Origin of the sequence: Deinococcus sp. LM3 (assembly GCF_002017875.1) — a bacterium.
Classification (GTDB): Bacteria; Deinococcota; Deinococci; order Deinococcales; family Deinococcaceae; genus Deinococcus.
In genome coordinates this window covers 115344-170292 of the sequence record NZ_MUFV01000004.1, presented here as the reverse complement: position 1 = coordinate 170292, position 54949 = coordinate 115344, and the positions used below count along the sequence as shown (strand labels likewise).

The window sequence follows — 54949 nt, the reverse complement described above, 5'->3', positions numbered from 1 at the left end:
GCGGCGGCCACCAATCCCAATGTTCCGCCCGAAGCAGTCACAGCACCCAGCATGAGCACGCCGATTGGCGCGGGGTACGCAGCCTTCCGGAGTGCCCGCGAGAATGGTCAGGGACGCGCGGGCGCTGCGGTCGCGGGCGGGCGTGGCGTCGCTACGGCCGTGGGTACCCAGGCCCAGGAATCCTTCAGCACGGGCGCCAAGGCAGTGCGGGCGTCCGCCGGTCAGAGCCTCCAGGCAGCTCGGGCGCAGGTTGCCGCGTCCGCCTGGGGTGGAACGGCCAACGCGCAGAAGGCTGGCCAGGCCTGGGAGGCCGGTGTCGCTGGACCCGCGCGGGCCGTGCGGAGTGACATTCGGGCCATTCGCGAGGATATCCAGGCGAGGCGCGGACCGGACAGTACCAATCAGTTCGGGCCGCGCGACGCAGACGCGGCAGAACTGCACCCCAGGGTGACCGTTGCCGAGGCTGAGGCAACTGCGACGGCAGACCGCGCTGCTGCGATCCGAGGCGCGACCGCGTACGCCGACGACGTCCGCCCCCCGAGCGGCCGGGCCATCAGTGCCATGCGAGCCCAGGGCGGCAGTGAAGGTTCTGCCCGCCCGGGACCCGCCATCGTGACCCCACGGCAGGCAACGCAAGACGGCCAGTCGCTCCGGGGAGAAGGAACGAACCTGCCGGCGTACTCCGGAACGCCGAACCAGGCACCCCCACCCGCTCCGAATCCACTGGATGTGGAAGCAGAACGGAACCGGCAGCGGGCAGAGCAGGGTCCGAGACCCGCAGTGGTCCTTGGGGGCGTGCCGAGGCGGGCTATTCATGCGGCGTCCAGTGGAGGGCGTGCGATTCCGGGGGTGGACGTGAGTCCGCTGGGCCCGAGCCCCGCACCTGCGCCCGCACCGGCCCCTGCGCCCACGCCCGCACGTGCGCCGTCCCGGAACGAGATCTCCCAGGCACGACTGGCCAATCGTGAAGCGGCAGCGGCGAGCACGCCCGCGGCAGCGCCGACCGCTTCCCCGGCCCCTGCGCCATCGGCCCCGTCAGCGCCCACCTCGACTCCGGAAGCCCCGCCTGCCCCGAGGCCGACCACTGCACCGGCGAGTGAGACGCCGTCTGCTGCTGCGCCCGCCCCAACGCCAGCACAGGCCCCGACTGCTCCAGCGACCCCGACACCGACTCCTGCACCTCGTCCCACTCCCCCTGCACCCGCACCGACGCCTGCCGCGACCCCCTCGGCTCCGGCTGCGCCGACTGCACCGACACCAGTGTCTCCCGCCCCCGCGCCGCGTCCAGCTCCTGCCCCGGCCCCATCGACGCCTGCAGAGACGCCTACGGCGCCGACTGCACCGACACCAGCGTCTCCTGCTCCTGCACCCCGGCCAACTCCGGCACCGGCACCTCGTCCTGCTCCTGCGCCTGCACCGGCACCGATGCCTGCACCTGCACCCCAGGCTGCTCCAGTCACGCCGAACCCGCAGTCTGCTGCAGCGACACCGGCAAGCACGCCCACGCCTCCAGCCCCCGCTGAACCCCCCGCTCCTGCACCCAGGGTCTCCCCCGCCCCGGCACCCAAGGTCACCCCTGCCAGCGCCGGACAGACGAATCCGCCCTCGACGTCAGACCAGAAAGAGGACTGAACATGACACACGCCCATCAAACGGCGTGGAGAGTTCGGGGAGGCGCCGTTCGCGTCTCCCCGCTCTACACCCCCACGTCACCCGCACAGCCCTGCAGCACCCACCCCACTCCTCCCGTCAGCGTGACGGTACCGGCCATCTGGCGGCGTCTCCGGAGCGCGCCGTGACGCCCTCTCAACCGGAGCGGCCGCAGGCGAACCCGCCGAGTCCCGTCGCCGTTGCGGCCATGAGCAGCACCATGCTCGCCGTGGGCGTCCTGCTCATGCAGGCCCTGGACGTCGGTCAACGGTCGGCCGCCTTGATCTTCCAGCACACTGGCCTTGCGCAGGCCCGCCAGTTGAAGGAGGACGCCATGGCCGCCCTGCTGATCGCCTGTGGAACTGACGAGAAGTGTGGCCCCTGGCTCAGCGCGCAGTTCTCCGCGGGCATGGCCTGGTACTGGCTGGCCCTCCTGCTGCCCGTCATCGCCATTCCCCTCACGATGAAATTCTTCCCCAGTCGCAAGGCGGTCCCGCAGAAGGATCCAGGGCTTGCCCGTTGGGAAAACAAGGCGGCCCTGAAGCGGTACATGTTCGGGAGTGATTCCACGAACGACCCGTTCATCGGATTCCTCGGGTACCTCAAGAGCGGCGAGGTGGGCGGCACGTTCGATTCCAAGGACCTGCCGCCCATGTACATCCCGCTGGAGGACTGGTGCCAGAACACCCTGGTGTGGGGCGGCATCCGGAGCGGGAAGACGACGTCGTTCTTCCAGCCGAACATCTTCCTGGGCGCGCACCTGGGCATCACGTGCGTGGTGTTCGACGTGAAGTGGCCGCAGAAGGACAGCGGGTTCTACGAGACGATCGGGTACTGGCACGCGCGGAAGCGGCGCACGGTGCTGCTCGCGCCGTATGAGCCGTATGGGGCGCGCGTGAATCTGATCGCGGGCGTCTTCTCCTTCTCGGACGCGCTGGAGGTGGCGGACGCCGTGTTCCCACCTCCAGAGTTCATGGAGGAGCGTGGGAAGCACTACAACGACAAGAAGCGCTTCATGATCGCCGCGCTGATGTGGCTCCTCCGCACGGAGATGGGCGACCGGGCCCACATGGGTCACGTCCTGGAACACGCCATGCTGCCCGACGACCGCCTCATGGAATGGGTCGAGACGGCCAGGGACGAGCAGGCGAAAGCGATCCTCACCGGGTACCGGGACGCGGGCGAGAGCAACTTCGCCGAGACCAAGAACGGCATCATCAGTGCCCTCAAGGTGTTCTTCAATCAAGACGTCGTCCGGGCCACGAGTGGCCTTCCGACCGAGACCACGCAACTGGAGGAATGCTTCCGTCAGCCCTCCTTGGTGATGGTGGGCATCAACCAGAAGAACATGATGGACGGCTCAGGCGAGGTGCTCTTCCGACTCTACAAACGCCTGCTGGATGCAGCGGCCATGCGTGTAGCGGCGGAGCAGGGCGGCCGCCTCAGGGTGCACCTGGCGTACATGATGGACGAGCTGCCCAGCATCGGGAAGATCAACTACATGATGCGGTCCCTGGGGACGCTGCGCTCGTACAACATCTCCCACCACCTTGGGATTCAGAACGACGCGCAGGGCCAACTGGTATACGGGGAGGCGTACTGGAAGGCCATCACGACGAACGTGGTGGCCCGCGTGATCGTGTTCCCGCGCGGCATCAATGGGGATGACGCGAAGAAGATCCGGGACCTGATCGGCAAGACGACCGCCACGGAAGTCGGGGTGACGGGTAGCCGCTCCATCCGCGTGCTGGAGCACGAGGGCAGCAATGCCGTGTCCGCCAAGCTCGTCGAGCGAGACCTGCTCTCCTATGAGGAGTTCTCTCAATTCACGCTGGGCGAAGCGGTGGTCCGCGTGAATGGTCACCAGCCGATCAGGACGCAGCTCGCGCCCATGACCATGGCGACCGTGGAGGGAAGTGGCATCAAGCCAGGGTCGAAGCCCAACCTGCTTCACGGGTTCTACCAGGAGACCATCGCGCGTTGCCCGGGCGGCCTGGTGGCGTACACGGCCCGGATCATCCAGGACGGTGCACTCGCAGGCGCAACGAGCGTACCGGCTCAGGACCATCGGGGCACGCCCTCACGCCCCGTCCCCGCGTCGGCGGCACCGCAGCCCGCTCCCGCCCAGGGCGCGACGGGGAGTGGTGCCAACCTGCCGGACGCGGAGGTGGTGCAGTGGCTGCGGGCGTGCATGACTGAACTGATCGAGATTGAGTTGCAACTGCCGGAGCGGGTGGTGACGGTGCGTCTGGATGATGATGCGGATACCGTCAACGGCAAGAATGCCGTCACGCGATTGGTGATCGGCGGACTCCTCGAGCGCACCCGGACCACCTCGCACGCCCGCCTGACCAAGAAGGCACAGGCGGCCCTCCCCGAGGACCTGAAAGCCGATCTGGCGGACTATCCGGACGCCTACGCCGTCTACCGGTGGCTCCGGGATAACGCCCTGAGCATCAGCGGCACGCCCGAGCGTGCGGCGTATGAAGCCCAGTGCGCGAGTACCGACCCCCCCACCACGCCGACCGAGCTTGCCGCTCAGGTGATCGACGGGACCCTGCTGTGCACTATGACCCGCACCCGGGAGATCTTCAGGGGTGAGGGCGTCCTCCGGTTCCCGCAGAAGCGGATTGGCAGTCGGGATCACAACCAGATCCCCGTCCAGTCACTCGCTGCGACGGCAGCCGCCGTCCGTCAGGCGCGGGCCGCAGAAGCCGAACCGACTGGGGAGGGCAAGCTGTCCCGGAAGGAGCAAAAGCGGCAATCGAAGGCGGACCTCGTGAACAGTGTCGTGGGGGGGCCACCCAGCTCGCCCTGACGGTCAAGTCGTCACCCCGGCGCATGTCACGCTCGCGACATGCGCCGAATTTTCTGTCTCTTGCTGCTCTGCGCGTCCTCCGTGGAGGCGCAGAGCACTGCCGATGTGGCCAAGTCCATTCAGGGTGCCCGACGGGAGGTGATCGCCGTTCTCCCCCGTGTCATGAACGAGGCCGTCGCTGCTGCACTGAAGGTGACGGCCGCCCGAGGCACCCGCGTGTTCCTCATTACTGAGCGGGCCACCGTGAAGCGCGGCGGGTACCTGCTGAACGTCTCGCACGGGCCCAGCGGCATCAACACGTACCTCTACCCCGGGGCGATCACGACACCCTGGATCCTCGTGGACGGGGCGTGGCTGGCTTCGGGTGCCGCACTGGATGCCGACCTCACGGCACCGGTGGCGATCACCAGGGATGCCGGCACGCTCTCCCGGTTGAACCTCTGGGCGACGCAGGTCACAGCGACTGGTCCTACCCCGCGAGTGGATCTGCTGAAACTCCGGTACGACAACGCCGGACGCCAGTCACCCCCACGTCCTGCACGGTGAGGGGTATGGAACCAACCATCGACCGTCTGCTTCAACGGATCACGTACCGCTACGAACTCCTCCTCGGGGTCACGCTCATCGGCCTGCTGTTCTGGCCCATGTTCGCGGGCCTGCCAGGGTTCGTCGGCGCTTTCTCGGTCATGCTCGTGCTCCTGCATGCCCGCAATCTCAGCCAGTACAAACGGGGCACAGAGGACGAAACCATCATGGACCGACTACTCAGCGCACTCCCCTTCCGCTACGAACTCCTCCTCCTGATCGCCGCCGTGATCTGGGGCGTCTGGTGGTTCGCCGCCGGCATGACCGGCTGCATGCTCGGCCTCGGCATCGTGGCGCTCACCCTCACGGCCCGGTCCAGCTCACAGCTCAAACGGGGCACCGTCACGATCGGCGAGGCCTGATCATGCACGCGGATATCCCAGGCATCGCCCGCGTGACGCGGCGGGTCACGCTGCCCCCACAACCGGTGTTCGACGTCAGCACGGCGAGTGAATTCGATCATCTGCTGCGCATGTTGCCCGGCCGGGTGCAGGTGCTCGTCGAGTCCCGCATTCGGGAGGTCGAGGAGATTCGCATGCAGGCGTTCGGGCCCGTGGAGGTTCTGTACCAGCACGCGCACGTCATCTATCCGATTGAACTGACCCTGGATGACATGAAGGTGCTGGACTCCGTGGGGCAGTGGCGCGCGGACGGACGCCTGGGGCTGGAGGGCACCCTGCACCGCTTCGGTCGACTGGACACGATGGGGCACACGAGCCTCGTCACCGTCCGCGTGGCGAAGGCCTTCGTGGGTCTGGCTGAGCCGCTCCGGGAGTGGCTGTCGGTCGCGCAGGATGGCTTGGTGATCATGGGACTTCCCGGGAGTGGGAAGACGGCGCTGCTGCGAGATTGCATCCGGATTCTGGGCGAGCGGCTGGCCGGGCGACTGTTCGTGAACGACTCCTCGAACGAGATTCTGGGGGACGGCTTTCAGCCTCACCCGATCACGGACTGGGTGAGTCGCGTGCCGATCGGGGACCCGACCTTGCAGTTCGAGAAGCTCAATCAGACGGTGAAGAACTTCCAGCCGCGGTGGATGGTGGTGGACGAGGTCAGCAGCCCGGGGGACGCCCGCGCGATTGCATACGCCCGGTCTCGGGGTGCGCGCGCGGTCATGACCTGGCACGCTGGCAGTCTCCGGAGTGCGTACCAGGAGAAGGACGAGCGGACCCTCTGGCCGCTCATTCAACGCAACGAGGACGGCATCACTGGGCCGCCCGTCGCGTCCCTCGGCATCCTCGTGCGCGGCCGCGGGGAGTACGTCATCTTCGAGAATCTGGAGGAATGTTTTGACGAGGTAGCCCACGACCGGTTACCGCCCGGAGTGCAGGTGAGCGTGGCGCAGGGCAGTCGCTGGGGGCACCGCGAACAGGCCTTGACCGGGTGACAGGAAGAGCAGGAAGAGGGGGGGAAGCACTGGCTTCCCCCCCTCTCTTGTGCGGGGCCCATCACGGACGGGTGACGGGAATCACCTGCTCGCTGACCTGCACGCGGCCCTTCTGCGTCCTGATCCGCACACTGCCCACATCGTCTGTCCGGAGGAGCAACGTGACGGTCTGGTGGTACGTCCCGCAGGGGGTCATCAGTTCCACCGGCAGGAACACACCGCCCTTCCACGGCAGATCCAGCACGAGAACACTCAGGCCCGGCACGCGCTGGAAGTCCGGCGCCCGCAGCGTGAAGGCCCGGCCGGGAAGCTGTGCCCGACCGAACCACCAGTGTTGGGTCGCGTGAGCCGGGAGGCCGTACAGACGTATGTGTCCGGCCGGTGCAGCATGCGCCGCGAGCTGTGCCTGAGCGACCTGGAGGTCCTGACTGAACTCTGCATCTGCGGTGAGTTGGAGATCGTCGAGACGCCGCTCGAGGTCAGTGGCGGTAGTCCAGCCGGGGCGGGCGTGAATGAAGGCGAGGCAGGCCTCACGCTCGTTCCGGGCGTCCATGGCGCGGGTGGTAGTTCGCCAGAATGAAGCACTCCAGAGTGGGAACGTGACGAAGATCAGCACGAGGGCCGGGCGTGTCCAGCGGCGGCGAGGACCGGCCTGTCCGGTCACTCGCGCGGCTCACGGCGAACAGCAGCGGGAACCGGGGTAGGTGTCGGTGCTGGAGCAGCTGGGAGCAAACTGACGACGTGATGAAGGAGGTCAAGCTGCTGCTTCATGACGGCCTCCTGCTTCTGGAGAAAGTCTGTCAGGCTAGCCTCAATGCGTGTGATCGGATCGTAAGGATCGGTAGGGGACGAAGGAACTGGCCGAGCAAGCAAAGTCCAGAGCAGAGGATTGCTGCAGGCCCGAATGGCTTCAACCTGATGCACACTGAGGCCAACACTGCGGAGAAGGTTGGCAAGTTCAACGACTTGATCGAAGTCCGCACGCTTGATTTGCAGCTGATTGCGTTCGGCCGTGTAGATGGGAATGCCCAGGTGCGCGGCGCAGGTATTCATCACATTCAGGGCACTCCGGCGGCCGAGCCCAAGGCGGTCGGCCAGTTCATTGACGGTGGCGTAATCAGGTTGACGGTCCAGTTCAAGATTTGTCATATGACTACCGTAGATGTCCTGGGGGTGACGACTCGCAGTTCGCGCGCACTGCTGGTATCGGTTTGGCAGAAGCCCGAGTTGATCTGCTGCATCCCATTGAGCCACGGGGAGTCAGCCCGGAGGACAAGCAGGCCACTCATCGCTACAGTCTCAATTCCTGGGCGCGTCTAGGTCGCACTCAGTCCCGCATGCAGTACCAAGCATGCCTTCCTTGTTCGATGCGTATGCCCGCATCAGCCCACCGCTCACAGCTGAGATGAAGGGAGTCGTGCGGCACACGACGACCTCTGCATCATTCCGCTTCAGACGTCTCAGAGGGGAGCATTCGTACGATGTATCGCGGGAGTCATCGGCGTACCAGGAAGATGTCTACCGCCCAGCTCAACCTGCTACCGCGATCGAACCAGTCGGTGGGCATGAGGTGGCGATTTAGGTACCAGCTTTTCCAAGTGATCTCAGCATGTCTTGGCGGTCTTGGTTCGAACTCTTCCAGGAATTCTTATACCACTAGGCGGTTCTGGTTCCAGTTTTGCCAAGTTGATCTGATGTGACCTAATTTCAGCTTCAATTTGGAAACTTCGCGCAGCTTGGTCATGCTGGTTCCAGCTTTTCCAGATGGTTGTCCCCGATATGGCGGTCTTGGTTCCAGCTTTTCTAAGTGAGCCAAATAAAACTTGGCGATTCTGGTTCCAGCTTTTCTAACTGGCGGTGCTGCTCGCGAAAAAGCTGATGACCTGCCGTCCAAGCGCGTAATAACGCGGCGTTTTTCACATGTTTGATGAGGCGTCTTCATGTGTGATGTGGGTTTCGTTTGGTCGAAAAAGGGCGTTACATAAGCGTCCCATCTGGGATGTTTCGGACCCCCCGGTCGAAGTGCTGTTTTTTCCCTGGTGGTGAAGGGGAAACCGTTACATCGGCCTCGTTTCAAATTGGGGATTTTACTGTGATTGATTTTGTGGTGTGGTTCGTTTTTTACAGTATCACATCCAGCTTTTGTGAGCGTGGCGTGAGTCACCGCCTTTTCGCGCCACCGGCCCATGCCTCAGCGCCTGTCGAACCGTGCAGCCCAGGCCGGGTTGCGGGCGCTCAAACGGAGCCGGAGCACAGCGGTGGCCCGCTCACGCGGGCCCAGCCGGGCGCATGTCGAAAGTCCTCGCCAGCACTCAACTGCCCGACGGCACCACCCTCTCGTTCGACGCGGGCTTCGATCCGCCTCTCAACATCCACTTCCTGGACGTGTACCGGGAAGGGCAGGAGGACCCGGTGTTCGAGTCCCTCTTCCACCACCCGGGCGGCCGCTTCTCGTACTCCATCGCGGACCTCACGGCGGACGTGACCCGCCTCGCCGGTCGCGCCCTGCCGGAGCTGACGGCGGCCATCATCGCGCTCGGTCCGGTGCCGAATGAGGTCCGCGACCTCGGCCGCCTCTAACAGTCCTGGCCCGCGCACCGCGGGCCACGCGGCTTGCATGAACCGACGCCTGAACCTCCGCGCGATCACCCTCACCGTCATCGTCACCAGCTGGGCAGGTGGCTTCGCCTTCCTGTCTCTCACCGTGTCCTCGACCATCCAGGCGAGCACCCCCGCATGGTCCGGTACCCCATGAGTCCCCGCGAGCATGAGCAGCTCGCCCGCTCCCTCCTACAGGCGGCCCTGGAGCATCAACGCACGGCGCTCGCCTGCCCGGACGACTACCGGGCGGGCCTCGCCGCTCGCACCCTGACCCAGGACGCCTTGCATCACGCCCAGCTCGCCGAGCCCCGGGTGACTCCGGTGGGCGTGATCATCCGTACCTGAACAGGGCCCGGCATTCACCCTGCCCGGACCGCCTGCCGTCCAGTCCTGGCCCGCGCACCGCGGGCCACGCGGCCGTCATGCAAGGCACCCTGACCGGCGTCGTTCTCAATGCCACGACCACCGACACGCAGACCACCGTGAAGCTCGCCGGGATCACCGACAACGGGCACCGGGGCGTCACCTGGATTCACACGGTGACCTTCACCGGCCCCCGCAAACTGGCCACCCTGCCCGCTGAGGGGAGCGTCGCGCGCATCACCTGCATGGGTACCCAACAGGTCTTCCAGGGCCGCGACGGGCAGAAGGCCAGTGCCGTGAGCTTGCTCGGCGTGACCCTCACCCCCCACGCCGGGCCGATCACGCGCAAGGGGTCCACGCCCTTCCTCCTGCAGGCCGTGAACGAGTTCCGCTTCGCCGCGTTCCTCACCCGCGACCCCGTGCGTAAACCCATCGGCGTCACTGAAGCGCGCGTGGGCGTGCGCGACCGGAAGGGGCACACGCACTACTTCAACTGCGAAGCCTGGCGCGCCCTCGCCCCCACCCTGGGCGCCCGACACGCCGCCGCGGAACTCACCCTCACCTGCATCCTCCGCCGCGACCGCGTGGACACGGCAGCCGGCGCGCGTGCGTTCGACGTGATGGAAGTCATCGCCCTGAACGCCCAGGGGGTCGCCAATGCCGCAGACTGACCCCCGCGAACGGGAGATCCAGGCCCTCCTGCGCCTCATGACGACCGGGCGTCACCCCGACGGCCGACGCGCCACGTGGATGGACGAGCAGCACGCCAACACGCGCCTGAATCAGTTACGCCGAACTTGACCGGTGGGGGGAGGCCACGTGCCTCCCTCCCTTTCTTCATGCTCCGCCAGTCGTGGCCCGCGCACCGCGGGCCAGGCCGCGCGCATGAGCCCACCCAACCTCATCCTGCACGCCACGACCTGCCTCACCCTCCTCGGCCTCACCGCGAAAGCCGCCCTCCGGGCCCTGGAGGACTCGTGGCAGATCCTCGACGCGGAGACAGGCCGCGCCCTCGGCACCCTCCAGGGTGACCGGGTCACCGTGGACGCGGCTGCCCTCCTCCCGGAGGAACTGGACCGCTGCCTTGCCCCTCTGCTCGGCCCCCCACTCGCCACGCGCTTCCTCCAACAGTCTCCCGCCGCGAGCGGCGACTGGTTCCTCTGCGTGCAGGGTGGACACGAGATCTCCCTGCGCGCTCGGGATGACACGGTGCTCGCCAGCGGCCACCTGTTCGAACCCACGAGCGGCGTCCTGTTCGCCACCGTGAACACCTGGAATCCCTTCCTGCACACCCTGCTCCCTGCCCCTATCCCGGTCGGGCCGGGCAGCAACGAGAAGCAGGCACGCCTGCTCGATTGGCGGACCCTGAACGTCACGCCCAGCATTACTGACCCGGACACGCTCGCCTTCTACATCTCACGGACGGCACTCGACGCGACCGGGCACGATCACCCGTACCCGTACGGCTGCTGGTATGACCCGGGGCACGCGGCCACCCGCACCGTGCTCCTCCTCTCGCAGGCGCTCACCCTGGAGACAGGTGAGAGTTGGCCGCACGGCCGCGCTCCGTATGTCTGACCCAGTCCTGGCCCCACCCCTGCGTGGGGCCGGTCTGGCGTCATGCTCATCACCGTCGGCCGCCTCGGCGATTCCCACGACACTGGACACATCGAGTACGTCGGACGAGGCCGGGGCAGTGTCCTCGGCAACCCCCTGCCCGTCATCGGACGGAGCCGCTGGACGAGTGAGGCCGCCGCGTGGACGAGTCACCTGATCCACGCGACGCACCTCACGGGCACCGAACGCGAGCAGGCACAGCGGGCGCTGCACCGCCTCGGCTTCGAGCAGGGAGAGGCAGCCGCGCTGTACCTGCACGTCCTGCGGGAGCAGTGCCGGACGGATACCCCACAACGCCGTGCCGTGCTGCGACTCACCGCCCTCGCCACGCAGGGACCCGTGCACCTCCAGTGCTGGTGCACACCCAGACCCTGCCACGCTGAGCACATCCGCGCGGCCATCCTCGGCTACGCGCAGACGCTCCCCCGCCCCGCCTGAACAGACCTGGCCCCGGCACGGCCGGAGCCACGCGCCGGGCATGGACCCGTACACCCTGACCCTCGCCCCTGAAGACACGTTCGAGGTAACGGCTTTCGAAGCGGCCGAGTACTGCACCCCCAACGGGCACCGCCTCGGTCGCGCCGACGGCAACGGCTTCCTCGACCTCGCCCTGCTGACCCGCGAGGACCGGCAGGTCATCCGCGCCCCCGCCCGCCTGTTCACCGCCGATGTCCGCCGCGCCGCCCAGAAGGGCTGGGCCGTGTGGATCATCCACCTGCACGACCAGGCCCCACGCGGGTACGAGGTGCTCGGCGTGACCATCGTCACCCCAACCGATCAGGCCGCCGACGACCTCACCGACCAGCTGCAGGCGGCCGCCACGCCCCGCGACTGGGAGGACGTGATCGCTCCCATCCGCGGCGCGCTGCTCACCCCGCTCAGTGCGTACTTGACCGGCGAACCCTGAGCTGCACCAGGACTCCAGTGTTCGGCGGGGCATGGGCGGGGACGGCGGCGGGCGCACGGCGCGCCCACCGCAGCCCGGCAACGCCAGACCCGGAACGCGCCGCGGGGTGGCTGCACGCAGTCCGCAAGCGGCCTGCGCGCGAAGGCGGCAATCCACCACCGACAGTCGTAGACCCCCTGGATCGCCCCACTCCTCCATCACGCGGGAGGAGAAGGGACCGGGGTGGCGCACGCCGAACGCCCAGTGCGAGACCCCCGCTCACCGCTCCAGTCCTGGCCTGCGCCCGCAGGCCACGTCCCTCCCATGCTCAGCCGATTCGATCTCGTCGCCGATGGTCCCGATGGCCCGAACACCTGGCAGTGCGCGGTCTACGCTCCCAGTGTCACGACCGCCTTGCAGGCCGCCCGCGCTGCTGGGTATGCCGGGACGAGTGCCTGGGACCTCGGCCAATTCGAACGGGCGGAAGGCATGACGCCCTTCGTGCTCACCCCCTCTCAGGCGTGGGACGTCCGGGGTGAGCGGCACGCATCGTTCGGGCGTGCCCAGCTCCTCTCCCCCCTTCTGCACGTCCACCTCCCTCCCGGAGAGGTCGGCACGTCCAGTGAACTGCTCACACGCTGCACCTTCCCACCGGACGTCCAGGCCCTGCTCGAAGCGGACACGGGGAGCCCGGGCGAGGTGCACTGGATCTGGATGCACGGCGAGCTGCTGGGACGCCCTGCTGATCAGCCCGTCCGGGTTGTGGCACGACCCTCGTGACGCGCTGAGCGGCCCGGCGACCTGCCCGTGAAGTGCTGGCCCCCTGCGTCGGGGGCCACCTCGTCTGCATGACCGGGGACGAAACACTGAGTGCGCAGCTGGACCGCCTGCGCGAGAGTTATGACGACGCGATAGAGGCGCTGGCCGAGCAGTTCGGCCTGATGTGGACCGAGATGCACCCACGGGATGCCACGGCGCAGGGTGTCTGGCCACGCCTCAGCATCGACGCCACGCCAGAGGGCACCATCACCTTCCAGGGTTTCCACTTCGAGTTCCGGACGTGCGTTCCCCTGGACTGCCGAGGGGCGTTTCTCGCGGCGGCCATCGCCCACCTGGACGCGTACCCTCGCCACGCGTACGACTGGCAGGCGATCCCCGAAGCGGACGACTGAAGCTCTGGCCCCCGACCCCGGGGGCCACCTCGCCCGCATGAACGGAATTCAAGCAGCTGGAGGTCGCCGACTGTGCGGCAGTGGACGCACCGCCGGGGAACTGTACCTGGAGTGCGGCCTGATGAAGGGCGGCTCGCCCATCGAGGACCGCCTGATGGACCTGCCCCTTGAGGTCGACCCGGTTGAGATGGGCGTCAGTGCCATCGGTATCAGCACCTTCACGGACGAGCACGGTGTCACGCATGTCCTGGACTGGGTGGGCGCAGACTCCTACCCGGAGATGGCGGACTTCATCGAAGAGGCGCGCCGCAAAGGCGTCAGTCGAAAGGTCAGTCGCACCGCGCCCCTGGGGGATCTCACCGCCCAGAGTTGCCTGTACCTCCTGCACCCTAGGGCCGTCGTCAAGAACGCGAGCACGCTCACCACCCCCGACGGATTCGCCTGCCCATGCGGAAAGGGGCACACGGCGCAGGAGGGCTGCATCGGTCTGGGCTGGCACGTCGCGCCGAACGCCGGGCCCGGCCAGCGCCGACTGGCGGACGGCACCTACCCCGTCAAGGCACCCCTCTCCCCTGCCCCGGACTACGCGCTCGGCGTGTTCATGGTCGTGCCCATCACGGCCCTCACCGTCATCCAGCACCCCGACCCCAGCGTCCAGGCCGACCGGGAGAAGCGGGCGGGACAGAGCGGCCTCCCGGTCTTCGTCGCGCAGGAATAACAGACCGGGGTGGCGCACGCCGGACGCCCAGTGCGAGGTGCCCGCTCCCGCTCGCACTGAGTCCTCCGGCCTCTTCCAGCAGTGGTGGCCCCCGGACACCCGGGGGCCATGACATTCGTATGCCGACCGATGCCCCCCCACCCCTGCTCAACGTGACCGTGCCCACGCCCTTCAGCACCGCCGTGCCCGTCGACGACCTCACCGAGGACACGCACGGCGCCAGCAACCACCTCAAGGGCGCGCTGCGCTGCACCGGGCAGCTCCAACCCATCGTGCTGGAATCCCTGCCCAGCGGCGAGTACCGCATCCGGGATGGGAATCGCCGCGTCGCGGCCGCCCGGTCGCTCGGCTGGACGCACGTGCAGGCGGACGTGTACGCCGGACTGACCGAGGCGCAGTGGGCCCTGGTGGTCGCCGGGGTGCACAACCGCAGTGCCAACCCCGTGGAGGAAGCCCGTCTGTACGGCACGCTCACGCAGACGCTCACCGAGTCGGGCATCGCCGCGAACACCGGCGTTCCCGTGCAAGTCATCCGCGCCCGCCTGTCCCTGCTCAGTCTGCCGGGCGACGTCCTGGACCTGATCGGGACGCGCACCCTGAGCCTGAGTGTCGCCGAGCGCGCCGCGAAACTCCGGGGCGTGCACGCCGAGCGGGCCGTGCGGGAGATCCGGGAGGCGGCCCAGGCGGGCAAGCCGTTCACGGCCGCGCAGCTGAAGGTGGTCACCGTGGCCCGTGCCAGCAGCCTCGGGGCGCGCCTCATGGCCGCGGCGCCGCCCCCACCCACGCTGCTGCCCCCAGAGACGATCCTCGCCGAGGAAGTCCGGGCGCTCTGCGAACGGCGGGGCGTGAGCGTGCAGGCCCTGACGCAGGTGCTCACCGGGTCGGTGCCGCCCGTGACCCCCGTGCAGGCGGCGCACGTCCACCGCGCCGTGGTGCACTGATGGCCCCCACACCACGCACGAAACGGAAGACCCGGACACGGCAGGGCACCCTGCACGAGTCCCTCTACCCGGCCGTGCGCCGCATGTACCCCACCGCGACGCGAGTCGTGCGGCACGAGCGGCTGACCACTCACGGCCGCCACCGCCGTCCGGTGCTCGACGTCACGCTCGCCGCGTTCGACGCGCAGGGCCGGACACTCATGGCCCTCCGGCCGGAGGAGATGCCCGAACTCCACGACGCGGTGACGGCCCGGCATGGTCCGGGGTACGTCTCCCTCGACCTCTGAGGTCGTCACCCCCACGCCCCGCAGGGTGTGGATTGTGCAATCCAATCCCACCCCGCAGGCCTACGCGGAACTTCAGACCGCGTTCGATCACTTCAATGCCGCCCTGTTCGCGGGGACGCTCCCTGCGGCACTGATCACCCTGCAACGCAAGCACAAGACGTCGGGGTACTTCAGTCCACGGCGGTTCGTGTCCGCCAGTGGCGCGGAAGTGCACGAGATCGCCTTGAACCCGGCGTACTTCGCGGTGCAGCCACTGGAAGCGACCCTCGGTACCCTCGTGCACGAGATGGTTCACCTCTGGCAGTTCGAACACGGGAAGCCAGGCCGCCGGGGATATCACAACCGGCAGTGGGCCACCCGCATGATCGAACTGGGCCTGCATCCCTCCACGACGGGCGCGCCGGGCGGGCGCACCACCGGGGAGTCCATGTCGGATTACATCGTGGAAGGCCCGTTTCTCACGGCGTGCCGGGCGCTCCTGGCGACCAGTTTCGTGGTCACGTGGTACGACCGGCTGCTGCCAGCAGCTGCACTGCACGTGGAGGCCCCCACGGTTGACTTGGAACCAGAGTCCACCGCCGTGCCGGGCGTGGAGTGGTTCACCCTGACGGCACCCCCCTCACCCGTCCGCGCGTCCATTGAACCGATCCCGGTGCAGCCCAGGCGACCCACTCGGGTGAAGTACCAGTGCCAGACGTGCCAGGTCCAGGTGTGGGGGAAACCAGGCCTGAACGTGGCGTGCCTGACCTGCAACCAACCGCTCAGTGCCGCGCAGGACTGAGCGCTGGCCCACCGCGGGTGGGCCACGAGACGAGCATGACCATCAACACCAGCAGCGTGTTCTCCTTCAAGACGGCGAAGTTCCCTGGGCTCGGGAAGGGCGGCCGGGTGCAGATCCCACAGCATCTGCACAGCCAGCTCGACACGTCCAACCGGATGCGCATCATCCCGTGGGCTGCGGCTGAAGCAGTCGCCCAGGTCCTGCTGGGCCGCGTGGAGGCTGAACGCATCCCCAACCGCCTCACCGTCCAGACCATCGACAAGGACGGGCAGCCCGTCCTCATGGCCTCCCACCCCGCCCAGGCGACGTGGGTGAATGCCGGGCAGACCGTGCGCCCGTACATCCTCCTGATCGCCGAAGCCCAGCTCGCGGCCAAGCACACCGAACTCGCCGAACGGTGGGGTGCCCTCCTGCACACCATCGACCAGCACGCGGTCACCCTCCCCGCCACTGAGGATCAACTGGCCACGCTCAGCCACACCGCTGAATTCAAGGATGATCTCCAGCGCGTCCTGGACACCCTGTACTACACCGGGAAGCTCTACGCGGATACCTGCTCCTGGATCACCGGGCCCCTCTCCGCCCCCAGCGCGTGGACGCACTCCCCGGTCCTCCTCGGGCAGTCCCCCCGCCAGCCCGGCGAGCCCGGTGCGGATCTCAGCGAGGAAGGCCGCCTCACCCGGCGGGCCGCGTACGGCATCCGCGCCCTGCTCGTCGGCCCCACCGGCTGCGGGAAGACCGAACTCGGCAAGCGCGTCGCCCTGTCCACCGGTTCGACCATCGTGTCCCTCAAGGGCCGCCCCGGTCTGGAGGACCGCGACATGATCGGATTCATCTCCCCCACCCTGCAGGGCGCCCGCTGGGTGGACGGCCCGCTCGCCCGGGCCATGCGCCTCGCGCAGCAGGGCACGCGCACCACCCTCCTGATCGACGAGCTGCTCCGCCTGGACGCGTACCACCGCAACGCCCTGATCGGCCTGCTCGACGACGTCAGCGCCACGGAACTCAAAGCCACGCTGGGCGTCGACGTGCCCGACGGGCGGTACTACACCCTGGATCTCCCCGGCGCCGGTGAAGTCCTGTACGCCCCGACGCGCCTGCTCAGCGTCCTGTGCACCACGAACGCCGGCAGCTCGTACACGCAGAGCGGCGAGCTCGACCCCGCCCTCCTGCGGCGCTTCCAGCGTGTCATGTTCGTTTCCTACCCTGCCGAGGCGGTGATCATGCCGGTCTACGCGAAGGCGGCCACACCTGGGACGGCGCGTGTCGCGTACGCCCTGGAAGTGGCCACACGCAGCATGACGGTCGACCAGGGGCAGCTGCTCGCCCGGCCCATGAACACCGGTGTCACTCTGAACTTCCTCGCGGAAGTGCAGGACCTCGTCCAGGCGGGCCTCTCCGAGACCAACGCCTTGCGCGAGGCGCTGCTCGTCACCGTCACGCCGTTCTGCTGCGAGTTGACCGACGAGGGCCTGCCCGACCCGGCGGCCGTGAACGCCCTGAAGGCCCGCCTAGAGGAACAGTTCCGCAAGGGCCTGCTTCACAAGGCCGCGTGAGGCGGTGGCCCCCTCCGGGGGGCTTTCTTCATGTGGGGAGTTCTGGCCCCCAGACGCTGGGGGCCACGGTATACGCATGACCCAGCAGAAATGGTGGCAGACCCCCCGCATTCAGAAGTGGGCGTGGGACGCCTGGCGGTACTACTCCTGGCGGCCCACCTACCGCCTCACCCTCACCCCCAGCGAACCGTCCGCCTACGTCGACATGGTCAATCACGTCGTCGTGTGCAACCCCGAGTACCCGTACCCGCCCCTGCACCTCGCCCGCCACGTGCGTGGCCTGCCGGCGGACCTGCACGAGTTCCAGCAGACCTACCTCGAATCCCTCATCGCGCACGAGGCCGGGCACACGCACCACTCCGGCCTGCTCCCCGCGGGCCTGCACGGCCAGCTCGTGAACATGCTCGAGGACGAACGCATGGAGCGCCTCACCGCCGTGGACTTCCCGCACCTCACGGCGCTGTTCCAGCTGGCAGCGGACGTGGACGCCGCGCACGCCATCGAGCAGGGTGGCCTGGGCGGGGACGTCCTGCGTGGTTGCCTCCTGCACCGCTTCACCTGCCACCACCCCATCTGGTCCTTCACGCCCGATCAGGCGGACGCAGGCCTGTGGCCCGAGGTGAAGGCGATCGTGGAGGAGGCCTGGGTCGCCCCCACGTACGACGCGGTCGTCGACGCCGCCCGGCGCATCCTGCAGATCCTGAATCTCCCCGAGCAGGCGCCCGAACGCGAGGAGTTCCGTTTCTTCCTCGATGGAGGTGGGCAGGCCCTGCTGCCGCAGACACCCGGTCCATCCCTCCAGGGGAGTGCCGCTGGAGACGGGCCCGGCCAGTTGCACGGTGCGGAGCCCCGCCCGATCAAACCGGAGGTGGATCCGCAGGTGACGCCCCGCGCCGAGCACCTCCAGGCCCAGGTGCAGGGTGAGGCCCGCCGCCTCGCCGCAGCCCTGTGCCCCCCGGCCCTGCCGGACCGGACGCAACCCAGCCGCGACCGAGGCCGCTACCGGTACGACCGGCACGAAACGGGCAGCGAGCGCCCCTTCGACCTGAAGGTCGGCGTGAAGCGTCCCGGTCCGGCGCACCTGCGGCTCGCGATCGACGTGAGCAGCAGCATGAATTACCAGGATCGACTCGCGCACGCCCGGCGCATGGCGTTCATCCTGACGCTGGCCGCGCAGCAGAGCGGCACGCCCATCCTGGCCACTGCGTTCGCCGATGATGCGCAGCCGCTCATTCAGACGGGCACGCTGCCCACCGCCGCCCTGAATGCCGTGGCGGACCTGCAGGCGTACGGCAACACCCGCCTCGCCCCCACACTCCAGGGCCTGTGGTCCCCCGTCCTGCCCGGCCGGAGTATCACCGTGATCCTCAGCGACGGCGCCCTCATGGAGCGTGATTACACCCAGTGCGCCCAGCTGCGCGCGCGGCATGATGGCCTCGTCGTGCCGATCCTGCTCGACGTGCAGCCGGACGTGGCCGCCGCGTACGAGCGCGCGTTCGGCCCCTGCGTGCTGATGAGCGATCCGGCTCAGCTCACCACACACGTCCTGACATTCCTGCGCACCCTGCTCCGCTGAACCCGGCAGGAGTGGCCCAGCCAGAGGGCTGGGCCACGGGAGGCGTATGAGTCTCACCACAGCCATCGATGCCTGCGACCTGCGCGCCCTGATTGCCACGCACTGCGGCGCACCGGCCGCCCGGGGCCTCGGCACCAAGGGCGGCACCATCCATGATCCCCGCCCCGGCATGCAGGAAGCCGACCCCAGCTTCAGCGTCTGGCGCAACCGCGCCGGAACGTGGATGTGGAAGAAGCGCGGGCGCAACGCCGGGAGCGGTACCGCCTACACCTTCCTGATCAGCCTCGGCTTCAGCGGCCCGGACGCCCGGGCGGAACTCCTCCGCTTCACGGGCACGCCCGATCAGGGCTTCACGCCCAGCACCGCGACCGAGAAACCCCCCGTGGACGTCCTCGCACTCGCGCAGGAGGCACTGGCGGACCTGCGCGCGGTCACACACCGGGATGCGGAGGCCCTCCGCCGGCGGCTCACCCCCCTGCACGAGGACCATCCGGCCGCGAAAGACCTCGCCCGGCGCGGCCTGTGGCCCCCCAGCGAACTCGACGTTGCCGCCCTCGGGAACGACCTGGTCTTCGCCGTGCGGGGCCCCACCGGGCGCGTCGTGAACTTCAAGCGTCGTGTGCACGGCGCGGCGCGCAGCAAGTACTCCGTCATGGTTCCCGGCCACGGCACGCCCGCCTGGTGCAACCCACGGTACGGACAGGCCAGCCGCCTCCTGGTCATCGAGGGTGAACTCAACGCAGCCGCGGCCTGGCGAGTCATCCGGGAGTTGGGGTTGGACTTCGACGTGCAGGGCCTGCCCGGCACCGACACCACGCCCTTCCTCGACGGCCTGGACCGCGAGGTATGGGTGTACGCCGACGCGGACGAGAGTGGCGAGCGTATGCGGGCCCGCATCCAGGACCTCGCATTCCGTGTGGGCGCGCCTCGCGTGCGGCAGATCCCCGCCCTCGCGGAGGGGGACTTCTGCGACGTGCTCGGCCGCGCCGGGGTGCTGGCCCTGGCTGACGTGCTGCACGCTGAGCAGCACCAGGACGTGGAACCGGACTCCCTCGCCCTCTGGCCGGCGCAGCTGGAAGTGCAGCACGCCGCACGCCTCACCCCCCTGCTCGGCGTCACGCAGGATTACGCAGGCTGGCCCCTGATGGCCCGCTCCTGAAGCGAGTCTCAACTCCGCTCCCACGCCCCCCACTTGACACGGTGGGGGGCGTGTTGCTCTTCATTGAGCATGATCAAGGTGATGACCAGCAAGGATGGACCCGTGTGTGCCGCGTACCGCTGGCCGATCGGCGAGGCGATCGTCGACGCCTTGCGCGCCATGTACCCCGCGCAGCGCGTCTGGATGGTCCCCAGCACCGCCGCCGAGGTGGAGAAACTCGGGCTGGAAGTCCTGACCACCGTGCAGGACACGGAACGGGCTGACGCGTACCGGGTGGCCATCCAGGGTGAGCGCGTGGAGCGCGCCCTGCACCGCCACACCCTGCGCGGCCTGGTCCGCCGGGGCGCGGTCTTCCACAACGGCACCGCGACCGGGGAAGCGACCAGCATGGAGGAAGCCGAGCGACTCGCCCGGGAGACGTACGACGAGGCCGTCCCGAAACTGAACCTGAACCTGCGCGATCTGCTCGGCCTGCCGCCTCTCTAGGCGTGGCCTCCTGGCGGAGGCCAGGTCAGGGTCATGCACCCCACCCGACTCCGCCGCGAGAGCGCCCCGCACCGTGCCCCCCGCAGTCTCCCCCACCGGCCCAGCCCGCACCAGCCGCGCCTCCCCCACCGATGATCCCACCACAGGCCGCACGCGAACCGCGTGCGGCCACGTCCTGCATGGAACGACCTTCCACCAGGAGACCCCCATGATCGAGATCCCGAAGACCTTCGAAGAGCAGGCCGCCCAGCGCATGACCCTCTACGCGGACGCCCTCCACACCCATGGCGTGTTCCCCGGCGCGCCCCTCGCGTTCGTGGGTGTCCTCACCACCGGCCTACCCGGCGAGGTCATCGAACTGGCCCTGATCACCCCGGGTGCCGAGCACGTCTGGCGCGCCCAGCCACTCGGGCCCATCGAGGGAGGTGCGTACCGGCGGCATGGCCTCACGACCCTGGACCTCGCGAGCGAGCCACCCTTCACCCAGGTGTACCCGCAAATGCTGGAGGCCCTGCGGTCAGCCGGTCCAGTCACCCTGATCGCGTGGACCGGGCGCTTCATCACGGCGGCCGTGGCCGCCAGCCTTCCACTGGGTACACCGCCCCTGACGCCACTGGACCTCCAGGCGATCGTGGACGAGCAGGACCGGACACTGAATCCGTACGCGCGGTACCTGCCGAGCCTGCCCGGCATGGGGTACACGGTCGAGACGCCGCAGATTGACCCGGCCAGTGCGCTCAGTCACGCGCGCGCGCTCCAGGCCGTCACGGCAGCGCTGCTGGAGCGCCGCTCCACACGAACCATCCCACCCCGCTGGTGATCCAGCACGTGTAACTCAAGGAAGTGGCCGCAGGTGCGGCCAAATTTCCCTTCGAGAACGTCAGTGATGGCCTGTCCGCGATGCGGCCCGGCCCCGCCAGCGCGCATGTTGTATTTCGCGAGCACGAGCAGTGACTTGGACGACCTGGACGCCCACCCGGACATTGGGGTGATGACCGGACCGCGCGTGGGTGGACTGGGCAGCATACTGACGTCCCAGCGCCCCTGGGCGTCGGACTGCGACGCCCTGAGCAAGCACGGCTTCCACTATGACGAGTTCGTCGAGCACCTGCGGCGCGTGCACGACCCGGAGTTGATCGCCCGCTGCCAGTTCGTGGTGGTCCCCGATGTCCCCGGTTGCGGACGCAGCACCCTCGCGGCATTCCACGCGGCCGCGCCGGAACTCGCCGAGCTGGGGTTCCCCCTCGCGTACTGCCTGCAAGACGGTGCAGAGGAACTGGAGTTGCCGCCCTGCGACGTGGCCTTCCTGGGCGGCAGTGACCCCTGGCGGGAGGCGGTGGGGGCAGCGCTCCTGGAACGGGCGAACGCCGAGGGCCTGCGAACCCACGTGGGCCGCGTGAACAGCGCGCGGCGCGTCCGGCACCTGAGTTTCTGCCATTGCGACAGCGTGGACGGCACGTACGTGGGCTTCCGAGGCGTGGAGCGGGGCGCGCGGGAGATCGGGTCGTGGCTGCGGGGCGCGGCGGATGAGAAGCTGCTGGGCGCGGCGGACCTGCGGGCCATGACGCTGGACCCGGCGCGCGTGGCGCACTGGCGGGAGCGGCGTCGCCCCGCCCCGCGGTGGGGCGAGATGAAGCCCGGCACTGAGCGGCTGTTCTGAGGCATGCACGGGGCACCTTGTAAAAAGTGTTCAACATTTGTACCTTACTCTCGTGCCCCGAAAGAAGCGGACCCCAGATCAGCGACCGGAGGGCGTGGTGCTCACCTCTCAACTCCGCCAGCAACTGCCCGCCGTCCTGAGCGCGGTGCAGCGTGGGCAGGAGTTCACCCTGAGGCACTACGCCACCGACGTAGCCCGCATCGTTCCCCTCACGACCGTACCCAAGGAGACCCCCATGCGCCCCACCATGACTGTCCTCGCCACCTACAACCAAGCTGGCGGCAGCGGCAAGACCAGCCTCACCCGCGACCTGGGCTACGCACTCGCCACTCGCGGTCACCGGGTTCTCCTCATTGACGCAGACCCCCAGGCCAGCCTCACGCGGTGGCTCGGCCTCTTCCAAACCCCTGAAGACGGCTCGGTCCCTACAGCCCTGAGCGTCCAGGCCACCATCCGCCAGGTGCTCGACGAGACCGCCGACACCCTCCCTCAACCGATCCCAGCCTTCGACATGGACGTCATCCCCTCGAACCGCCACCTCAAAGGCGCCGAACTCTACCTGAGTGGACAGCTCCCCGAAGAACAGGGCCGACTGCGCCGCGCCATTCAAGCCCTCAGTCACCGCTACGACTACGTCCTGATTGACACACCCCCCGCGGACAACGCTCTCGTCCTGGCCTGCATTGCCGCAAGCGATCTGATGATCATGCCTGTCACCGGCTCAAAGGGCCTGGACAACATCGACAACGTCAGCCGGGTCATTCGGCAGGCCCGTGCCATCAACCCGGGCCTGAACTTCGGTCTGTTCGTCGTCACTGGCTACAACAAAAATCTTCTCCACGACGCCGAGGTATACGACGCCCTGACGCAGGTGTATGCCGATCTCGGCCCCACCGCGCCGCCCATCGCCTTCCGCCCCGGCATCTACAAGGATGCGCCCAACGCGATGCAGCCCGTCGCGGTGTACCGACCCAAGAGTCCGGCCGTGCAGGAGATCAATGCCGTCACGGACGCGGTCGTGCATGCTGCCGCCCGCCAGGCTCAGCTGGTGGCCCCATGAGTGGTCGGCGTGGCCGGCCAGGTGGTCTCTCCCTGCACGACCAGCAGATCCGTGCGCAGGCGTCAAACGACGAACTGAATCAGGTGGTGAAGGCAGCTTACGCCTCAGGCGTGCACGAGATCTCGCTCAGCGAGATCGACATCACGGGCGACTGGAACCCTCGAGGCAGCCTTGGGAATGACCCATACGGCGAGGCGGATCTCGCAGGCCTGATGGCGGCCATCCAGGAATACGGCCAACTACAACCAGTCCTGCTGCGCCCCCACCCTGACCGCACTGGTCCCTACCGCTACCAACTGGTCGCTGGGTGGCGGCGGTACCACAGCCGCCGTCTACTCGGTGACACCGTCGTCCTTGCGAGCGTCTACAGCTTCCGGGATGATCAGCTTGACGCGCTGTCCACGTTGGAGAACACGCAGCGTGAGGAACTCGATCAGTTCGAGGTGGTGCGCGGTGTGTTCCGGACGCTCGCCGCCCAACTGAATGTCGAAATGGATGCCCTCCCTGGCTTGATGAGCCGCGTCCTGAAGACGGGCGAGGATCCCCACGACCTGCAGGATAAACTTAAAGTCCTTACCAGTGCCAGTCTCTCTACCTTCAACACCAAGTACGCCCGCGTGCTGCGGTTGCGCCCGGCAGAGATTCGTGCGGTGTACGGCCGGACGGTGGCGCCCACTGTCGCGCTGGAACTTGTGCGGCTAGGAGAACGCCCGGAGCGGTCCACCCTCCTTCAGCAGGCCGTCGATGGTGCCTGGAGCACCCGAACCGCGAAGGACCGTGTGAACGAAGTCCTCAAGGGTGCACAAGAACGCCCTGAGGTCTATGACGCTGCTCTCCGTGTCACCCGGCATCTGAAACCCGCCCGACTCAATGCGCTCACCACCGCGCAGCAGGCTCACGTGCACGACCTGCTTCGCCAGCTTGAGGAGGCGTTCGCGCCATCCTGAGCCAGGCCTTGCCGAGATGAACAAGAGGAGGCGATATCGCCTCCTCTCAAGCTATTAGCCTTTTCCGGTTCGCTCTTGCATCCCAGGGTTGATGCGCGTCAACCCAGCTTCGTACCCCGGGGTTGATGCGCGTCAACCCAGCTTCGTACCCCGGGGTTGATGCGCGTCAACCCAGCTTCGTACCCCGGGGTTGATGCGCGTCAACCCAGCTTCGTACCCCGGGGTTGATGCGCGTCAACCCAGCTTCATACCCCGGGGTTGATGCGCGTCAACCCAGCTCCATACCCGGGGTTGATGCGCGTCAACCCTGTTGTAAGGAAGCTATGGCCCGTGACCAGGTCACGGGCCCAGTCGGGCACATGTCACTGATCAGTCTGTTTGATGCCGTCACGCCCGCAGCCCAGCCTGCCCGCAAGGCCAGCCAGGGCAAGGTCAAGAGCAAGGGCGCCGCACACCCCACTCAGGCCGCCCCCGCTGTGATCACAGTGGATCCAGCCCTCGACGCATTCCGGATGCGCTCCGCGCCGACGTACGCTCCCGCCTCCAGCGCCGAACCCTACGGCGTAGAGGCTCTGCCCATCGTCAGCACGGACGCTCGCCTGAAGGCCAACCAGGCCGTCCGCGACATCCTCGCCCGCGGCGTCACCCCGGCCGATCACGCCGCTCTGCGCGCCTGGAGTGGTGAAGGTGGCCTCGGCGAGCACAGCGCCAGCACCAGCGCCTTCTACACCCCCGGCGAACTCGTGCAGGTCGCGTACGACCTCAGCCAGGCGCTCGGCAGCACCCGCCGCATCCTCGAATTCAGCTGCGGTGGCGGCGCCTTCCTCGCGCGCGCCCCCAAGTTCAGTGACGTGGTCGGCGTGGAACTCGACGAGACCAGCGCCGCTGTCGCGCAGGCTCTGCACCCTCACGTGACCGTCTGGAACGCCTCCTTTGAGACGTACACCACGCAGAGCGAGGACGCCCCGTTCGATCTCGTGATCGGCAACCCGCCCTTCGGCACACGCGGCGCCCAGGCGAGATTGCACCGCCCCGACCTCCGGCAGGCGCACTGGTACTTCGTCCTCGAAGGCCTGCGCCGCGTCACCCCCGGCGGCCTGATGACCGTTGTCGTGCCCGAGAGCATGTTCCGCGTGGACAGCGACCGCCCGCACCGCGAGGCGCTGATCGACCTCGCGCACCCCCTGATGCTGTCCGCCGTGCCCGAGGGGGCCTTCCGGGCGGCTGGGGCGGGCGTCACTACCGTCCTGCTGGTGCTGCGCCGCCACGATGCCGGCGTGGCCGAAGCACTGAACGCCCTCACGCATGAGGAGCAGGCCCAGCTGCGCGAGCAGCGCCTGACGCACAGCGGGTACCTCCGCCAGATCGTGAACGGGGAAGGCGTCTTCTACCGCAGCGGGACCGAGTGGAAGCTCCAGTACGCCGGGGAACCCCTCGGCACGCCCCGCCACCAGGCCAAGATTGCGGACGGTCGCTTCGGCGACCCCGTGTACCCCGGTGGGCTGCGCGTGGACCTGGAGACCCTCACCAAGCAGGCCAGTGCGCGCGTGAACGACATCCTCACGCTGCCCGGTGCGCTCGCGGCCATCCAGACCCTGCTCGGCACAGACGTCGAAGCCCGTGCCCGGCAGGCCCGCCCCCAGGCGCACCCCATCACGGACGGAGAGACCAGTGCGTGCGGCACGTACCGCTTCCAGGGCGGCCGCTGGCAGTACGGCTCGCACCTGAGCAACCCCGCCGTACTCAGCGCCCTAACCGTCGCCCAGGCCATCACGGCGGCCCGCAGTGGCCAGCAGCACGCCGCGCGCGACACCGCCCTACGCCTGCACGACACCCACCTGAGCACGCACGGCGCGTACGACCTGACCCTGCTGCGCCGCGCCGCGAAATCAGCGCCCGCCCTGCACGCGCTCGTCGAAGCGAACGGGGACGTCCCGGCCCTCCTGACCGAACTCACCGACCGGGAGCCCCCCATCACGCCCGGCACGATCGGCGAGGTCGCCCAGCAGCTCGAAGCGTACGGCCTGCTCACCATCACGAGCCTCGCCCGGTACGCTCAGGTCACGGATGGGGACGCCGCCGCGCACCTGCTCGCCCAGTACGCCTTCACCGGGCACACCTGGGAGGCGGCCAGCACGTACTACCGGGGCCGCGCCCACGAGAAGGCCCGCCTCGCCGAGACCCTGGCCGCCGATCACACCGGCACCGAGCGCCAGGCCCTCCTGCAGCAGGCGCAGACCTGCCGGGAACGCGCCCTCTGGGTGGACATCACAGACATGACGCTCGAGGCGCGGGACCCCCTGATCCCCGAGCACGTCCTGGCCGACTGGGTGAACGCCAACCTCGGGACCTGCGTGGCCGTCAAGCGCAACTCGTGGGACGCCGACGGTGCGCCAGTGAACCTCATCCAGGCGACGCGCGGTGAACACGGTGTCACCCTGCGCCTGCGCAACGCCCTGGACGACGAGCTCGCCCTGAAGGAGCGGCAGGCCATCAGTCCTGGGCGCGTGCGGGAACTGGAGGCGTACCTGAACTTCCGCACGCCGGTCGAACCGGTCGTGAACCAGGACGTGAAGACGCCCGAGCAGATCACGGCCGAACGCCACGCGCATCAGGCCCGCGCGGTGCAGTTCGAACGGCAGCTCGCCGCGCACTTCCGCACGTGGCTGCTCGGCAGTGAGCACGTGGGCACGGTGGAACTCACCCTGAACGAGCACCGGTACGGCCTGCTGACCGCCACGCCCGACCTGCGCCCCCTGACGCTCCCCCGGTACCAGGGGCCGCTCGCGCATCCCTTCCAGGCCGGACACGTCCGCGCCGCCGCGCGTATGGACGGCGTCATCCTGGACTTTTCAGTTGGGCTTGGGAAGACGTTGACCGCGCTGATGCTGGCTGAACTGCTTCTCCAGTCTGGCCGCGCCCGCCTGCCCGCGGTGGTCGTGCCGCTCTCCCGCCTGGGGGACTGGGTCATGAACGCCGCCACGGCCCTCCCGGGGTTGCGGATCAGCGTGATCGGCGGGGAACCCGTCCGTGCGCCGGACGGCAGCGTCGCGCTGGACGAGGACGGCGAACCCAGGGTCCTGACGGACACCGGAGACCGCCGCCGCGCGAAGATCGCCGCGCTGCTCACCAGCCCCCCGGACCTCGTGATCATGACGTACGAGGCCTTCGAGATGATCCCCATGCTCGAAGAGACCCGCAAGAAGTACGTACAGAGCGACGAGACGCTGATGAGCGCACTGGCCACCACAACCACGTTCGACGAGCGGCACCGGAAGATGGGTGGGCACCGCGCGCTCGCGGCCGGCGAGAAGTTCACGCAGCGGCACCTGGGGCGCGTGAAGGTCGCCACGAGCACCGACGTGCCCTTCGAAGCGCTCGGCATCGACGCGGTCCTGTGGGATGAGGCGCACGCCCTGAAGAACACGTACGCCGCGCCCGCCGTGTACGGCGACTCCAGCCCCAAATTCCTGGGTGGAGGAGGGGAGAGTAACCGCGCGCTGGACGGCAACCATAAGGCCCGCTTCATCCGCGAGCGTGGCGGGTGCACGGTTGCCCTGAGCGCCACGTGGTTCACCAACAGCCCGCTGGAGATCTGGAACATGCTCTCCCTCGTGACCGACGCGCTGCCCGCGTACGGCATCACGAACGTGCAGGCCTTCACCGCCCGCTTCTGCGTGATCGAACCCCGCCTGATCACCCTCCCGGAAGGTGACGTGGAGTTCCGCTCGTGCGTCGTAGGCTTCCGGAACCTCGATGAGTTGCGCGCCATCATCGGCCAGCACGTCATCCGGGAGACGGAGGACACCTGCCAGATGCACGACCGGGTGGGCATGCCCCTGCCGCCCCTGACCACCGTCGAGCACCTGTTCGACCTGCACCCGGTCGTGCAGGACGAGTACGACGCGGAGCAGGCCACCATCAGCGAGGCTGAGAGTGACGGGGAGAAGCACCTGTTCTCGATCTTCTCCCGCCTGAGCAAGCTCACCCTGCACCCCCCGCTGATGAACGTCCAGGCCCCGAATGCCCGTTTCGCGGCGTGTGTCGAGGCCTGCCTGGCCGCGCGCGCCCAGGGGGGCCGGAATGTCGTGTTCATGTACACCGGCGGCGAAGGCGGCATGACGTACACGGCCCTGCGCGACCAGCTCATCGCGGCCGGGTACCCCGCCGGTGAAATCGAGATCATCACCGCGAGCACGCACCAGGGCGGGGAACGCCTGACGGTCGAACGCCGGTTCCGCCGTGGCGTCCTGACCTGCGTGATCGGCAGCAGCGTGATCGAACAGGGCGGCAATTACCAGGGTGCCACCGACCTCCACCATCTGGACTACCCGCACCACCACATGGCGTTCGTGCAGCGCATCGGACGCGGCCGCCGCCAGGGCACCTGGGTGAAGGAGATCCGCAACCACGTGTACTTCGCCCGGGGCAGCTTCGACGTCATCCGCTTCCAGAACATGATGGGCAAGAAGGGCTGGGCGCAGCAGGTGTTCGACCCCACCCTCACCAGCTGCGAGAACACCGACGTGGGCTTCGACGGCGAGGAACTGGCCGTCATGCTCAGCCGCAACCCGGACGCCACCCGCCACGCCATCCGCGCCAAGCGGGAGGCCCGGCAGGCGGAGAGTCACGCCGCGAGCCTGCTGGCAGACCTCACGGTCATCCGCGAGTACCTCGAAGCGCTCAGCCTGCTGGAGAAGCGCGACCGGACCGCCCGCAGCCGCGAGCACGGCCCGAGCACGCAGGACGTCGCCGGGATCAATCGCCTGGTGACCGCCCTGCGCGGCCTGCACGGTCAGGTGCAGGCCCTGCGCGCCGTGGCGAACCCCATGGCCGCGCTCACCCGCCTTCAGCAGCCGATCCTGTGGGTGGAGGGCCTGCCCATCCACGCCGGGCTGACGTTCGAGCACCAGGGCAACCCCGTGACCGTCCGGGACCTGCGCGGCGCAGACACGGGCATCCGGGTCACGGACGTGGGCGGGAACGTGGACGTCATCGCGCACGTGGACCTTGCCAGGGCCCGGCACGTGCAGCCCACCCGCGTGGAAGGCGCGTACGGCGCGGAAGGCCTCACCCGCCTGCGCGCCGAACTTCAGGAGCGCATCCTGAGCGCTGAAGTCGCGCCCCAGACACCGGCTCAGCCTGCGGTCCCCATCGAGCTCGCCCCGGTGCCGGAGATCCAGCCTGTTCCGGCCGTCGCGGCAGCAGACCCGGTGGGGGAGACCATGCCCACCCCGCGCCCCGCACCCGCTGTCCGGACTGTCCAGCGCCCCCCGCTGCGCCTGCGGTACGGCCTGACCGTCACCGAGCAGCTCCCCACCCGCCCCGCGCAGGTGTACGCCATCCAGGGCGACACGCTCACGCCCGGCGCGGTGGACGGCTGCCCGCTCGTGATCGTCGAGTACCGCGCCGAGCGGGACGTACGGATGGTCACGCTGGTCCTGCCCGACCACACCCGCGCGGAGCAGACCCGCACGCTCCTCCGGCAGCACGACCCCCGAGTCCGCGCCCGGATGGATCAGCTCCTCCTCGCAGCCATCTGATCAGGAGCTCTGGCCCCCAGCAGGGGGCCACGCGGGCATCATGCACACCACCACGATCTCCTTCCACCAGCCCCAGCTGCCCCTGAGCACCACCCTGACCTACACGCCCGACCCACAGCAGGACTTTGTCGCCGACCACACCCTGGGGACCCTCACCCCGGAACCCACCCCCACCAGCGTGCCCATCCGGGACGGCCTGCACTTCACGCCCGCCTGGAGTGAAGCGGACGAAGCCCGCGTGCGGATCACGTTCCTGGGGTTCACCCCCGAACAGGCCCTGCGGGAAGCCCGCACGGACGTGATGCGCGCCGCGCGCCGCCGGGCCCTGTGCGGCGTCACGTGGCACGTCCAGCGGATCACCTGCCGGGTCACGAACGCCGCCGGGGAGGACCTGGCCTGCCGCACGATCGGCGGGATCTCCAGTGACCTGAGTGGCGGGGCACGCGCGCAGCTGGAGGGGGACCTCACGAGTGAAGCGCTCGCCGAGGCCCGTGACTGGGCCATCCTGGGGCTGAACTGAGTGCCCGGCCAGGACTCGCCCGGTGAGCCCCCCACGACCTTCACCCTGGACGGCCTGAACGCGGGCGACCTGGTGCGCGTGAACGACCGGTGCCCGCACCCGGAATGCCACGGGGAGATCGGCATCATCGATTTCATGTTTCTCGCGCGGCCCGAGTGCGGCGCCCCAGCGGAATTCGTGCTGGACATTCGGGGCTTCTTCACGCCCCTCGAACGGGCACACTTCGATCCGCTGCCCCCAGATGATCAGTGATGGCCCACCCGGCAGCCGGGTGGGCCAGGTCGCCGTCATGCCCACACGCACGAGGTCCAGCTGATGCAGCGACTCACCACCCTGGATGGCCTGAACGCGGGCGACACCGTGACCGTGGGTCAGCAGTGCCGCATCCCGGAGTGTCGCGGACGATCCGGTCACCTGCAGTACATGTACGCCGCGCAACCCGAATTCGGCACCCCGGCGGAGTTCATCGTGTCCGTGGACGGCATCTCACGGCCGCTCACGCGAGTGGACTTCGATCCCGCCTGACAGCAGTGGCCCACCCGGGAGCCGGGTGGGCCAGGTCGCCGTCATGACCTATACACAACCCGCTCTGGCCCCCACCGCCCAGCACGCCCCGATCCTCCCCGACGACAAGGCCCGCGCCGCCCAACTCTGGGAATCCGTCAAGGGCACCGCCCTGGAGGACGACTTCCGCCTCGTCAGCCGCCAGCACCCGGACAAGGACGCCAGCCGCATGCACTACCTGGCCTTCCTCGCGGACATCGAGGGCCTGTTCGCCGCGCCTGAAGCGGACCCGTGGGAGGCGTCCCAGCCCGCCCCGGTCACCCAGCCTGTCCTGAGCGCCCCGCAGCCCGAGCCCACCCCAGAGCCCGAGCCGCAGCAGCCCACGCCCGCTGCGGAACCCGTCCCGGACCCCGAGGTGCAGCCCAACGCGACCCCCGCGCCCGAGGCCTCCACCCCCGAGGAAGGCGCCGCCGAACCCGAACCTGGCCGCGACGCGCAGGACGCCCCCGCGCCCATCGCCACGCTCGCCGCCCCGGTCCACAGCGGCCTGATCGCGCAGCTCGCCGGGCTGCTTGCCGACGGCGGTGAACTCACCTTCCAGCTGCTGCGGGTCGGGGGAGACGTCACCATCGGCATCTTCCCCAAACCGCACCCCGGCGAGGCGGCCCCTGTGCCGTTCATGCTGACCGAGACGCCCGACTGGATGGACGCGAACCTCGTGACCGCCATGCAGGGCTACGCCGGGGCGCGCCGGGATGCCTTCAGCGTCGCCCAGCAGGCCGCGCAGCGTCAGCAGGCCGCGAACAAGAAGGCGGCCGACAAGCCCGCCCCCACCCCCGCCAAGGCGAAAACGAGCGTCCTGACGCTGAAAGCTGCCGAGGGCACCACCCTGAAAGGTACCCTCGGCGGCAAGGACGTCCCCCTGGTGGTCGGGAAGAACGACGTGCCGCAGGGCACCCTGGAGATCGTCGCCACGCACCCCGCGTTCGGGGAGGTGAAGAAGACGGTCGCCACGCACGCGAACAAGGAGCACGACTTCACCGAGCAGCAGGGCGCGCGCGTCACCGTGAACGTCACCCCGCAGAGTGCCGCGCTCGAAGTCACCAAGGGCGACACGGTCATCGCCCTGCATCACGGCATCGAGATCCTACTCGCGCCCGGCACGTGGGTCGTGAACGCGCAGGCGGCGGATCACGCCACGGCGAATCAGACGATCAGCGTGAAGGCCGGGAAACCCCAGGTCATCGAGATGACCCTCAAGGAAGAGCAACGCCTCTTCTGACAGCACTGGCCCCCTCTGGGGGCCATGTCGTCTGCATGAGCCTGCCCCACCTGCACGCCGCCCTGACCCGTACCGATTGGGCCGCCCTCGCCGAACAGAAAAAGGTCCTGGCGAACGAGGTCGCCAGCATCCGCTCCGCGAGGGCGCTCCTGGCCGCGCACGAGTGCGACTCCGCCGCCGACCTCGCCCTCGATCAGGCGGAGTCGCTCGACGGCATCCTGCACTGGATGGATGCGCTGATGGACGCCGCGCAGCAGGACGGGTTCCCCGTCGTGTTCCACATGGCCTCCGAGTGACAGTGCTGGCCCCCTCCCGGGGGCCACGCGAAGCGCATGACGAATCCCACAGCCAGCGGTCAACCCCAGGATCTCACCCGTAAGTTCGAGTTTGACGGGCACACCCTCGCGGACCCCAACCCGAAGATGACGCCCGAGCAGGTCAAGCAGTTCTACGCCCCCACGCACCCGGAACTCACCACCGCCGGGATCGGCAGCCCCGTCACGGACCTGAAAGCTGGGACGATCACCATCACGTTCATCAAGAACTATGGCCGGAAAGGCTGACCCGTGCCCGCCCCGCACGCCGCTCGTGCTGGACGTGCCAAGGCAGGGGCCGTCCGGGGCGCTCGACACGCTGCGCCGCGCCCTGAAGACCACGCGGGGCGCGCCCGAGCCGAGACCCGCCCAGGTGCCCCTCCTGCCGTAGCCGACCAGCCGAGTCCAGTCCTGCCGCGCGCCGTGCCCTCCCTGGCCGGCGTGCGGCCCCTTGTACTTCAAGCGGACATGGACGCCGCCGAGCGGATGTACGAAGAAGGTCTGCGCAACGACCCCATCCCGCTCGTGACGCCCCTGCTGGGCACCGTTCTCCCGGACCCCGGCCCGGACGGGACGCTCGACCAGCGCCTCCAGCGCGCCCTGACGGCCGCCCTGCGCACCGACGGCTGGACGCTCAGCGTGCAGAACGAACGTGGCCACCTGCACTTCCGGGGGGAGACGGACGTGTCGTGCACGATTGACCTCCACCGCCTGCACGCCGCCCTGTGGCCCGTGGACCGGCACCTGCTGCCGGGCATTCTCTTTGCACTGGAAGTCGGGTCAAGTCGCGTCACGCCTATCGTGGGCCCGCATGGAGCGTCGCTCATCTGCCAGCAGCACTTCAACACGGACGCCCTGGCGGAGTACACGCTGCCAGAGCGCTTCGAACGGCCGGATCTGGTCCTCACGGAACGGGACGCCGTTCGGGCCGCGCGGCGACTGGGCATTCCACACGGGCAACAGGTGCAGGACGCGCTGCCCTGGCCTTACTTCCGGGATCTGCTGAGCCTGGAGGACACCCTGACACGCCTGGAGCAGGTGCTGCCCCGCGTGCCCGCCCTCGGTCCACTCCTGACCCTCCTGCCAGAGTTGCGCGCCGCGGACGACGCATTCCTCCACCCCACCGACGACGAGTGGAGCGATCTCTTCCATGACCCGATCCCGCACACGTTCCTGACCATCACGGGTGGGGACGATGACCTGAGCCTGGACACCGTGAACGAGTTCCTTCAGAACCACTGGGAGTGCGGGAACGTGAGCCCGCAGTGGTGCGTGCAGGTCGGCCGGAATGGCGAGGGACACGACCGGCTCGCGGCGTACCTCCAGCACGCGCCCAGGATCGCCGAGCTGTCCGCGAAGTGCGTCGGCGTGCTCGATCTTGCCAACCGCAGCCTCCCCGCCCCAAAGCGGACCTGACAGGCGTGGCCCACCCCGGGGTGGGCCACCGGAAGGACATGGTCAACGTGTTCCTCACCCCAGCCCCGGAGCGGCGCACCCCCACCCCCCTCGCCCCGGAGATGGCCCTGCTGCTGTACGGCGGCCACCAACGCGCCGCGATCCTCAAGCATCCCGTGCACGACACCCCGCAGGGCTACGTGCTCGGGCCGGGCCAACTCCTCAGTAGCGAGGATCACCAGCGCCTCGTGGACTTCACCGCCGGGACGGGGTTGACGTTCACGGTGCCGACGACCCTGGCGACCGGCGTGCACTGCGTGTGCTGGTGGGCGCCGCCCCACACGCGGCCCCTGCTGTTCGATGCGAAGTACGACGCGGCCCGCTCCGTCGCGCGCCTCAGCGGCCAGCCCGTCCCGCACCCCGGCCTGGTGTTCATCGCCTCGCCCGGCACGCTGACCGTGTACGCCGTACGCGGCGACCAGCGCCCCACCCCGGCCACGGCCCTGTGCCACGCGCCGTACTGGAACATGTTCAGTTCCGCCCAGGTGTGCCGTGGCACCACCCGCTACCCGGAGGCCTGCACGCCAGACACGCAGGACGCGTGGGAAACGGCGTTCTTCCAGTCGGTGTTCACCGGGCCCAGCCGCACCGACCGGTACATGAATTGGAGCAAGAGCTACGAGGAACTGCTCGACGAGGCCAGGGCCCAGGGAGCCTTCCCGGACAGCGCGCTGCTGGACGCCGGGAAGACCCTGGCAGACCTCGCGTGAAGGGCTGGCCCACCTTCGGGTGGGCCACCGCGCGCGCATGGAGGAGCCCATATGCCCCGACTTCACCCCGACCCTGCGCGCCCTGCTGCCTACCGGAACGCACGTCATTCCCGCGCCCAAAGCGGCCGACCTGCAATCCCCCGACCTGAAACGCCTGACCGTCACCCTGAGGCAGAGCGGCGCCAGTCCCGCGCACAGCAGCCCACTCGCGCCCCTGCTGCCCTGATCCCGGCCGTTCCCCGCCTGGACGGCGTGACGCCCCTGATCCTCGACGCAGACCTGCGTGGCCTGGACGCCCGCGTGCAGCTCGCTCTGCATCAGGACCCAGCAGACGTGCTCCGCGCCCTGTTTCGGGATCTCCTTCCGGATGAACCGGGCAGCGCCCCGACCCTTCAGGCAGAACTCGACCTGCTGACACCCCTGGAGGACGCCGAGGTGACCCTGCACGCCTGCACGGACCAGGTCACGCTCACCGTCGAAGCCAGCGCGAACGGGTTCACGCACCTGCCCTCCCTGCATGCGGCCCTCGCCCGGCGTGACCCACACGTCCTCCCCGGGATCCTTGCCGCACTCGAAACGCACTCCGCGCGCCTCACCCCGCAGTTCGGCCCGCGTGAAGCGCATGAGCTGGCCGGGCAGTGGCACCACGAGGACCGCGTCATCGAGGACCTCCTCCAGGAGCACCCGGACTGGGAGGCCCTGACGAAGCGGGACGTGATCCGCCTCGCGCGGCGCAGCGGCATCCCGCACCCCTGGGTGGTGCGCGACGAGATGCCCTGGCCGTACCTGCGGGACGTGCCGGGCCTCGACGAGACGGTGGCGCGCCTGCGGCCCCTCATCCCGGACTTCCCGGCCCTGCGGCCTCTCCTGAGTGCCCTGCCGGAGTTGCGCGAGGCGCACGGCGCCCTGCCGACCATGACAGTCGAGGAGCGCGGCAGCGGTCTGCTCGACCACCTGCCCAGTCGGGCATACAGCCCTCTGAAGGAAGGGGCAAGCGCGATGGTGGACGTGCTCGATGAGGTGATGGACCTGCACTGGCAGGGCGGGGAGACCGGCGCGGCCCTGCACCTGATCCTGCACGACTGCGACGCGGACCGCGCGCGGCTCGCGGACCTGCTCACGCACGCCCCGCGCGTGGACGACGCCCTGAACCGCATTCACGACGCCCTGACGACTGCGGAGAACACGTGCTCATCCTGAGGGCGACTGCCCCATAGAATGAATGTCATGCACTTGTGTCAGCACGTGCGTTCACGCCATCATGGGCGACAAAGGAGGACCACCGATGCGCAACCGACTGAGCAAACTCATGCAGGACCTGCTGGCCACCCGAGAAGGCACGGCGGCCGTGCACCGCGCCGCGACGAACGAAGAGGGATTCGTCCGGACCGTTGTCAACGGCAAGCGCGTCGTCGTGGCCACCCGTGACGGCCTCCGCAACATGCAGCGCAACAGACCGCGCCCGACCGTCAGCAGATGAACATCGCCTTCCCGGTCCTGCTCCTCACCCTGGTACTCCTACCAGGGTTTTTGTTGCGCTACGGCATGTTGCGCGGCACCTACCGCCGCAGCCCCATCACCGCCCAGACCGTGACGGCTGACCTGGGCAGCGTCACCTTCTTCAGTGCGCTGATCCACCTGTTCTTCGGCTGGGCAACATTCAACTGGGGCGTGGCCCCAAAACTCGATGTCCTCCTGCCCCTTCTCCTCGGTCAATTCGGAAAGGACAGCGTGTTGCTCACGACGATCCTTCAGGATCTCGGCGGGCGCCCCTGGGTGTACATCGGGTACTTCTTCGGGACCAGTGCAGCCGCCTACCTGCTCGGCCTGGGGCTGCATGACAGCATGCGGCGCGGCACCCTCGCCCGACGGCTCCCGCTGATCAACGACTGGCACGACCTGCTCTCCAGAGACGCCAACCGTCAGCCGAACCCCAATGGCGGCCCCGACCTGCTCCCGGACGTGTACATCACGACCGTAGTCGATCTGAAGATCAAAGATCAGCCGGTGCTCGTCCGAGGCCTCGTGAAGGACTGGTTTCTCACGCCGGCGGGCGATCTGGACTACATCGTCCTGAGCCGGGCATTCCGTCGACCCCTGAGCGCCGAAAGTCCAGCAGGCGATCCAGATCCGGTCACAGGGGTTGACAGTCGCTACTACGACATCAGGGGCGATCACTTCATTCTTCGTCGCAGTGAGATGATCACCCTGAATGTCCTGCACCTGTACATCGCGGATGACTCTTCATCTGAACCCCTGCCCACGCTCGACGCCTCGTCCTGAAGCGGGGAGTTCTGGCCCACCCTAGCGGTGGGCCAGGACACGCGCATGCCCTTCCAGGTCACGTACCCGCCCAGCCCCGCCGAGCTCATGCCCCAGCCCCTCCTGCCCACCCTCGCTCTGCTGATCTACGAGCGCGCCACTCAGCACGGCAGCCAGGTCCTCCTGCGCAAGCACGCCGTGCGGCAGGACGAGAGGGCGTGCACGCTCGGACCCGCCCAGGCGCTCACCCGGGCCGACGTCAACGACCTCACGCGCCTCCTCGCTAGTCAGGGCCTGCAGCGCACCCGCCCCACGACCCTCGCGGTCGGCCTCCAGTGCGTCGCCTGGTGGCGGCCGCCCGGCCTACGCCCCATGCTCTTCGACGCAAAGTACGCCCAGTCGAGGAGCGTCGCGCGCCTGTCCGGCATTCCGGTCCCTCACCCAGGTCTGGTCTTCGTCGCCACGCCCGGTACGCTCAAGGTGTACGCCGTCACCGGGGACGGGCTCCCCACGGACGACACGCCCCTGATGCACGCCCCGTACTGGAACATGTTCCCCGGCGGGCAGCTGTGCCGCGGCACCACCCGCTACCCCGACTCGTGCACCCCTGCCGCGCAGGACGATTGGGAGACCGCGTTCTTCCAGTCCGTGTTTACCGGCCCCAGCCGCACTGACCGGTACATGAACTGGGGCAAGAGCTACGAGGAACTCCTCGACGCGGCCCTCGCCGCCGGGACGTTCCCCGAACAGGTCCTCATTCCCGCTGGACTGACCCTCGCCCAGGCCCTGAGCTGACACCCGAGAGTCCTGGCCCCCTGACGGGGGCCACGCGGGCATCATGCACACCCTGACCTTCGACCCCAAGGACCCCGTCCGCCTCATCCTCGTGGGCGTCGGCGGCACCGGCAGCCTCATGCTCACCCACCTCGTCCGCCTCGACCAGGCCATCCGCGCCCTCGGCGGTGCCGGCCTGCACGTCACGGCCTTCGATCCGGACGTGGTCAGCGAAACCAACCTCACCCGGCAGAACTTCGCCCCCGCCGACATCGGCCGCCACAAGGCCGTGGTCCTCGTCGAGCGCTGCAACCTGTACGCGGGCCTGTGCTGGGACGCGTACCCCCGTACCCTCCAGGACGGGGACGTCAAGAGCGTGCACGTCGTGATCAGCTGCGTGGACAGCGCCCAGAGCCGCCGGGCCATCCACGCCACCTTCCGCGCCCAGCCCCCGCAGTACTGGCTGGACTGCGGGAACGACGCGGCCACCGGGCAGGTCATCCTCGGGCAGGTCCGTCAGAGTCCGGCGCGCCTCCCGCACGTCCTGGACCGCGACCCCACCATGCACACGGGCGTGGATGATGACCGCCCCAGCTGCTCGGCCGCGGAGGCCCTGACCCGTCAGCACCTGTTCATCAATCCGGCCGTCGCCCTCCAGGCGGCGCAGCTCCTCGGGGAACTCCTCCTGAACGCGAAGACCCCCACGTGCGGGGCGTTCATCAACCTCGCTGAGCCGCTGCGCGTCGTGGCGCTCCCCGTGCCCGAGGGACAGCCCGACGTGCCGCGTGCCCGCCGCCCCAAGCCCCTACTCAAAGCCCGCCGGGAACGCCGTCCCCGCCGTCCCGCCGCATGACGCCCATCCCGACCATCTCCGAGGAGGAGTTCACCACATGGCTCAACTCGCACCGCACCCGACAACCCCCGCTCCGCACGCTCGCCCAGCGTACGCGCGCCCCCGAGGCGCTCACCCGCGCCCTGGTCAAACTCACACGGACGCAAGAGCGGACGCCATCCGACCCGCGCTTGCCCCCACCGCCCCTGTTGCCCTGACCACCCCCCGCATGGCACCCCTGAACGTGCCCCGCGCGCACCGCCTCCCCACCGGGTACGTCATCCGCCCCGTGGAGGAGGGCGTCATGGACGCCGCGTGCACCCTCGCCCTCCACCTCACGCAGGCGGGCCTCATCCCCCGCCGCGCCCCCCGTCCGGGTGAGACACCGGAGTCGTACATCTTGAACTCGTACGTGGAGACCTGGCGGGTAGAGCTCAGCCCGCCGGACGTGCGCCTCGATGTCACCCTCCTGTGCGGGTACTCGCAGCACAACACCGCCACCGTCGGCATGGAGGTCCTGCCCCAGTCCGGCCGGGTGCTGGACCTGCGGGCCCTGCGTGCGGATCTGCGCGCCCGGGACCGATACCTGTTCGGCGCCCTGATGTTCGCCCTGCGCGCAGCCCTCGCCCCGTACCAGCCCGTCTTCACCGGTCAGGACGCCGTCCAGGGCGAGGAGGCCCTGCGGTTCGGGGAGATGTGGTGGGATGACCACCTCGAAGCCCTCAGTGAGGCCGAGCACGAGGAACGCACCCGCGAACCCCGCGCGCGGGACCTGTGCCGCTGGCTGCAGCGCCAGGGCGCACCCACGCCCTACGACCTGGGCCGCACGTACCCCATGGACACGTGGACTGCGCCAGACGACGTGGCCCGCTCCCTCCAGGCCCGACTGCACGCCCACCGGGTGGTCCCAGGCCTGACGGAGGCCGCGGACCTGCTCGCACACCTCGCCACGCTGCCCTTCGAGTGGCGCACCACGCGCGCCTGGGCCGAGGACGGCCTGCACCCGGGGGTGATCGACGTAGTGATCTGCCAGGACGCCCCGGAGCGGGACCCCGTGCTGGAATTCCACCGGGACGTGACCGACCTGCTCGGCATGCCGCACACGGAGAGCCCCGTCGAATCCCTGGCCATGCTCGAAGTCCACGACTGGGCTTCACACGAGGCCGCGCTGAGGTACCTGCGCGCGGTCGCGGACGTGCAGGCCCGCACGCGCGCCATGTGGGACGCCCTCACCCGCGGCGCCACCTCGTGACGCAGCCCTGGCCCCCTGCCCGGGGGCCACGGACGCGTATGAGCGAACTCAGCCTTCTGGACCACATGGCCCGCACTCACTTCCCCGCTGAACCGGCGTGGCAGGCCCGCCGGGCCCTCATCGACTTGCTGGATGACCTGGATCACGAGACGCTGCGCACCCTCCGCGTCCAGCGGCACCAGGCACCGAACGCGCCGGACGCCCCCGCACTCGAACAGGGCACGCTTGGCGCCCTGATCGAGGACTACGTGCACACCAATCCAGGAGTCACCGCCGTGGACGTGCAGCAGGCCTTCCCGCACGCCCACCCGGGCAACATCACCGACGTGCTCGCCGACTTCAGGGCGAGCAGGCGGGTGCGCGTGATTCACAAGCACCTGTACCCCTGGTCGCCCGCCGCAGTCTCCACCCCGTGAAGCGCTGGCCCCCAGCTGGGGGCCACCCCGCACGCATGAGCGCCACCATCACCATCTCCACCGCGCGCACCCAGCGCGCTGCCCCCGCCCTGCACGAACCGGTCCTCGCCCTGGTCCTGTACGCGCCCGGCGGCCAGGACGGCCTGAACAGCGCGTACACCCGCAAGCACCGCATCCGGCACGACAGCGGTGGCCGGGCCGTGCTGGGCGCCGCGCAGGCGCTGACCCACGAGGACGCCCGTGACCTCCTGGTGACTCTGGGCGGCCGGGCCCTCACGCCCACCCGGGAGAACACGCTGGCCACCTCACCCACCGCGTGCGCCTGGTGGATCCCCGTCGGGGAACGAGCCCTCCTGTTTAACCCCAAGTACGCCCAGGCCGGCAGCGTGGCCCGCTTCTCCGGGCAGCTCGTGCCCCACCCACCGCTGGTGTTCATTGCCGGGCCGGGCAGCCTGAGCGTGTACGCCCTCCGGGAGAACACGCGCCCCACCCTGGACACGCCCGTGTGCCACGCGCCGTTCTGGAACATCTTCCCCAGCGGCCAGGTGTGCCGGGGGTCCACCGCGTACCCGCAGGCCTGCACCCCGGACACGCAAGCCGACTGGGAGGAGGTGTTCTTCCAGTCGGAGTTCACCGGGCCGAGCCGCACGGACCGGTACATGAACTGGGGGAAGAGCTACGAGGAACTGCTGGACACGGCGCAGGCGCAGGGCACGTTCCCGGCCGAGGTGCTCGTGAACGCGGGGCAGACCCTCGGGCAGATCCTGACCTGATCGCCGTCACCCCCAGGCACGTCACCCTGCGGGCCATGGACACACCGCCGGTCACCGAACCACACTTCCCCTCGCGCCTCGTCCTCCTCGCCGACAACGACGCGTGCTGCGCCCGGCTCCAGACCGGGAAGGACACCTCGGTGACCGGCCACGGGCCTACCATCGAGGCCGCCCTGACGCACCTGGCGGCCCAACAGCCCGTCCTGCTGCCGCCCGCCCCAGGCCTCGACGTCCCCCTGACGCCCGGCCATCACCTCACCGTGGAACTGCGCGTGCAGAACACGGACTTCACCTTCGTGTTCGCGGCCTGGTGGACCACCCCACAGGGCCGAGCGCTGAACCGCCCCGTCCTCGCGGCCACTGCCCCGCAGGCCATCGCGGACCTGCTGGCCGCCCACCCTGACCCCACGACGATCCAACCGGCCCAGCCACGCCTGGGCGGCACTCGGACGCCCGGTCCCACCCGGAAGTAGCGCTGCCCGCCCCGCCCAGAAGTGATGGCCCCCGGCACGCCCGGGGGCCACGGGCACGCATGGCCCAGACCACACAACGTCCATCCCGGTTCATCCCTGGGGAAGTCCGCGCCGTGCAGGGCGATCAGACCCAGACCGTGCCCTGCGTCCGCCTCGCTGACCTGCCCGGCGCCGCGCTGCACCGCATGCTCGATCACGCCGGGTGGGCCCTCACGCACGAACGCTCCGGGCTCGCCATCCGCGCCCTGCTGCCCACGGAACGCGTCGGGCGGCGGCTGATGCGTCGCCTCGCCGGGCACAACTTCGACCGGGAGCAGGCCGAAATCATCCGGGACGAGCAGCTCACCGCTGACGTGATGGGCCACGCGTCCCAGCTCACCGGCGAGCAGCTGTACGCCCACAACCCCGATGGGACCTGGACGCTGACGTTCTGACGTCCCCCCGACGCCACTCAACCCCCACAGGAGAACCCATGTTCAACCCCAATGGATACGACATCAAAGGCGTGAAGTACCTCCCCACCCGCGACGGCGTCGCCTTCACTGGCACGCTGTACAAGGACGGCAAGCGGATCGGCAGCGTCGAGAACGGCGGCACCGGCGGCCCCAACTGCGCACACTTCGATACGCGTGAAGGCGGGACCGCCTTCCGCGCGTGGGTCGCCACGCTCGGCACGCACACCTACCCCGCTCGGAACGGCAGGCCCGAACTCACCGTGCCGTTCGACGAGGAGACCGCCATCGAGCGCCTGCTCCAGATCGACGACGCGCGTCGCGAGGCGCGGGCCTTTGACCGGCGAGCCCAGACGGCCATCGTCTACCGCGAGGCGGGCGACGGACCCGATCAGTACCGCAGCGTGAAATTCGCGTCCACGCTGACACCGACCCGCGCCCTGGCCACCTACCGGGCCAGCGCCCCCTGGTGGTCCCGGGTAACGGAGGTCTGGCACATCGGCGAAGGCTGGAAGCCGGAGCGGCCCACACCCCAGGACTGACCAGGGCTGGCCGGGGGGATTGCCCCCCGGCCAGCCTGCGCTTGATGACTCTTCACGGCTTCATTCCCGTCCTGACCCACCGCTTTCCGCTCGACGCCCTGCTCACGCCGTATGTGGAGCGCTACGCGCCCGCCGCGCTCATCAGCGCCGCCGAACTCCGCGCCGCGCCCGGCGCACCCCTGCCCGCCCTGCCCCTGATGATCGACAGCGGCGGGTACCAGGCCCTGGACGCCCACGCAACTGTCGTGGACACCGGACCGTTCGCAGCGCTGCACGTGCCCGGCGCGGCCCCCCTCACCCCACTGGACGTGTACGACCTGCAGCGGTCCGCGCGGGCTGCCGTGTGCTTCACCCTCGACTTCCCCGTGCCCAGCACCGCCAGCAGCGACGAACGCGCGCGCCGCCTGCACCTCGGGGAACGCAATGCCCTGTGGGCCCTGTCTCAGATCCGCCCCGGCACCCTGTACGCCAGCGTCCAGCCCGGCCAGGACCTCACCAGGATCCTTGCCGCGAGACCGGACGGCATCGCCCTCGGCGGCCTCGCCCCGCACAGCGCTGACCGGGACCGCCTCCAGCACGAAATCCGCACCGTCCGTGCCCAGCTCCCCGCCGGTCTGCCCCTGCACGTGTTCGGCCTCGGGCACCCCGACTCCATCCACGTGGCCCTCACGGCCGGCGCGAACACCGTGGACTCCAGCAGCCCCCAGCGCATGGCCGCCAATGGCCGCGCCTGGACGGGCGAGGTCATCCCGGACGCCGCCCCGCACGAACGCCTGCGGCTCGCCGTCACGAATCTCCTGACCGCGCTGCATGCGGACGTACCCCTCGCCCTGCACCCCGCCTGGCGACCCCTCACGCCCGGGAGGAGCGCGTGACCGGCACCGCGCCGCGCCTCTCCGGCCCGGATCTCGCCCTGGCGTGCGGCGTGACCACGCTCCCCGTCAGCGCCCTGATCACGAGCCCCACCGGCAGCGGCAAGACCCATCTCGCCCGCGAGGCCGCCCGACACGCCCTCGCTCACGGCGAACGCGTCATCGTCACTGTGCCTACCAAGGCCCTCGCGCACGAGATCGCCCACACCTGGGCCGACCTCCCCGGCCGCGTGCAGGCGTTCACCCGCGACCAGCCCAGCCCCCCGTACCGCGCCGCGCAGGTCCTGATCATGACGCCCGAACGCCTGGACCTCGTGACGCGCCGCTGGCGCCGCCACCACCCCTGGCTCGCGCGGGTGGGCCTCCTGATCACCGACGAGATCCACACCATCAGTGACCCCGCACGCGGCGCCGCCCTGGACGCCGCCCTCACGCGCCTGCGGGCCACGCTCCCCCTCCTGCGCGTCCTGGCCCTGACGGCCACCTGCGGGAACCCCCGCGTGCTCGCCGACTGGCTGGGCGCCCTCCACATTGGAGGTGGCATCCGACCGATGCCACTCACCTGGACCGCCAAGACCGTCCGCGCAGTCGCCGACAAACCCGCCGCCCTCCAGCGGGTGCTCACGCCCGGGGAGTCCACGCTGGTGTTCGTGCACGGCCGCCAGCGGGCCGCTGATCTCACCGCGCAGCTCCAGACGGCCGGGCACGCCAGCGCCGCGCACCATGCGGGTCTCACCCCCGACACCCGGGCCAAGGTCGAGGCGAACTTCCGGGCGGGCCACACCCGCGTCCTGATCGCCACGCCCACCCTGGAAGTCGGCGTGAACCTTCCCGCCGAGCACGTCGTTCTGTACGACCTCACCACGTTCGGCCCCGACGGTCGGCAGGAACTGACCGTGAACGCCGCGTGGCAGCGCGCCGGACGCGCCGGACGGCCCGGCGCCACGCGCGCCCACGTCACGGTGCTCGGCACCCGCGCGGAGCAGCCCGGCCAGTACGAACGCGGCCGCTTCGAACCGCTCAGCAGTCCCCTGGCCCGTGGCGAGCACCTGCTGGGTTTCCTGCTCGGCTGCGTGGATGGCGGGTACGCCCGCACCCGCGCACAGGCGACCCGCATGGCCCAGCAGACCTTCGCGGCGCACACCGGCACCCTGAACGCCCCCCGCGCCGTGGCGACGCTCCTCCAGCAGGGTGCCCTCGCCGACCATGGGGGCGTGCTCAGCGTCACGCCACTGGGCCGCGTGGCCAGTCAGGCGCTGCTCCCTGTGCCCGTCGTCGCGGCCGTTCGCGCCCTCCCACAGGACCCGACGGTGCTGGACGTGCTGCTGGCCGCCGCCGCGCATGTCCGCCTGCCCAGCCTCGGGGACGAGTCGCGCGCCACCCTCGTCGACGCCCTGATGAGCGTTCCGTCCCGCACGCTGGACGCGGGCACCGCCCCGCCGGACGCGGTGATCGGCGCGGCCCTCCTGCACGCCACCACCCACCACGGGGACGACGGGGCCGCGGAGCTGAGTGGCCTGCACGAGCCAACCCTGACGGCCCTGCGCGAGGAAACCCTCCGCATCGTGAGCGCCTGGCACGCCCTGTCCCCCAGCATCAGCGTGAACCTCACCCGCGTGAGCCTCGCCGCGCAGCTTCCACCCCGCGCCGCGACCCTCGCGCTGCTCAGCGGGGTCGGGCAGGTCACCGCCCGCGCACTCAGCGCCGCCGGCGTCCCGGATCTCCCCACGCTCGCCCGCACGCCCCCCGCGCAGCTCACCGCTGCCGGATTCACGCTCCGCACCGCAGAACGGCTGACCCAGGCTGCCCAGGCGTACGGCCCGCTCATCCTGAGCGAACCCACCCCCGCGCCCCGCGCCCGGACGGTCCTCGCGGACCCGGCCCGGCTCGCCCGCGCCCACCTCTTGACGGTCACCCCCACGACACACGGCTGGACGGTCACCGGCGGGAGTCAAGCACGCACCGTCACCCGCCAGGGCGAGGCCTTCATCTGCGACTGCCCGGATGGCGTGCAGCTGTGCAAACACATCCTCGCGGTCAGCCTGCTGAACTGACCTTCACTTCGGCGGGAGTCGCGGCGTCCTGGGGGTGACCCACGGTCCGTCAGTGAGTTCCTGGTCGGTGAACCACTCCCCGTGCGCACCCAGGCTGACCGGCTCATCGAACAACCGGATCACGAACAGGTCGCGATCCAGCGGTGATACCCCCCGAAGCTCACGCCCCGGAACCGGTCGACTCGTGAACACGACGTCCTCCGCCCACGCGCCCACCTCGTCCACCGGCACCAGGTGAGCCGTTCGGCGGTCCTCCGCGTCGTGATGGAGTTCCACGACGTACGTGACGTCCTCCCGCACGTGTCGGAATGACCTGTACAGCTGCGACTCGCGGGGGCGTGGCACCCGACCACGATATCGGCTGGACACGCAGATCTGGCCCACACCGGGGGTGTGGGCCAGGACGGGCGCATGCTCACTCCTCTGACGATCAGCGTCCCCGGCGCCCACAAGCCCGCTCCCACCCCTCAGCAGGCCCTCGCGGACCTCCGCAAGGTGGCTCTTGCCCGCCCCGCCCTGCAGCTGCGCCTGAAACGCCTCGCGCGTCTGCTCGCCGCGGGCCGCGCCCTGAAACTCACCGGCGACCCCTGCCGCGTCCAGGCCACCGTCACGGCCCTGCGCGCCTACGCCGCGAAAGAACCCGAGGTCCTCACGGCCGTCACCCCCGACGAAATCCTCGCCGGTCTCACGCGTGGGCCCGTGCGGGTCAGCGTGCACGACCAGGACGGCTGGCCCATCTGCGAGTACCGCCTGTCGCACGCCACGGCCGGCGTGGACATCCTCTGCCGGGACGGCCGCAGCCGCTTCCTCCCACGTGACGAGTTCCGCGCGCAGTTCCGCCTCGCGGTCTACACGCTCCGCGTCCCCGCCACGTGGCTCGCCGAGCCCGCCCCCGTCCAGCCGGAGCAGGCCGCGTGACAGTCACCCCCACGTCCGGCACCGTGCACCCTATGCCACACCAGATCGCGTACACCGACGCCAGCCTCGCCGTTCAGGATGTATACGCCCTGGCGGCCGTCGTGAACGGCGTGACCATCACGACCACCGCGCGGGCGCACACCACCCAGCAGGCGGAACTGCAGGCCGCACGCCTCGCGGTCCAGCACGCCGATCCCGGCCTCCTGCACCTGTATGTCGATTGCCTGGCCACCGCGCACGTCCTGACGGGACTCGCGCGGTCCAAGTCGCCCCTGACCGAACCCGCGCAGGAGCTCCTTCAGCTCGCCGCGGAACGGGGCGTCGCCCTGCACGTGCAGTGGATTCCCAGGGGCGAGAACGCCGCCCACCACCCCGCGCACCACACCGCCGGGCACATGCGCACGCACCGCCGCGCCCGCCGGGTCCACCTCCCCCCACTTCCCCCAGCGACCCCTGGGGTGATCGTCCGCCTGCGCCACCACCCGGACGGCACGTCCGCCCGCGGCGGTGGACTGCGCGCGGTCGCCCACGGGCCCCTGGCGGCCCTGCGCATCCTGATCGACCTCGCGGGCCGCGCCCCACCCGGCGTCCGCGTCCGGGTGCGCGGCGTGCCGCCCTACGCCGCGCACCTCTGGACTCACCCCGAGCACGCGCCGGACGACCTGCTCGCTTCCCTCAGTGCAGCCCGCTGCGCTCTCGCCCTGCGCGGCAGCCGACTGCACTTGATGACCCCATGACTTCACCTCGCTGGCCTGCCCACCACGTCCCCTCACCCCCTAAGGAGTCCGACACCATGACCAACCCCCACCTGACCGACCTGCTCGACCGCTACGCCACCCTCCGCGACACCATCCTCGGCTTGGAAGCTGAACGCGACCAGCTCGGCGCGGAACTCAAAGCCGCTCTGCTGGACGGCGAGACCGTGCAGACCGACCTGTACCGGGCGGAACTGCGCACCTCGACCACCATCGAGTACCCCCTGGACCGCTTCCGGGAATGCTTCGGGGATGCAGCGACCCTGGAGGTGGCCACCATCGACCGGAAGAAAGCCGATCGTCTCGCCACGGCCGGGGATCTGGACGCGGATACGCTCGCCAACCTCGCCGTGAAGAAACCCCGCGCCCAGAGCCTCGTCCTCACCCAGGTCCGCGCATGACCGGCAGCAACGTTCAGCCCGCCGCCCCACAGGCCGCGGCCACTCACACGGTCACGCTTACCCTCGCGTCCGGCCTGACCGTCCACGTGGCCCACCGGCAGGACGTCGACGGGGAAGCCATCGTGATCGAGGCGCCGCAGGGCAGTGGCGGCTTCCATCCCACCTGGGCTGCCACGTGCGCCGCCCGCCTGGTCGACGGCGCGGTTGGTACCTTCAAGGACCACAGCGATCCCCTGGACCCCGCGAGCGTCACCCTGCACCCCGCCTGCCTGACCCTGAGCGTGCACGGTGGGGACGTCACCCTGCACGTCACGCCCGCCGACCGTCAACTGCTCGCCGACGCCATCACGGCCGTCGCGGCCGCCACACCGGAGCGGGTCGCGTGACGGTCCTGCACCGCCTGGCCGCGCACTGCGAGGGTGATCTGGTCGCCCTGATCTCCCTGCTGGACGTTCTCGACGAGGACACCCTCCATGCCGCCCGGGCCGAACGGGCCGCCCTGCCCACCCCACTCGCCCCGCAGCCCCTGAGTGCCGAGCAACTTGACCAGCAGGCCCTCGCGGACGAGCGCACGGTCCAGCAGCTGGGCGAGCTGCGCGCGGAGAGCCTCGAGGCGTCCGGGCTCCCCCTGCCGGACCTCACGCGTCTGGACCGCCGGGCGGACCTGTGCCTGGAGCTCGCGAGCCTCCTGCGGGACGCGGCCGCTCTGAGGCGTGAACTCGCCCTTGACCTCGCCTGACTCCTGGAGTGCCCATGAATTTGCTCACCCTGTTCCTCGCGTACGTCGGCCTGCTCGCCACACTCGGCACCCTCACGGCCGCAGTCATCGCCGTGAAGGTCCGCCGGGGCCCCCGGCACCCGTAACCAGTCCTGGCCCCCTGCCCGGGGGCCACGTGAGCCGCATGCTCACCGCGATCCTGTCCGTTCTGATCCCGCTCGCCCTCTGCCGCACCCTGTACGGAGGTTCCATGCACCCCACCCGCTCCAACGTCCCTTCCGCTGGGAGCCGCGCGTGACCGCCCTGGCGAGTCTGCTGCTCACGCCCCAGGGCACCCCACCTACGGCCCACGACGCGACGCGCTGCATGGCTGTGTGCGCCCTGCTCGTCGCGGCGCAGCAGCAGGGTCTCGTGCCGATCCTGCCAGAGGACGCGCCCCGTGCCCGCGCCGCAGACAGGTACTGCGGCGACCATCTGAAACGCGTGGAGCCCGGCGAGGTGGAAGCCCTGTCCCTGGCGAGTCGCGTGCAGGAGCACCCCGAGGCCCCGGCGTACCTGATGCACGAGGGCACGCTCCTGGTACTGGAGGACGGCCGCCTGATCTTCCGGGGGGTGCACCGGCACAGCGCACTGGAACGCGCGTACCGGGACGTCCGGTACGGGACGCTACTGGGCCTCCGGCACCGCCTGCCCACCGAGCACCTCCTCACCTTCGAGCAGGTCCCCCTGTGACGGGCGGCCTGCGCCCCAGGCCGGACCTGATCACGTTCGAAAGCGAACCCATGGTGATCGGCCGGCTGAGCGTCTTCGCGTACCTGGACGGTGAGCCGACCGGGTTCCTCCTCGGGACGGACACCGAGTCGGACGCGCGGCTGCTGTACCATGCGGCCCCAGCAGCGGTGACCTGCTTCCACCTGGACGCCCTGGATGCCCTGAACGACGCCCGCCTGACGCCGTTCCTGACGGCGCTGCGCCGGTGGAACCGGACGGGCGACGCCCGGGCTGCCCAGGAGGTCCTGACCCTCTGGGAGACCCCACTGGCCCGGGAACTGCTGCTGGCCCCCACGCCTCTATGAAACACACCACCAAGACCAATTTGCGGCAGGCCCTGAAGGTCCTGTCTCCCACCACCCTGCGCATGTTCGCCATCGAGATCGGCCTCGTGGAGCACCGGCGCGGCCGCGCGACGAACGAGGTGACGGCCGCGCAGCTCGCCGATCACGTGCACGCCCACCCGGTCCGGGCGCGGCAGGTGGCGGCGTCCCTGCGCGCCGCGTCGAAGGATCCCCGCTTCCTGCCGACCCTGGAGGCCCTTGATGGGGTGCGGGGGGCGGGGCCACTCACACTGAGCACGTGGACGCTCACACCCGAAGGGCTGAACCGGGTGCGGGTGCAGCACGGTCAGAAGCCGCCAGTGTGGGTGGAGTACAGCACGGACGCCCGGGTGGGCCTGATCACGCTCACGGCGCCTGACGCCACGGTGGCGGCCCCGGTCCTGCCGTCGACCTTCCCGGAGACGGTGGGGAAGGAACTCCCGGCGTTGATCCTGCCGCCCGCCCCTCGCTGACGCACCCTGCAGTCCTGGCCCCCTCCCGGGGGCCACGCGACACGCATGATCGAAGCCAACGACAACCAGCAGGTCACCCAGCCCCCGACAGCAGCATCTCAGCCCCGCTCGACGACCGTGCAGCTGAGTGCGCTCATTCAGGATTCCACCACGCTCGAACGTCTCGCGCTGGCTCTCCAGTACGCCCCGGAGGCTCTGGCAGAGGTGCTGGGCGTGGAACTGCCCGGACTGCTGGATAGCGTGGGTGCGTACCACGTGGCCTGCCCGGGGTGCAGCGCGAAGCATGTGGAATGCACGCTCCTCGAGGCGCCGGACGAGACGTGGACGTGCCCGAGTTGCGGGGTGGCGAGCGCCGCGCACGACTGGATGCAGTCCCGCCGCGCGCTCCGCGCCTGACCAACCCTGGCCCCCACTCCGGGGGCCACGCAGCCGTCATGGCAAAGCTGCTGATCACTCTCGACCCGGCGTGCCCTGAACGGCTGCCGCAGGCTCTCTCTCAGGCGACCGGGAGCGAGATCGTTGCCCTCGAACGCGAGGGCCGCACGCTCTATGCCGCGTGCCGCCGGGCGGGACTCACGACGGCCCTGATCGGCACGGTGCACCTGCTCGACCATCCCCTCCCGAGTGGGGAGAATGCCGCGTTGACCCTGGAGGGAGAGGACCGCAATCCCGCGGCTGCCCGCGCGAGCCGGACATTCACGCGGCACCTCACGCCCGCCGGTCTGCACGTCGACGGGACGTGGCGGGCCCGCTGCGAAGAGTGGCAGGCCCGAGTGAAGACCGCGCTGAGCGGTGAACGACTGCTCGGCGAGTACCCGGACGCCCAGGGATACGTCGGGTACAACGCGGAAGGCAAGCGCGCGTTCGAACTGGATGCCCGGCGGTACCTGAAGGCCGTGCAGCGGCACCTGGGCTGGCCAGGAAAGGTGCACTGGAATCCGGGTGGGGTCGCCGTGAGTGGTGAGATGACCGCTCACCTTGCGCCGGACGGTGCGGACACGGGCGTGTTCATCGAAGTGTCCGCCTGTGGGTTGTGGGCCCCTCGGCAGGCCAGTCCAAGTGGCGTGGCGGTCATGTGGCGCCTAGAACCGCTCGCGGGGCAGGACCGCTGGGCGCACGAGTACCGCAACCGCTGGGCGAGCTGGGTGCTGCCAGCGGCGCAACTGGCGCAGGATGTGCGGACCGCCCTGACGCCCGAGCACGTGGACGCCCAGGTGGCGTGAAGCCCTGGCCCCGCCCCGGGGCCACGTCTCACGGATGCCGAGAACGCCCCGCACCCCCCAGCAGGCCAGCGAACGCAACGCCAAGCGCTGGAATGACCGCCAGCGTGCCCGCCTGCCTCTGTTCATGGACGCCGGGCTGGAGGGTGACCTGATCCGGACTGGCGTCCTGCGCGACCGCCGCCCTGATCATCAAGTCCGGCTGAATGAGGACCTGCGAGAGCGACTCGGGGCCCTGGAGGCGGCAGCCGCCGTACGCGGTGAGCAGTTCCGCCGCGCGATGAAGTCCCACTGCCCAGAGACCTATCCCGCTGCGCTGCGTCAATTGCGCCGCCTGCGGGCGCTCGCGCCGAGCCTGCGGCGGGCCATGCACACGAGCGATCACTGGCTCACGGCGCTGCGCCGCGCGCTTCCCGAGGGCGCACTCCTGATCATCCTGGACGAGATCTGGCCAGAGCACGCCCAGACGCTGCGGCAGCTGTCAGACATCGACGCGCGCATTCACCGGAAGACCGCGCTTGGCCAGGTGAACCCCTGGCACCCCGTGGACTGAAGTCGAGATCAGAGGAGCAGCGTGACGAGGCCTGCGGCAGCCACACCGCCAGTGAGGTACACAGGCATGCGTCCGAGGGCCGCTGTGACCCGCTCGCCGGGCCGAACAAAACCAAGCGTCCACACGTTCAGCAGGGCCAGCGCCACGACGAACCCACAGGCCAGCAGGACCGCCCAGTGCAGGAGCGGGAGGGGGAACAGGACGGCCAGCAGGACACTCACGAGAAGCGCAGCGGCAATCAGGAAGGTCTCCTGATCGGCCGTCACGAGGCCACACCAGTACGAGTCATAGGTCTACTCTGCACAAACAGGGCCGCCAGGGGCAAGACCACGCCCGGTCCGACGAGTTCACCCGCGCGCTCCTGCAGGAAGGCGGCGGGCACACTGAGCCCGTCCGCGTTCACGACGAAAAACATACCGGTGGGGTGCGCCCAGACGACGTGCACGCCCGGGAACTGGGCGTGCGGCCACGCCCCCATGCGCCCGGTGACGGCGCACGCCGTCCAGTGGCGCACCCACGCTGCGAGGGCCGGGTGAACGCCGCACAAGCGGACGCCCTGCACTTGACGGGCGAGGTGGAGTCCCGACTGGGGGTCACGAGTGGTCACCGTCAGGTGCGGGGCGAAACCGCCGCCCTGCGCGGTGGGCGTGTCCAGGGGCGGGTGGAAGGCCTGGACACTGAGGTGGCGGGTCTGACTGACGCTGTACCGGACGCCGCCGGTGGCCAGGGTGAAGCGGACGGTGGTGACGTGCAGGGTCTCCTCGACGAGATCCTGCTCATTCAGGGCCGTCAGGGGCTGGACGTGGTACCGGACCTGGCCGGCCTGCGTGTTCAGGAGATGCGCGACCCGCAGGGCGTTCTCTTCCGGGCAGTGCAGGACGTGCAGTGGGGTGTGGACGGGGCCGCCGGGGGCGTCGTGGGTGCGCAGGAGGGCGAACACGCCGGGAACGGGCGCGCCACCGTGGGGGTGTGGGGGCAGGGACATGACCAGAGCGTCCCGTGCGTAGGGGTGACGAGTGCACACACATGTGGTCACGCTCGGCCCGGTGGTCAGGGGTGGCCTGCCCGTGGGGCAGGCCAGGGCAGAGGGGTTCACGCGTGTCGCACGCCGATCACGCCCGTTTCGTCCTCATTCCAGGAGCACCCCATGAACGAGATTCCGCACCGCAGCAGCCTCGTGCTGGTCGACGCCATCGGCACCCGCATCACCGTGTACGCGAATACCCCGCAGGACCTGCGCGCCCTGCAACGCGAGTACGGACGGCGAGGGTACCGCCCCGAGGGGGAGATCCCGTGCGGCGGCCTTCAGTTGCCGTACGCGCAGCACGACACGTTCGACTGGTCGCTGATCGGCGCGACCCCGTGGACGAGCCCGGATGGAGACCGGGGCGTGATTCACGACGGCAGCTTCTACAAGCTCAGGGAGCTCGAAGCCGTGGACTCCAGGAAGATGAAATTACCTCAGGCCCTGAAGTACAGCCGCGGGGCCCGGGAGACCGACCCGGAACACCTCGTGGAGGAATCCAACGGGGAGTTCAAGTACCGGACGCTGATCATGTTTCGGGGTGGCGGGAAGGCCATGCCGGAATTCAGCCTGCCGGGCGGGCAGCGGCAGCGGCACGCGGTGGGGCCCGCGCAGGAGAACGCCGCCGACTGACCCGCGAGTGGGGGAGAGGACCGTGCCTCTTCCCCTCCCGCATGCCTTCGCTTCAGGGGTGGCCCCACCGATGCGGTGGGGCCAGGCCGCGCTGCAACCCCACGCGCTCAGCCGTGGCGTTCAGGAGACCCCATCATGCCCAAGACTGCCCCACGCGCCCGCCCGATCCCCTCAATCCCCGACCCGATCCCCTTCACCCCTCCACTGACGCCGCCGGACGCCCGGTTCGCAGTGCCGACCCTGAGCGCGGACGCGCAACTTGCGTACGACCGGCTCTCCCAGGATGGACGGCTGTCCCAGGTGGCCCTGACCAGACTCGTCGGGGAAGCGCGGGCAGGAGAAGTGCTGGCGGAACTCACGGCGGCGTGGCTGTCCGTGGAGGTGCCGGGGGGCCTGGAGACGCGCTCGGGTCGGGCGGGGTACATCGCGCCCGTGGCGTGGGTGCCGGCAGCGGGTCTGCTGGAGGTGGAGGCGGCCGCGCGGCTGCTCTCTGGGCGCAGTGGGCTGCTGGGGATGTTTGCGCGGGCGCTGGACATGGATTCGGCGGGGGCGCTGGGGGTGATGCGGGCCCTGGTGGTGCTGGGCCTGGCGCAGGGTGGTCCGGTGGGGGCGACGTTCGCGTTCAGGGTGCATGCTCAGGATCAGGTGCACGTGCAGGAGGTCCAGGCTTGCCCGCCATCTGGCGGGCATGTTCGCATGGCGTCCAGCGACGTCGAGGCGCCGGTGAACGGTGAGGGTGATCGCCGTAGCGTGATCACCCCTACGCCGCATACGGTGAAGGCAGGAGGTTCCCGCATGTCCAGGCCCATTCCCCTGCACTTCACCCCGGAACAGCGCGCATTCATGACGGCCGTCACGACGTCGAGACGACACCTGTTCCTGCGGGCGACCGCCGGAGCGGGGAAGACGACGACGTTGACGGAGGCGGCGTGGCACCTGGAGGAGCGTGGCGTGTACTTCGCGTACAACCGGCACGCCGTCTCGGACCTCCAGCCTCGCTTACCGGCCCGGGTGCGCGCCCTGACGCTGCATGCGCATGGATTCCGCCTCCTGCAGCAGCAGCTGAACAGCCCCTTGCAGATCCTCGACGAGAAGGGCCGCCTGGTCGCGTCCACGGTGATCCCGGACCACACGCAGCTCCATGCACCGGCTGCGCGGGCGTGGACGATCGCGCGCGAGGAAGGCCTGCACGTCCCGACGCCTGAGCAGGCGAAGTGGCTGGCGGACCGGGCGCAGTGGCCCGCGGCGCCCGACGAGCTGGTGGACTTGATCCCCGTGTTCCATCAGGTGGGCGCGGATCTCTGGTCGGACGCGGGCGCGGCGGACTTTACGGACCTGCTGTGGCTGCCGGTGACGTTCGGGTACGGGGCTGGGAGCCTGTCCCTGGCACTCGTCGACGAGGCGCAGGACCTCACGCCACTACGGCAGCGGTACGTGCTGCACCTGCTGGGCCTGCGTGGCGCGGCAGCGTCCCCTGGCCGTCTGATCTTCGTGGGGGACAGCGACCAGTCGATCTACACCTGGGCGGGGGCTGACCCCATGGCGCTGTCCCGCCTCAAGGAGCGCGTGGATGCCCTCGAACTTCCGCTGAGCGTGTCCTTCCGCTGTCCGCGTGAGGTGGTGCGGTACGCGCGGGCGCACTCGAGCTTCATCCGGCCGGCCCCTCGGGCAGAGCCGGGCATCGTCGAGCATGCGAGTGCGGAAACGGCCACGTACGCTCGGGGGGATGTGGTGCTGTGCCGCACGAACGCGCCGCTGATCCGCCTCGCGCTGGAGTTGATGAGCCGGAACCTCAGTGTGGCGGTGACGGGGCGGGATCTCGCGCAGCGTCTCCGGGACGGCGTGACTGAGGCGCTCCCACCGGACTTCGGGAACGACGC

At 69.6% G+C, this 54949-nt stretch carries 68 protein-coding genes (2 of these 68 only partly in view); 62 read left to right on the top strand and 6 right to left on the bottom strand.

Annotated elements, in window-relative coordinates; all coding sequences use genetic code 11:
* On the bottom strand, positions 1-441 hold the beginning of the coding sequence (locus BXU09_RS20565; protein WP_144012365.1) for a hypothetical protein. Its footprint begins 975 nt before the window's first position; 441 of the gene's 1416 nt are visible here — the first part of the coding sequence; it begins with the start codon at positions 439-441; the stop codon falls past the left edge of the window.
* Positions 442-1795: 1354 nt separating this feature from the next.
* On the opposite strand from BXU09_RS20565, the gene BXU09_RS18105 reads away from it, so the two are divergent.
* Genes BXU09_RS18105 through BXU09_RS18090 form a run of 4 tightly spaced genes read left to right on the top strand, consistent with a single transcriptional unit; the run spans position 1796 to position 6440 of the window.
* Entirely contained in the window at positions 1796-4468 is a 2673-nt protein-coding gene (locus BXU09_RS18105) for a type IV secretory system conjugative DNA transfer family protein (RefSeq protein WP_078305725.1), read from the top strand.
* Positions 4469-4507: 39 nt separating this feature from the next.
* Positions 4508-5014 carry a hypothetical protein gene (locus BXU09_RS18100; protein ID WP_078305724.1) on the top strand — a complete coding sequence of 169 codons (507 nt, stop codon included), beginning with the start codon at positions 4508-4510 and terminating at the stop codon, positions 5012-5014.
* Positions 5015-5019: 5 nt separating this feature from the next.
* Positions 5020-5415 carry a hypothetical protein gene (locus tag BXU09_RS18095; protein ID WP_078305723.1) on the top strand — a complete coding sequence of 132 codons (396 nt, stop codon included), beginning with the start codon at positions 5020-5022 and terminating at the stop codon, positions 5413-5415.
* Between the two features lie 2 nt (positions 5416-5417).
* Positions 5418-6440, top strand: a complete 1023-nt coding sequence (locus BXU09_RS18090; RefSeq protein ID WP_078305722.1) for an AAA family ATPase — start codon at positions 5418-5420, stop codon at positions 6438-6440.
* A 61-nt stretch (positions 6441-6501) separates the two neighbouring features.
* Here BXU09_RS18090 and BXU09_RS18085 read toward each other — a convergent pair whose 3' ends face one another.
* Together BXU09_RS18085 and BXU09_RS20560 are read right to left on the bottom strand one after the other, a co-directional pair.
* The gene (locus tag BXU09_RS18085) at positions 6502-7104 is read right to left on the bottom strand and encodes a hypothetical protein (protein WP_168174673.1); all 603 of its coding nucleotides are present in this window, start codon (positions 7102-7104) and stop codon (positions 6502-6504) included.
* Entirely contained in the window at positions 7101-7589 is a 489-nt protein-coding gene (locus tag BXU09_RS20560) for a hypothetical protein (RefSeq protein WP_144012364.1), read from the bottom strand. The genes BXU09_RS18085 and BXU09_RS20560 overlap by 4 nt, the downstream gene beginning before the upstream one ends.
* A gap of 1140 nt (positions 7590-8729) precedes the next feature.
* Between BXU09_RS20560 and BXU09_RS18075 the strand changes: the two genes are divergently transcribed.
* The 45 genes from BXU09_RS18075 to BXU09_RS17865 all read left to right on the top strand — a co-directional run bounded on the left by BXU09_RS18075 (position 8730) and on the right by BXU09_RS17865 (position 45280).
* A complete protein-coding gene (locus BXU09_RS18075) occupies positions 8730-9020 on the top strand; it encodes a hypothetical protein (RefSeq protein ID WP_078305719.1) in 291 nt (96 codons plus the stop codon).
* A 37-nt stretch (positions 9021-9057) separates the two neighbouring features.
* Complete coding sequence (locus tag BXU09_RS21080; RefSeq protein WP_160329956.1) at positions 9058-9195, top strand: hypothetical protein; 138 nt, start codon at positions 9058-9060, stop codon at positions 9193-9195.
* Complete coding sequence (locus tag BXU09_RS18070) at positions 9192-9386, top strand: hypothetical protein (protein ID WP_144012363.1); 195 nt, start codon at positions 9192-9194, stop codon at positions 9384-9386. Before BXU09_RS21080 ends, BXU09_RS18070 begins: the two co-directional genes overlap by 4 nt.
* A 77-nt stretch (positions 9387-9463) precedes the next feature.
* Entirely contained in the window at positions 9464-10075 is a 612-nt protein-coding gene (locus BXU09_RS18065; protein WP_078305717.1) for a hypothetical protein, read from the top strand.
* A gap of 214 nt (positions 10076-10289) precedes the next feature.
* Positions 10290-10982, top strand: a complete 693-nt coding sequence (locus BXU09_RS18060) for a hypothetical protein (protein ID WP_078305716.1) — start codon at positions 10290-10292, stop codon at positions 10980-10982.
* 42 nt (positions 10983-11024) lie between these two features.
* Complete coding sequence (locus tag BXU09_RS18055) at positions 11025-11459, top strand: DUF4326 domain-containing protein (RefSeq protein WP_078305715.1); 435 nt, start codon at positions 11025-11027, stop codon at positions 11457-11459.
* A gap of 40 nt (positions 11460-11499) precedes the next feature.
* The gene (locus BXU09_RS18050) at positions 11500-11928 is read left to right on the top strand and encodes a hypothetical protein (protein WP_058979406.1); all 429 of its coding nucleotides are present in this window, start codon (positions 11500-11502) and stop codon (positions 11926-11928) included.
* A gap of 303 nt (positions 11929-12231) precedes the next feature.
* Positions 12232-12687, top strand: coding sequence for a hypothetical protein (locus BXU09_RS18045; RefSeq protein ID WP_078305714.1), 456 nt, complete (start codon positions 12232-12234; stop codon positions 12685-12687).
* Positions 12688-12755: 68 nt separating this feature from the next.
* Positions 12756-13079: a hypothetical protein gene (locus BXU09_RS18040; protein WP_144012362.1), complete on the top strand. Its 324-nt coding sequence runs from the start codon at positions 12756-12758 to the stop codon at positions 13077-13079.
* Between the two features lie 37 nt (positions 13080-13116).
* Positions 13117-13797 (top strand): hypothetical protein, encoded by a 681-nt coding sequence (locus BXU09_RS18035; protein WP_078305712.1) that lies wholly within the window; start codon positions 13117-13119, stop codon positions 13795-13797.
* A 119-nt stretch (positions 13798-13916) separates the two neighbouring features.
* Positions 13917-14738, top strand: a complete 822-nt coding sequence (locus BXU09_RS18030) for a ParB N-terminal domain-containing protein (protein WP_078305711.1) — start codon at positions 13917-13919, stop codon at positions 14736-14738.
* Positions 14738-15025, top strand: a complete 288-nt coding sequence (locus tag BXU09_RS18025; protein ID WP_078305710.1) for a hypothetical protein — start codon at positions 14738-14740, stop codon at positions 15023-15025. The genes BXU09_RS18030 and BXU09_RS18025 overlap by 1 nt, the downstream gene beginning before the upstream one ends.
* A 34-nt stretch (positions 15026-15059) precedes the next feature.
* Positions 15060-15806 carry a SprT-like domain-containing protein gene (locus BXU09_RS18020; RefSeq protein ID WP_205684184.1) on the top strand — a complete coding sequence of 249 codons (747 nt, stop codon included), beginning with the start codon at positions 15060-15062 and terminating at the stop codon, positions 15804-15806.
* Between the two features lie 35 nt (positions 15807-15841).
* On the top strand, positions 15842-17362 hold the full coding sequence (locus BXU09_RS18015; protein WP_078305708.1) for an AAA family ATPase: 1521 nt from the start codon (positions 15842-15844) through the stop codon (positions 17360-17362).
* 76 nt (positions 17363-17438) lie between these two features.
* Positions 17439-18938 carry a VWA domain-containing protein gene (locus BXU09_RS18010; protein ID WP_240501493.1) on the top strand — a complete coding sequence of 500 codons (1500 nt, stop codon included), beginning with the start codon at positions 17439-17441 and terminating at the stop codon, positions 18936-18938.
* A 46-nt stretch (positions 18939-18984) separates the two neighbouring features.
* Positions 18985-20097 carry a hypothetical protein gene (locus BXU09_RS18005; RefSeq protein ID WP_058979767.1) on the top strand — a complete coding sequence of 371 codons (1113 nt, stop codon included), beginning with the start codon at positions 18985-18987 and terminating at the stop codon, positions 20095-20097.
* Between the two features lie 81 nt (positions 20098-20178).
* On the top strand, positions 20179-20583 hold the full coding sequence (locus tag BXU09_RS18000) for a hypothetical protein (RefSeq protein WP_144012361.1): 405 nt from the start codon (positions 20179-20181) through the stop codon (positions 20581-20583).
* A 208-nt stretch (positions 20584-20791) separates the two neighbouring features.
* Entirely contained in the window at positions 20792-21403 is a 612-nt protein-coding gene (locus BXU09_RS17995) for a hypothetical protein (protein WP_078305706.1), read from the top strand.
* Between the two features lie 105 nt (positions 21404-21508).
* On the top strand, positions 21509-22243 hold the full coding sequence (locus BXU09_RS17990) for a hypothetical protein (RefSeq protein ID WP_078305705.1): 735 nt from the start codon (positions 21509-21511) through the stop codon (positions 22241-22243).
* Positions 22244-22337: 94 nt separating this feature from the next.
* On the top strand, positions 22338-23303 hold the full coding sequence (locus BXU09_RS17985; RefSeq protein WP_078305704.1) for a ParA family protein: 966 nt from the start codon (positions 22338-22340) through the stop codon (positions 23301-23303).
* A complete protein-coding gene (locus BXU09_RS17980; protein ID WP_078305703.1) occupies positions 23300-24250 on the top strand; it encodes a ParB/RepB/Spo0J family partition protein in 951 nt (316 codons plus the stop codon). Before BXU09_RS17985 ends, BXU09_RS17980 begins: the two co-directional genes overlap by 4 nt.
* A gap of 359 nt (positions 24251-24609) precedes the next feature.
* The gene (locus BXU09_RS17975) at positions 24610-29793 is read left to right on the top strand and encodes an N-6 DNA methylase (protein WP_078305778.1); all 5184 of its coding nucleotides are present in this window, start codon (positions 24610-24612) and stop codon (positions 29791-29793) included.
* A 40-nt stretch (positions 29794-29833) separates the two neighbouring features.
* Positions 29834-30313, top strand: coding sequence for a hypothetical protein (locus BXU09_RS17970; RefSeq protein ID WP_078305702.1), 480 nt, complete (start codon positions 29834-29836; stop codon positions 30311-30313).
* Positions 30314-30565: a hypothetical protein gene (locus tag BXU09_RS17965; protein ID WP_078305701.1), complete on the top strand. Its 252-nt coding sequence runs from the start codon at positions 30314-30316 to the stop codon at positions 30563-30565.
* Positions 30566-30628: 63 nt separating this feature from the next.
* Positions 30629-30838, top strand: coding sequence for a hypothetical protein (locus BXU09_RS17960; RefSeq protein ID WP_058979751.1), 210 nt, complete (start codon positions 30629-30631; stop codon positions 30836-30838).
* Positions 30839-30881: 43 nt separating this feature from the next.
* Positions 30882-32099, top strand: coding sequence for a hypothetical protein (locus BXU09_RS17955; RefSeq protein WP_144012360.1), 1218 nt, complete (start codon positions 30882-30884; stop codon positions 32097-32099).
* Between the two features lie 35 nt (positions 32100-32134).
* Positions 32135-32395, top strand: a complete 261-nt coding sequence (locus BXU09_RS17950) for a hypothetical protein (protein ID WP_078305699.1) — start codon at positions 32135-32137, stop codon at positions 32393-32395.
* Between the two features lie 36 nt (positions 32396-32431).
* Entirely contained in the window at positions 32432-32662 is a 231-nt protein-coding gene (locus BXU09_RS17945) for a PRTRC system protein C (RefSeq protein ID WP_055364137.1), read from the top strand.
* Entirely contained in the window at positions 32646-32804 is a 159-nt protein-coding gene (locus BXU09_RS21075; RefSeq protein ID WP_158235747.1) for a hypothetical protein, read from the top strand. Before BXU09_RS17945 ends, BXU09_RS21075 begins: the two co-directional genes overlap by 17 nt.
* Before the next feature lie 77 nt (positions 32805-32881).
* Positions 32882-33829, top strand: coding sequence for a hypothetical protein (locus BXU09_RS17940; RefSeq protein WP_078305698.1), 948 nt, complete (start codon positions 32882-32884; stop codon positions 33827-33829).
* Between the two features lie 38 nt (positions 33830-33867).
* On the top strand, positions 33868-34578 hold the full coding sequence (locus BXU09_RS17935; protein ID WP_144012359.1) for a PRTRC system protein B: 711 nt from the start codon (positions 33868-33870) through the stop codon (positions 34576-34578).
* A 37-nt stretch (positions 34579-34615) separates the two neighbouring features.
* Positions 34616-34804 carry a hypothetical protein gene (locus BXU09_RS17930; RefSeq protein WP_144012358.1) on the top strand — a complete coding sequence of 63 codons (189 nt, stop codon included), beginning with the start codon at positions 34616-34618 and terminating at the stop codon, positions 34802-34804.
* 26 nt (positions 34805-34830) lie between these two features.
* Positions 34831-35778, top strand: a complete 948-nt coding sequence (locus BXU09_RS17925) for a hypothetical protein (protein ID WP_078305696.1) — start codon at positions 34831-34833, stop codon at positions 35776-35778.
* An 85-nt stretch (positions 35779-35863) separates the two neighbouring features.
* On the top strand, positions 35864-36058 hold the full coding sequence (locus BXU09_RS17920; RefSeq protein ID WP_055364133.1) for a hypothetical protein: 195 nt from the start codon (positions 35864-35866) through the stop codon (positions 36056-36058).
* Positions 36055-36861, top strand: coding sequence for a hypothetical protein (locus BXU09_RS17915; RefSeq protein WP_078305695.1), 807 nt, complete (start codon positions 36055-36057; stop codon positions 36859-36861). The genes BXU09_RS17920 and BXU09_RS17915 overlap by 4 nt, the downstream gene beginning before the upstream one ends.
* 45 nt (positions 36862-36906) lie before the next feature.
* On the top strand, positions 36907-37635 hold the full coding sequence (locus BXU09_RS17910) for a PRTRC system protein B (protein ID WP_078305776.1): 729 nt from the start codon (positions 36907-36909) through the stop codon (positions 37633-37635).
* Positions 37636-37678: 43 nt separating this feature from the next.
* Complete coding sequence (locus BXU09_RS17905; RefSeq protein ID WP_078305694.1) at positions 37679-38467, top strand: PRTRC system ThiF family protein; 789 nt, start codon at positions 37679-37681, stop codon at positions 38465-38467.
* Between the two features lie 208 nt (positions 38468-38675).
* Entirely contained in the window at positions 38676-39698 is a 1023-nt protein-coding gene (locus BXU09_RS17900; protein ID WP_078305693.1) for a hypothetical protein, read from the top strand.
* 38 nt (positions 39699-39736) lie between these two features.
* Positions 39737-40114 (top strand): hypothetical protein, encoded by a 378-nt coding sequence (locus BXU09_RS17895; RefSeq protein ID WP_078305692.1) that lies wholly within the window; start codon positions 39737-39739, stop codon positions 40112-40114.
* A 35-nt stretch (positions 40115-40149) separates the two neighbouring features.
* Positions 40150-40887, top strand: coding sequence for a PRTRC system protein B (locus BXU09_RS17890; protein ID WP_078305691.1), 738 nt, complete (start codon positions 40150-40152; stop codon positions 40885-40887).
* 35 nt (positions 40888-40922) lie between these two features.
* A complete protein-coding gene (locus BXU09_RS17885) occupies positions 40923-41360 on the top strand; it encodes a hypothetical protein (RefSeq protein ID WP_078305690.1) in 438 nt (145 codons plus the stop codon).
* Between the two features lie 113 nt (positions 41361-41473).
* A complete protein-coding gene (locus BXU09_RS17880) occupies positions 41474-41794 on the top strand; it encodes a hypothetical protein (protein ID WP_078305689.1) in 321 nt (106 codons plus the stop codon).
* 38 nt (positions 41795-41832) lie between these two features.
* Positions 41833-42354 carry a hypothetical protein gene (locus BXU09_RS17875; protein WP_078305688.1) on the top strand — a complete coding sequence of 174 codons (522 nt, stop codon included), beginning with the start codon at positions 41833-41835 and terminating at the stop codon, positions 42352-42354.
* Positions 42355-42398: 44 nt separating this feature from the next.
* Positions 42399-43229 carry a tRNA-guanine transglycosylase gene (locus BXU09_RS17870; protein ID WP_078305687.1) on the top strand — a complete coding sequence of 277 codons (831 nt, stop codon included), beginning with the start codon at positions 42399-42401 and terminating at the stop codon, positions 43227-43229.
* On the top strand, positions 43226-45280 hold the full coding sequence (locus BXU09_RS17865) for a DEAD/DEAH box helicase (protein ID WP_078305686.1): 2055 nt from the start codon (positions 43226-43228) through the stop codon (positions 45278-45280). The genes BXU09_RS17870 and BXU09_RS17865 overlap by 4 nt, the downstream gene beginning before the upstream one ends.
* Positions 45281-45283: 3 nt before the next feature.
* On the opposite strand, the gene BXU09_RS17860 is transcribed toward BXU09_RS17865, so the two are convergent.
* Positions 45284-45556, bottom strand: coding sequence for a hypothetical protein (locus BXU09_RS17860; RefSeq protein WP_144012356.1), 273 nt, complete (start codon positions 45554-45556; stop codon positions 45284-45286).
* Between the two features lie 135 nt (positions 45557-45691).
* On the opposite strand from BXU09_RS17860, the gene BXU09_RS17855 reads away from it, so the two are divergent.
* The 11 genes from BXU09_RS17855 to BXU09_RS17810 all read left to right on the top strand — a co-directional run bounded on the left by BXU09_RS17855 (position 45692) and on the right by BXU09_RS17810 (position 51412).
* Positions 45692-46198: a hypothetical protein gene (locus tag BXU09_RS17855; RefSeq protein ID WP_078305684.1), complete on the top strand. Its 507-nt coding sequence runs from the start codon at positions 45692-45694 to the stop codon at positions 46196-46198.
* A complete protein-coding gene (locus tag BXU09_RS20555) occupies positions 46195-46935 on the top strand; it encodes a hypothetical protein (protein WP_144012355.1) in 741 nt (246 codons plus the stop codon). Before BXU09_RS17855 ends, BXU09_RS20555 begins: the two co-directional genes overlap by 4 nt.
* A gap of 56 nt (positions 46936-46991) precedes the next feature.
* Entirely contained in the window at positions 46992-47354 is a 363-nt protein-coding gene (locus tag BXU09_RS17850; protein ID WP_078305775.1) for a hypothetical protein, read from the top strand.
* Positions 47351-47740 (top strand): hypothetical protein, encoded by a 390-nt coding sequence (locus BXU09_RS17845; protein WP_078305683.1) that lies wholly within the window; start codon positions 47351-47353, stop codon positions 47738-47740. Before BXU09_RS17850 ends, BXU09_RS17845 begins: the two co-directional genes overlap by 4 nt.
* Positions 47737-48093 (top strand): hypothetical protein, encoded by a 357-nt coding sequence (locus BXU09_RS17840; protein ID WP_078305682.1) that lies wholly within the window; start codon positions 47737-47739, stop codon positions 48091-48093. The genes BXU09_RS17845 and BXU09_RS17840 overlap by 4 nt, the downstream gene beginning before the upstream one ends.
* A 273-nt stretch (positions 48094-48366) precedes the next feature.
* Positions 48367-48804 (top strand): hypothetical protein, encoded by a 438-nt coding sequence (locus BXU09_RS17835; RefSeq protein WP_078305681.1) that lies wholly within the window; start codon positions 48367-48369, stop codon positions 48802-48804.
* Positions 48801-49148 (top strand): hypothetical protein, encoded by a 348-nt coding sequence (locus tag BXU09_RS17830; protein ID WP_078305680.1) that lies wholly within the window; start codon positions 48801-48803, stop codon positions 49146-49148. The genes BXU09_RS17835 and BXU09_RS17830 overlap by 4 nt, the downstream gene beginning before the upstream one ends.
* Entirely contained in the window at positions 49145-49639 is a 495-nt protein-coding gene (locus BXU09_RS17825; RefSeq protein ID WP_078305679.1) for a hypothetical protein, read from the top strand. The genes BXU09_RS17830 and BXU09_RS17825 overlap by 4 nt, the downstream gene beginning before the upstream one ends.
* A 45-nt stretch (positions 49640-49684) precedes the next feature.
* On the top strand, positions 49685-50035 hold the full coding sequence (locus tag BXU09_RS17820; RefSeq protein WP_078305678.1) for a hypothetical protein: 351 nt from the start codon (positions 49685-49687) through the stop codon (positions 50033-50035).
* A 38-nt stretch (positions 50036-50073) separates the two neighbouring features.
* Positions 50074-50862, top strand: a complete 789-nt coding sequence (locus tag BXU09_RS17815) for a hypothetical protein (RefSeq protein WP_078305677.1) — start codon at positions 50074-50076, stop codon at positions 50860-50862.
* Between the two features lie 124 nt (positions 50863-50986).
* The gene (locus BXU09_RS17810) at positions 50987-51412 is read left to right on the top strand and encodes a hypothetical protein (protein WP_144012354.1); all 426 of its coding nucleotides are present in this window, start codon (positions 50987-50989) and stop codon (positions 51410-51412) included.
* Positions 51413-51420: 8 nt separating this feature from the next.
* Here the strand turns inward: BXU09_RS17810 and BXU09_RS17805 are convergent, their stop codons facing one another.
* Positions 51421-51678 carry a hypothetical protein gene (locus BXU09_RS17805; protein ID WP_078305675.1) on the bottom strand — a complete coding sequence of 86 codons (258 nt, stop codon included), beginning with the start codon at positions 51676-51678 and terminating at the stop codon, positions 51421-51423.
* Positions 51675-52397 (bottom strand): hypothetical protein, encoded by a 723-nt coding sequence (locus BXU09_RS17800; RefSeq protein ID WP_144012353.1) that lies wholly within the window; start codon positions 52395-52397, stop codon positions 51675-51677. The genes BXU09_RS17805 and BXU09_RS17800 overlap by 4 nt, the downstream gene beginning before the upstream one ends.
* 162 nt (positions 52398-52559) lie before the next feature.
* Here BXU09_RS17800 and BXU09_RS17795 point away from each other — a divergent pair, with 162 nt between their 5' ends.
* Complete coding sequence (locus BXU09_RS17795) at positions 52560-53069, top strand: single-stranded DNA-binding protein (protein ID WP_078305673.1); 510 nt, start codon at positions 52560-52562, stop codon at positions 53067-53069.
* A gap of 135 nt (positions 53070-53204) precedes the next feature.
* Positions 53205-54949, top strand: partial view of a UvrD-helicase domain-containing protein gene (locus BXU09_RS17790; RefSeq protein ID WP_240501491.1) — the 5' portion only. 1060 nt of this gene lie beyond the right edge of the window; only the first 1745 of its 2805 coding nucleotides appear in the window; its start codon is at positions 53205-53207; its stop codon lies off the right edge, out of view.

Excerpts from the sequence above, each read along its gene's own strand:
- BXU09_RS18100 (WP_078305724.1), top strand. The coding sequence starts at position 4,508 with ATGCGCCGAATTTTCTGTCTCTTGCTGCTCTGCGCGTCCTCCGTGGAG.
- BXU09_RS18095 (WP_078305723.1), top strand. The coding sequence starts at position 5,020 with ATGGAACCAACCATCGACCGTCTGCTTCAACGGATCACGTACCGCTAC.
- BXU09_RS18090 (WP_078305722.1), top strand. The coding sequence starts at position 5,418 with ATGCACGCGGATATCCCAGGCATCGCCCGCGTGACGCGGCGGGTCACG.
- BXU09_RS20560 (WP_144012364.1), bottom strand. The coding sequence starts at position 7,589 with ATGACAAATCTTGAACTGGACCGTCAACCTGATTACGCCACCGTCAAT.
- BXU09_RS18075 (WP_078305719.1), top strand. The coding sequence starts at position 8,730 with ATGTCGAAAGTCCTCGCCAGCACTCAACTGCCCGACGGCACCACCCTC.
- BXU09_RS21080 (WP_160329956.1), top strand. The coding sequence starts at position 9,058 with ATGAACCGACGCCTGAACCTCCGCGCGATCACCCTCACCGTCATCGTC.
- BXU09_RS18070 (WP_144012363.1), top strand. The coding sequence starts at position 9,192 with ATGAGTCCCCGCGAGCATGAGCAGCTCGCCCGCTCCCTCCTACAGGCG.
- BXU09_RS18065 (WP_078305717.1), top strand. The coding sequence starts at position 9,464 with ATGCAAGGCACCCTGACCGGCGTCGTTCTCAATGCCACGACCACCGAC.
- BXU09_RS18060 (WP_078305716.1), top strand. The coding sequence starts at position 10,290 with ATGAGCCCACCCAACCTCATCCTGCACGCCACGACCTGCCTCACCCTC.
- BXU09_RS18055 (WP_078305715.1), top strand. The coding sequence starts at position 11,025 with ATGCTCATCACCGTCGGCCGCCTCGGCGATTCCCACGACACTGGACAC.
- BXU09_RS18050 (WP_058979406.1), top strand. The coding sequence starts at position 11,500 with ATGGACCCGTACACCCTGACCCTCGCCCCTGAAGACACGTTCGAGGTA.
- BXU09_RS18045 (WP_078305714.1), top strand. The coding sequence starts at position 12,232 with ATGCTCAGCCGATTCGATCTCGTCGCCGATGGTCCCGATGGCCCGAAC.
- BXU09_RS18040 (WP_144012362.1), top strand. The coding sequence starts at position 12,756 with ATGACCGGGGACGAAACACTGAGTGCGCAGCTGGACCGCCTGCGCGAG.
- BXU09_RS18035 (WP_078305712.1), top strand. The coding sequence starts at position 13,117 with ATGAACGGAATTCAAGCAGCTGGAGGTCGCCGACTGTGCGGCAGTGGA.
- BXU09_RS18030 (WP_078305711.1), top strand. The coding sequence starts at position 13,917 with ATGCCGACCGATGCCCCCCCACCCCTGCTCAACGTGACCGTGCCCACG.
- BXU09_RS18025 (WP_078305710.1), top strand. The coding sequence starts at position 14,738 with ATGGCCCCCACACCACGCACGAAACGGAAGACCCGGACACGGCAGGGC.
- BXU09_RS18015 (WP_078305708.1), top strand. The coding sequence starts at position 15,842 with ATGACCATCAACACCAGCAGCGTGTTCTCCTTCAAGACGGCGAAGTTC.
- BXU09_RS18010 (WP_240501493.1), top strand. The coding sequence starts at position 17,439 with ATGACCCAGCAGAAATGGTGGCAGACCCCCCGCATTCAGAAGTGGGCG.
- BXU09_RS18005 (WP_058979767.1), top strand. The coding sequence starts at position 18,985 with ATGAGTCTCACCACAGCCATCGATGCCTGCGACCTGCGCGCCCTGATT.
- BXU09_RS18000 (WP_144012361.1), top strand. The coding sequence starts at position 20,179 with ATGACCAGCAAGGATGGACCCGTGTGTGCCGCGTACCGCTGGCCGATC.
- BXU09_RS17995 (WP_078305706.1), top strand. The coding sequence starts at position 20,792 with ATGATCGAGATCCCGAAGACCTTCGAAGAGCAGGCCGCCCAGCGCATG.
- BXU09_RS17990 (WP_078305705.1), top strand. The coding sequence starts at position 21,509 with ATGTTGTATTTCGCGAGCACGAGCAGTGACTTGGACGACCTGGACGCC.
- BXU09_RS17980 (WP_078305703.1), top strand. The coding sequence starts at position 23,300 with ATGAGTGGTCGGCGTGGCCGGCCAGGTGGTCTCTCCCTGCACGACCAG.
- BXU09_RS17975 (WP_078305778.1), top strand. The coding sequence starts at position 24,610 with ATGTCACTGATCAGTCTGTTTGATGCCGTCACGCCCGCAGCCCAGCCT.
- BXU09_RS17970 (WP_078305702.1), top strand. The coding sequence starts at position 29,834 with ATGCACACCACCACGATCTCCTTCCACCAGCCCCAGCTGCCCCTGAGC.
- BXU09_RS17960 (WP_058979751.1), top strand. The coding sequence starts at position 30,629 with ATGCAGCGACTCACCACCCTGGATGGCCTGAACGCGGGCGACACCGTG.
- BXU09_RS17955 (WP_144012360.1), top strand. The coding sequence starts at position 30,882 with ATGACCTATACACAACCCGCTCTGGCCCCCACCGCCCAGCACGCCCCG.
- BXU09_RS17950 (WP_078305699.1), top strand. The coding sequence starts at position 32,135 with ATGAGCCTGCCCCACCTGCACGCCGCCCTGACCCGTACCGATTGGGCC.
- BXU09_RS17945 (WP_055364137.1), top strand. The coding sequence starts at position 32,432 with ATGACGAATCCCACAGCCAGCGGTCAACCCCAGGATCTCACCCGTAAG.
- BXU09_RS21075 (WP_158235747.1), top strand. The coding sequence starts at position 32,646 with ATGGCCGGAAAGGCTGACCCGTGCCCGCCCCGCACGCCGCTCGTGCTG.
- BXU09_RS17940 (WP_078305698.1), top strand. The coding sequence starts at position 32,882 with ATGGACGCCGCCGAGCGGATGTACGAAGAAGGTCTGCGCAACGACCCC.
- BXU09_RS17935 (WP_144012359.1), top strand. The coding sequence starts at position 33,868 with ATGGTCAACGTGTTCCTCACCCCAGCCCCGGAGCGGCGCACCCCCACC.
- BXU09_RS17930 (WP_144012358.1), top strand. The coding sequence starts at position 34,616 with ATGGAGGAGCCCATATGCCCCGACTTCACCCCGACCCTGCGCGCCCTG.
- BXU09_RS17920 (WP_055364133.1), top strand. The coding sequence starts at position 35,864 with ATGCGCAACCGACTGAGCAAACTCATGCAGGACCTGCTGGCCACCCGA.
- BXU09_RS17915 (WP_078305695.1), top strand. The coding sequence starts at position 36,055 with ATGAACATCGCCTTCCCGGTCCTGCTCCTCACCCTGGTACTCCTACCA.
- BXU09_RS17910 (WP_078305776.1), top strand. The coding sequence starts at position 36,907 with ATGCCCTTCCAGGTCACGTACCCGCCCAGCCCCGCCGAGCTCATGCCC.
- BXU09_RS17905 (WP_078305694.1), top strand. The coding sequence starts at position 37,679 with ATGCACACCCTGACCTTCGACCCCAAGGACCCCGTCCGCCTCATCCTC.
- BXU09_RS17900 (WP_078305693.1), top strand. The coding sequence starts at position 38,676 with ATGGCACCCCTGAACGTGCCCCGCGCGCACCGCCTCCCCACCGGGTAC.
- BXU09_RS17895 (WP_078305692.1), top strand. The coding sequence starts at position 39,737 with ATGAGCGAACTCAGCCTTCTGGACCACATGGCCCGCACTCACTTCCCC.
- BXU09_RS17890 (WP_078305691.1), top strand. The coding sequence starts at position 40,150 with ATGAGCGCCACCATCACCATCTCCACCGCGCGCACCCAGCGCGCTGCC.
- BXU09_RS17885 (WP_078305690.1), top strand. The coding sequence starts at position 40,923 with ATGGACACACCGCCGGTCACCGAACCACACTTCCCCTCGCGCCTCGTC.
- BXU09_RS17875 (WP_078305688.1), top strand. The coding sequence starts at position 41,833 with ATGTTCAACCCCAATGGATACGACATCAAAGGCGTGAAGTACCTCCCC.
- BXU09_RS17870 (WP_078305687.1), top strand. The coding sequence starts at position 42,399 with ATGACTCTTCACGGCTTCATTCCCGTCCTGACCCACCGCTTTCCGCTC.
- BXU09_RS17855 (WP_078305684.1), top strand. The coding sequence starts at position 45,692 with ATGCTCACTCCTCTGACGATCAGCGTCCCCGGCGCCCACAAGCCCGCT.
- BXU09_RS17850 (WP_078305775.1), top strand. The coding sequence starts at position 46,992 with ATGACCAACCCCCACCTGACCGACCTGCTCGACCGCTACGCCACCCTC.
- BXU09_RS17845 (WP_078305683.1), top strand. The coding sequence starts at position 47,351 with ATGACCGGCAGCAACGTTCAGCCCGCCGCCCCACAGGCCGCGGCCACT.
- BXU09_RS17825 (WP_078305679.1), top strand. The coding sequence starts at position 49,145 with ATGAAACACACCACCAAGACCAATTTGCGGCAGGCCCTGAAGGTCCTG.
- BXU09_RS17820 (WP_078305678.1), top strand. The coding sequence starts at position 49,685 with ATGATCGAAGCCAACGACAACCAGCAGGTCACCCAGCCCCCGACAGCA.
- BXU09_RS17815 (WP_078305677.1), top strand. The coding sequence starts at position 50,074 with ATGGCAAAGCTGCTGATCACTCTCGACCCGGCGTGCCCTGAACGGCTG.
- BXU09_RS17810 (WP_144012354.1), top strand. The coding sequence starts at position 50,987 with ATGGACGCCGGGCTGGAGGGTGACCTGATCCGGACTGGCGTCCTGCGC.
- BXU09_RS17800 (WP_144012353.1), bottom strand. The coding sequence starts at position 52,397 with ATGTCCCTGCCCCCACACCCCCACGGTGGCGCGCCCGTTCCCGGCGTG.
- BXU09_RS17795 (WP_078305673.1), top strand. The coding sequence starts at position 52,560 with ATGAACGAGATTCCGCACCGCAGCAGCCTCGTGCTGGTCGACGCCATC.